Annotated in this window: 53 protein-coding genes and 1 pseudogene (2 of these 54 only partly in view); 33 read left to right on the top strand and 21 right to left on the bottom strand. The window is 70.2% G+C overall.

Annotation, left to right across the window (positions count from 1 at the left end; translation table 11 throughout):
- Positions 1 to 625 carry the 3' portion of a slipin family protein gene (locus E3O46_RS05745; RefSeq protein ID WP_134448895.1) on the top strand. The gene continues 206 nt to the left of window position 1, outside the view, so 625 of the gene's 831 nt are visible here — the last part of the coding sequence; its start codon lies off the left edge, out of view; its stop codon occupies positions 623 to 625.
- The gene (locus tag E3O46_RS05740; protein ID WP_134560194.1) at positions 618 to 905 is read left to right on the top strand and encodes a hypothetical protein; all 288 of its coding nucleotides are present in this window, start codon (positions 618 to 620) and stop codon (positions 903 to 905) included. Before E3O46_RS05745 ends, E3O46_RS05740 begins: the two co-directional genes overlap by 8 nt.
- A gap of 87 nt (positions 906 to 992) precedes the next feature.
- Here E3O46_RS05740 and E3O46_RS05735 read toward each other — a convergent pair whose 3' ends face one another.
- Positions 993 to 2,156, bottom strand: a complete 1,164-nt coding sequence (locus E3O46_RS05735; RefSeq protein WP_134561282.1) for a TIGR04053 family radical SAM/SPASM domain-containing protein — start codon at positions 2,154 to 2,156, stop codon at positions 993 to 995.
- Positions 2,157 to 2,229: 73 nt separating this feature from the next.
- Between E3O46_RS05735 and E3O46_RS05730 the strand changes: the two genes are divergently transcribed.
- From E3O46_RS05730 to narI, 6 genes are all read left to right on the top strand, one after another.
- Positions 2,230 to 2,994, top strand: coding sequence for a helix-turn-helix transcriptional regulator (locus tag E3O46_RS05730; protein ID WP_166791022.1), 765 nt, complete (start codon positions 2,230 to 2,232; stop codon positions 2,992 to 2,994).
- 7 nt (positions 2,995 to 3,001) lie between these two features.
- Positions 3,002 to 3,712 carry a helix-turn-helix transcriptional regulator gene (locus E3O46_RS05725; protein WP_134561280.1) on the top strand — a complete coding sequence of 237 codons (711 nt, stop codon included), beginning with the start codon at positions 3,002 to 3,004 and terminating at the stop codon, positions 3,710 to 3,712.
- Between the two features lie 144 nt (positions 3,713 to 3,856).
- The gene (locus E3O46_RS05720; protein ID WP_198413694.1) at positions 3,857 to 7,579 is read left to right on the top strand and encodes a nitrate reductase subunit alpha; all 3,723 of its coding nucleotides are present in this window, start codon (positions 3,857 to 3,859) and stop codon (positions 7,577 to 7,579) included.
- Positions 7,580 to 9,268 carry a nitrate reductase subunit beta gene (narH, locus tag E3O46_RS05715; protein WP_134448900.1) on the top strand — a complete coding sequence of 563 codons (1,689 nt, stop codon included), beginning with the start codon at positions 7,580 to 7,582 and terminating at the stop codon, positions 9,266 to 9,268.
- Positions 9,265 to 9,957: a nitrate reductase molybdenum cofactor assembly chaperone gene (narJ, locus tag E3O46_RS05710; protein WP_134561278.1), complete on the top strand. Its 693-nt coding sequence runs from the start codon at positions 9,265 to 9,267 to the stop codon at positions 9,955 to 9,957. The genes narH and narJ overlap by 4 nt, the downstream gene beginning before the upstream one ends.
- On the top strand, positions 9,954 to 10,727 hold the full coding sequence (narI, locus tag E3O46_RS05705; RefSeq protein WP_134561277.1) for a respiratory nitrate reductase subunit gamma: 774 nt from the start codon (positions 9,954 to 9,956) through the stop codon (positions 10,725 to 10,727). Before narJ ends, narI begins: the two co-directional genes overlap by 4 nt.
- A 206-nt stretch (positions 10,728 to 10,933) precedes the next feature.
- Here the strand turns inward: narI and E3O46_RS05700 are convergent, their stop codons facing one another.
- The 7 genes from E3O46_RS05700 to E3O46_RS05670 all read right to left on the bottom strand — a co-directional run bounded on the left by E3O46_RS05700 (position 10,934) and on the right by E3O46_RS05670 (position 16,869).
- The gene (locus E3O46_RS05700) at positions 10,934 to 12,256 is read right to left on the bottom strand and encodes an MFS transporter (protein ID WP_134561276.1); all 1,323 of its coding nucleotides are present in this window, start codon (positions 12,254 to 12,256) and stop codon (positions 10,934 to 10,936) included.
- 169 nt (positions 12,257 to 12,425) lie between these two features.
- Complete coding sequence (locus E3O46_RS05695) at positions 12,426 to 12,665, bottom strand: MoaD/ThiS family protein (RefSeq protein ID WP_134561275.1); 240 nt, start codon at positions 12,663 to 12,665, stop codon at positions 12,426 to 12,428.
- Positions 12,665 to 12,952, bottom strand: a complete 288-nt coding sequence (locus E3O46_RS05690; protein ID WP_174774645.1) for a DUF6457 domain-containing protein — start codon at positions 12,950 to 12,952, stop codon at positions 12,665 to 12,667. Before E3O46_RS05690 ends, E3O46_RS05695 begins: the two co-directional genes overlap by 1 nt.
- On the bottom strand, positions 12,949 to 13,683 hold the full coding sequence (gene mobA / locus E3O46_RS05685; RefSeq protein WP_134448905.1) for a molybdenum cofactor guanylyltransferase: 735 nt from the start codon (positions 13,681 to 13,683) through the stop codon (positions 12,949 to 12,951). The genes E3O46_RS05690 and mobA overlap by 4 nt, the downstream gene beginning before the upstream one ends.
- Positions 13,684 to 13,691: 8 nt before the next feature.
- Positions 13,692 to 14,237: a cyclic pyranopterin monophosphate synthase MoaC gene (gene moaC, locus E3O46_RS05680; RefSeq protein ID WP_134561274.1), complete on the bottom strand. Its 546-nt coding sequence runs from the start codon at positions 14,235 to 14,237 to the stop codon at positions 13,692 to 13,694.
- A 14-nt stretch (positions 14,238 to 14,251) separates the two neighbouring features.
- Entirely contained in the window at positions 14,252 to 15,595 is a 1,344-nt protein-coding gene (locus E3O46_RS05675; protein WP_134560203.1) for a molybdopterin molybdotransferase MoeA, read from the bottom strand.
- A 2-nt stretch (positions 15,596 to 15,597) separates the two neighbouring features.
- Entirely contained in the window at positions 15,598 to 16,869 is a 1,272-nt protein-coding gene (locus E3O46_RS05670; protein WP_134561273.1) for a ThiF family adenylyltransferase, read from the bottom strand.
- 216 nt (positions 16,870 to 17,085) lie between these two features.
- On the opposite strand from E3O46_RS05670, the gene fdhA reads away from it, so the two are divergent.
- The 5 genes from fdhA to E3O46_RS05645 all read left to right on the top strand — a co-directional run bounded on the left by fdhA (position 17,086) and on the right by E3O46_RS05645 (position 21,385).
- Entirely contained in the window at positions 17,086 to 18,300 is a 1,215-nt protein-coding gene (gene fdhA / locus E3O46_RS05665) for a formaldehyde dehydrogenase, glutathione-independent (RefSeq protein ID WP_134561272.1), read from the top strand.
- 109 nt (positions 18,301 to 18,409) lie between these two features.
- Entirely contained in the window at positions 18,410 to 19,456 is a 1,047-nt protein-coding gene (gene moaA / locus E3O46_RS05660; RefSeq protein WP_134561271.1) for a GTP 3',8-cyclase MoaA, read from the top strand.
- A 9-nt stretch (positions 19,457 to 19,465) separates the two neighbouring features.
- Entirely contained in the window at positions 19,466 to 20,404 is a 939-nt protein-coding gene (gene fdhD / locus E3O46_RS05655; protein WP_134561270.1) for a formate dehydrogenase accessory sulfurtransferase FdhD, read from the top strand.
- A gap of 58 nt (positions 20,405 to 20,462) precedes the next feature.
- Positions 20,463 to 20,921: an SRPBCC family protein gene (locus tag E3O46_RS05650; RefSeq protein ID WP_134560209.1), complete on the top strand. Its 459-nt coding sequence runs from the start codon at positions 20,463 to 20,465 to the stop codon at positions 20,919 to 20,921.
- The gene (locus E3O46_RS05645; protein ID WP_134561269.1) at positions 20,921 to 21,385 is read left to right on the top strand and encodes a MarR family winged helix-turn-helix transcriptional regulator; all 465 of its coding nucleotides are present in this window, start codon (positions 20,921 to 20,923) and stop codon (positions 21,383 to 21,385) included. The genes E3O46_RS05650 and E3O46_RS05645 overlap by 1 nt, the downstream gene beginning before the upstream one ends.
- Here the strand turns inward: E3O46_RS05645 and E3O46_RS05640 are convergent.
- Positions 21,382 to 23,697, bottom strand: a complete 2,316-nt coding sequence (locus E3O46_RS05640; protein WP_134561369.1) for an FdhF/YdeP family oxidoreductase — start codon at positions 23,695 to 23,697, stop codon at positions 21,382 to 21,384. The genes E3O46_RS05645 and E3O46_RS05640 overlap by 4 nt on opposite strands.
- 224 nt (positions 23,698 to 23,921) lie before the next feature.
- Between E3O46_RS05640 and E3O46_RS05635 the strand changes: the two genes are divergently transcribed.
- Both E3O46_RS05635 and E3O46_RS05630 read left to right on the top strand, forming a co-directional pair.
- Positions 23,922 to 26,306, top strand: a complete 2,385-nt coding sequence (locus E3O46_RS05635) for a glycosyltransferase (RefSeq protein ID WP_134561268.1) — start codon at positions 23,922 to 23,924, stop codon at positions 26,304 to 26,306.
- Positions 26,303 to 27,643, top strand: a complete 1,341-nt coding sequence (locus E3O46_RS05630) for a nucleotide disphospho-sugar-binding domain-containing protein (protein ID WP_134561267.1) — start codon at positions 26,303 to 26,305, stop codon at positions 27,641 to 27,643. Before E3O46_RS05635 ends, E3O46_RS05630 begins: the two co-directional genes overlap by 4 nt.
- Here E3O46_RS05630 and E3O46_RS05625 read toward each other — a convergent pair.
- Genes E3O46_RS05625 through E3O46_RS05615 form a run of 3 tightly spaced genes read right to left on the bottom strand, consistent with a single transcriptional unit; the run spans position 27,640 to position 29,229 of the window.
- Positions 27,640 to 28,188 (bottom strand): DUF2017 family protein, encoded by a 549-nt coding sequence (locus E3O46_RS05625; protein ID WP_134560217.1) that lies wholly within the window; start codon positions 28,186 to 28,188, stop codon positions 27,640 to 27,642. The genes E3O46_RS05630 and E3O46_RS05625 overlap by 4 nt on opposite strands.
- The gene (gene clpS, locus E3O46_RS05620) at positions 28,188 to 28,472 is read right to left on the bottom strand and encodes an ATP-dependent Clp protease adapter ClpS (RefSeq protein ID WP_241975459.1); all 285 of its coding nucleotides are present in this window, start codon (positions 28,470 to 28,472) and stop codon (positions 28,188 to 28,190) included. Before clpS ends, E3O46_RS05625 begins: the two co-directional genes overlap by 1 nt.
- A gap of 49 nt (positions 28,473 to 28,521) precedes the next feature.
- Positions 28,522 to 29,229, bottom strand: a complete 708-nt coding sequence (locus tag E3O46_RS05615) for a YoaK family protein (protein WP_241975460.1) — start codon at positions 29,227 to 29,229, stop codon at positions 28,522 to 28,524.
- Positions 29,230 to 29,418: 189 nt separating this feature from the next.
- On the opposite strand from E3O46_RS05615, the gene E3O46_RS05610 reads away from it, so the two are divergent.
- The 4 genes from E3O46_RS05610 to E3O46_RS05595 all read left to right on the top strand — a co-directional run bounded on the left by E3O46_RS05610 (position 29,419) and on the right by E3O46_RS05595 (position 34,749).
- Positions 29,419 to 30,519 carry an acetamidase/formamidase family protein gene (locus E3O46_RS05610; protein ID WP_134561266.1) on the top strand — a complete coding sequence of 367 codons (1,101 nt, stop codon included), beginning with the start codon at positions 29,419 to 29,421 and terminating at the stop codon, positions 30,517 to 30,519.
- Positions 30,512 to 32,158 (top strand): AtzH-like domain-containing protein, encoded by a 1,647-nt coding sequence (locus E3O46_RS05605; RefSeq protein WP_241987341.1) that lies wholly within the window; start codon positions 30,512 to 30,514, stop codon positions 32,156 to 32,158. Before E3O46_RS05610 ends, E3O46_RS05605 begins: the two co-directional genes overlap by 8 nt.
- A gap of 75 nt (positions 32,159 to 32,233) precedes the next feature.
- Complete coding sequence (locus E3O46_RS05600; protein ID WP_134560297.1) at positions 32,234 to 33,472, top strand: pyridoxal-phosphate-dependent aminotransferase family protein; 1,239 nt, start codon at positions 32,234 to 32,236, stop codon at positions 33,470 to 33,472.
- Positions 33,469 to 34,749 (top strand): allantoate amidohydrolase, encoded by a 1,281-nt coding sequence (locus tag E3O46_RS05595; protein WP_134561265.1) that lies wholly within the window; start codon positions 33,469 to 33,471, stop codon positions 34,747 to 34,749. Before E3O46_RS05600 ends, E3O46_RS05595 begins: the two co-directional genes overlap by 4 nt.
- Before the next feature lie 14 nt (positions 34,750 to 34,763).
- On the opposite strand, the gene E3O46_RS05590 is transcribed toward E3O46_RS05595, so the two are convergent.
- On the bottom strand, positions 34,764 to 35,441 hold the full coding sequence (locus E3O46_RS05590; protein WP_241987340.1) for a nucleotidyltransferase family protein: 678 nt from the start codon (positions 35,439 to 35,441) through the stop codon (positions 34,764 to 34,766).
- Here E3O46_RS05590 and uraD point away from each other — a divergent pair.
- From uraD to E3O46_RS05575, 3 genes and pseudogenes are all read left to right on the top strand, one after another.
- Positions 35,440 to 35,973, top strand: a pseudogene (gene uraD, locus E3O46_RS05585) (2-oxo-4-hydroxy-4-carboxy-5-ureidoimidazoline decarboxylase); the annotation flags it as partial. The gene E3O46_RS05590 and the pseudogene uraD sit on opposite strands and share 2 nt — an antisense overlap.
- Before the next feature lie 138 nt (positions 35,974 to 36,111).
- On the top strand, positions 36,112 to 36,501 hold the full coding sequence (gene uraH, locus E3O46_RS05580; protein WP_134561366.1) for a hydroxyisourate hydrolase: 390 nt from the start codon (positions 36,112 to 36,114) through the stop codon (positions 36,499 to 36,501).
- A 158-nt stretch (positions 36,502 to 36,659) separates the two neighbouring features.
- Entirely contained in the window at positions 36,660 to 37,073 is a 414-nt protein-coding gene (locus E3O46_RS05575) for a hypothetical protein (RefSeq protein ID WP_134448920.1), read from the top strand.
- 38 nt (positions 37,074 to 37,111) lie between these two features.
- On the opposite strand, the gene E3O46_RS05570 is transcribed toward E3O46_RS05575, so the two are convergent.
- The 4 genes from E3O46_RS05570 to add all read right to left on the bottom strand — a co-directional run bounded on the left by E3O46_RS05570 (position 37,112) and on the right by add (position 42,251).
- Complete coding sequence (locus tag E3O46_RS05570) at positions 37,112 to 38,578, bottom strand: amidohydrolase family protein (RefSeq protein ID WP_134561264.1); 1,467 nt, start codon at positions 38,576 to 38,578, stop codon at positions 37,112 to 37,114.
- 41 nt (positions 38,579 to 38,619) lie between these two features.
- Positions 38,620 to 39,525 carry a factor-independent urate hydroxylase gene (pucL, locus tag E3O46_RS05565; RefSeq protein ID WP_134561263.1) on the bottom strand — a complete coding sequence of 302 codons (906 nt, stop codon included), beginning with the start codon at positions 39,523 to 39,525 and terminating at the stop codon, positions 38,620 to 38,622.
- Positions 39,526 to 39,565: 40 nt separating this feature from the next.
- On the bottom strand, positions 39,566 to 41,014 hold the full coding sequence (gene allB / locus E3O46_RS05560) for an allantoinase AllB (protein WP_134561262.1): 1,449 nt from the start codon (positions 41,012 to 41,014) through the stop codon (positions 39,566 to 39,568).
- Between the two features lie 208 nt (positions 41,015 to 41,222).
- Positions 41,223 to 42,251, bottom strand: coding sequence for an adenosine deaminase (gene add, locus E3O46_RS05555; protein WP_134448924.1), 1,029 nt, complete (start codon positions 42,249 to 42,251; stop codon positions 41,223 to 41,225).
- 239 nt (positions 42,252 to 42,490) lie between these two features.
- Between add and E3O46_RS05550 the strand changes: the two genes are divergently transcribed.
- From E3O46_RS05550 to E3O46_RS05530, 5 genes are all read left to right on the top strand, one after another.
- Positions 42,491 to 43,591 carry an ABC transporter substrate-binding protein gene (locus E3O46_RS05550; RefSeq protein WP_134448925.1) on the top strand — a complete coding sequence of 367 codons (1,101 nt, stop codon included), beginning with the start codon at positions 42,491 to 42,493 and terminating at the stop codon, positions 43,589 to 43,591.
- A 104-nt stretch (positions 43,592 to 43,695) separates the two neighbouring features.
- Entirely contained in the window at positions 43,696 to 44,517 is an 822-nt protein-coding gene (locus tag E3O46_RS05545) for an ABC transporter ATP-binding protein (RefSeq protein WP_134448926.1), read from the top strand.
- Entirely contained in the window at positions 44,517 to 45,329 is an 813-nt protein-coding gene (locus E3O46_RS05540; protein ID WP_134448927.1) for an ABC transporter permease, read from the top strand. The genes E3O46_RS05545 and E3O46_RS05540 overlap by 1 nt, the downstream gene beginning before the upstream one ends.
- The gene (locus tag E3O46_RS05535; RefSeq protein WP_241975463.1) at positions 45,329 to 46,180 is read left to right on the top strand and encodes an ABC transporter permease; all 852 of its coding nucleotides are present in this window, start codon (positions 45,329 to 45,331) and stop codon (positions 46,178 to 46,180) included. Before E3O46_RS05540 ends, E3O46_RS05535 begins: the two co-directional genes overlap by 1 nt.
- A gap of 63 nt (positions 46,181 to 46,243) precedes the next feature.
- Positions 46,244 to 46,930, top strand: coding sequence for a class I SAM-dependent methyltransferase (locus E3O46_RS05530; RefSeq protein WP_241985550.1), 687 nt, complete (start codon positions 46,244 to 46,246; stop codon positions 46,928 to 46,930).
- 65 nt (positions 46,931 to 46,995) lie between these two features.
- Here E3O46_RS05530 and E3O46_RS05525 read toward each other — a convergent pair whose 3' ends face one another.
- The 3 genes from E3O46_RS05525 to E3O46_RS05520 form a co-directional block, all read right to left on the bottom strand.
- Positions 46,996 to 49,794, bottom strand: coding sequence for a molybdopterin-dependent oxidoreductase (locus tag E3O46_RS05525; RefSeq protein ID WP_174775115.1), 2,799 nt, complete (start codon positions 49,792 to 49,794; stop codon positions 46,996 to 46,998).
- Positions 49,791 to 50,660, bottom strand: coding sequence for an FAD binding domain-containing protein (locus tag E3O46_RS18420; protein WP_174775114.1), 870 nt, complete (start codon positions 50,658 to 50,660; stop codon positions 49,791 to 49,793). Before E3O46_RS18420 ends, E3O46_RS05525 begins: the two co-directional genes overlap by 4 nt.
- Positions 50,661 to 50,772: 112 nt before the next feature.
- Positions 50,773 to 51,276, bottom strand: coding sequence for a MogA/MoaB family molybdenum cofactor biosynthesis protein (locus E3O46_RS05520; protein ID WP_134561260.1), 504 nt, complete (start codon positions 51,274 to 51,276; stop codon positions 50,773 to 50,775).
- A 79-nt stretch (positions 51,277 to 51,355) separates the two neighbouring features.
- Here E3O46_RS05520 and E3O46_RS05515 point away from each other — a divergent pair, with 79 nt between their 5' ends.
- From E3O46_RS05515 to sufU, 6 genes are read left to right on the top strand one after another with little or no spacing between them, the layout of a single operon-like run.
- A complete protein-coding gene (locus E3O46_RS05515; protein ID WP_134448930.1) occupies positions 51,356 to 51,760 on the top strand; it encodes a TOBE domain-containing protein in 405 nt (134 codons plus the stop codon).
- On the top strand, positions 51,757 to 52,611 hold the full coding sequence (gene modA, locus E3O46_RS05510) for a molybdate ABC transporter substrate-binding protein (RefSeq protein ID WP_241987339.1): 855 nt from the start codon (positions 51,757 to 51,759) through the stop codon (positions 52,609 to 52,611). The genes E3O46_RS05515 and modA overlap by 4 nt, the downstream gene beginning before the upstream one ends.
- A 7-nt stretch (positions 52,612 to 52,618) precedes the next feature.
- Positions 52,619 to 53,455, top strand: coding sequence for an ABC transporter permease (locus E3O46_RS05505; protein ID WP_134561259.1), 837 nt, complete (start codon positions 52,619 to 52,621; stop codon positions 53,453 to 53,455).
- Positions 53,452 to 54,243 carry an ATP-binding cassette domain-containing protein gene (locus E3O46_RS05500; RefSeq protein ID WP_134561258.1) on the top strand — a complete coding sequence of 264 codons (792 nt, stop codon included), beginning with the start codon at positions 53,452 to 53,454 and terminating at the stop codon, positions 54,241 to 54,243. Before E3O46_RS05505 ends, E3O46_RS05500 begins: the two co-directional genes overlap by 4 nt.
- Positions 54,244 to 54,247: 4 nt before the next feature.
- On the top strand, positions 54,248 to 55,564 hold the full coding sequence (locus E3O46_RS05495) for a SufS family cysteine desulfurase (RefSeq protein ID WP_134561257.1): 1,317 nt from the start codon (positions 54,248 to 54,250) through the stop codon (positions 55,562 to 55,564).
- Positions 55,561 to 56,118, top strand: a complete 558-nt coding sequence (gene sufU, locus E3O46_RS05490; RefSeq protein ID WP_134448934.1) for a Fe-S cluster assembly sulfur transfer protein SufU — start codon at positions 55,561 to 55,563, stop codon at positions 56,116 to 56,118. Before E3O46_RS05495 ends, sufU begins: the two co-directional genes overlap by 4 nt.
- A gap of 165 nt (positions 56,119 to 56,283) precedes the next feature.
- Here the strand turns inward: sufU and E3O46_RS05485 are convergent, their stop codons facing one another.
- A protein-coding gene (locus E3O46_RS05485; protein ID WP_166791021.1) for an N-acetylglucosamine kinase crosses the window boundary here: on the bottom strand, positions 56,284 to 56,525 show its final stretch. Its footprint extends 703 nt past the window's final position; the window shows 242 of its 945 coding nt (coding positions 704-945); the start codon falls outside the window, past its right edge — the gene reads right to left on this strand; its stop codon occupies positions 56,284 to 56,286.

The raw sequence follows: 56,525 nt of genomic DNA, 5'->3' as shown, positions 1-56,525 counted from the left end.
GATTCCGCCGCAGGACGTCATCACCAAGGACAACGTGCCCGCGCGGGTCAATGCCGTCGTGCTCTTCCAGGTCACCGACCCGCTGCGGTCCGTGATGGCGGTTGAGAACCACGCGGTGGCGACCTCACAGATGGCCCAGACGACCCTGCGCTCCGTCGTCGGGCGAGCGGACCTCGACACCCTGCTCGCGCATCGGGCCGACCTGAACGAGGATCTGGCCAGGAGTATCAATGCGCAGACAGAGCCGTGGGGAGTCCAGGTCAAGGTCGTCGAGATCAAGGACGTCGAGATTCCCCAGGCCATGCAGCGCGCCATGGCGCGCGAGGCCGAAGCCGAGCGGGAGAGGCGGGCGAAGATCATCAACGCCCACGGCGAACTGCAGGCCTCGGAAGAGCTCGGCCAGGCCGCGGAGATCCTCAGCCGCAATCCGGCGTCGCTCCAGCTGCGCTACCTGCAGACCCTGCTCGAGCTCGGCGCGGACCACAACTCGACCGTGGTCTTCCCGCTGCCGATGGACATCATCGGGCCGTTCCTGAAGAAAGTACCGCAGTGGCTCGACCCAACCGAGCCCGGCCGTCCCGGCCAGACTCACGGAGAGAAAACGGATGTGACCGACCATGGCTGACACAGTGCACGCGGAGCGGGGCACGCATGTGCCGACGATCGGTTCGGCTCACGACCGGGGTGTCAGCATCCGCCTGATGCTGATCGGGGTGCTCGTCGGGCTGTTCGGTCCCATCGGCGGCTTCCTCGGCGGCACGATCGTCAACGCCGACCACACTATCGCCGGCCTCGAACCACTGTTCGTCTGGCTCTTCCTCGGCATGATCGTCGGTGGGATCGGCGTCACGGTCGGTATCATCGGCGCCTTGCGCTGGGTTCGCGGCAACCACCACCTCGAATAGCGCTCCGAACCAATTCGACGGAGTTCTTGCCGTTCGGGTCGCCTCACCCGCCCAGGTGCCGAAAACCCCACGAGTCCGTCGACTGGGTCAGGAAACCGGGACGGTGGCGACCGGCCGGTACGCGCAGCTCGGATCCTCGGCGAGAGGATCGCCGGTGACTGCGTACGCGTGCGAGCGGGAACCGCCGCAGACCGTGCGGAACTCGCACGCTCCGCACCGGCCGCCGAATGAATCCGGGGTGCGCAGCTCCTGGAGTAGCCGCGCCTCCCGGTAGATCTCGGGGAACGACTGCTCACGCACCGAACCGACGGACACGGGCAGGAACCCGCTCGGGTAGACCGCGCCGACGTGGTCGACGAAGGCGAAGCCGCGGCCGGAGTTGACATCGATCGGGGCGCGCGGCGCGCGGCGCCTGGGCTCGTCCCCGGTCAGCAGTTCCGCGGTGTCGCACCGCAACCGGGCGCGCAGCGGGCCGACGGGGAACGCCGCATCGAGATCGGCGACACCGGCGCGCTGGATTGCGATCCGGCGGTAGTGCGGCGCCTCCGTCGTCTTGATCGCGACGAGTTCGGAGACATCGTGCAGCCAGTGCAGCACCTCTTCGGCCTCGGTGGAGGTGAGCGCGTTGAGAAGCTTGCCGCGCCCGGTCGGGACGAGGAAGAACACGCTCCACAGCGTCGTGCCGAGCTCGAGGACCGTCTTCAGGATGGCGGGCAGCTCGTGGACGGTGTCGCGGGTGACGGTCGTGTTGATCTGCAGCCGGCAGCCGACGTCGCGCACCATCCGTGCGGCGACCATCGTGTCGTCGAAGACCCCGTCGACACCGCGGAAGGCATCATGGGTCGCCGCGGATGCCCCGTCGAGGGAGAGCGACACCGCCTTCGCTCCGGCGTCGTGCAGCTCGACAAGGACCTCCCGGGTGAGGCGTGGGGTGACGGAGGGCGAGAGGGCCATGCTGAGGCCCAGGCCCGTTCCGTGGGCCACGAGTTCGGGGAGGTCGGGGCGTTCGAAGGGGTCGCCGCCGGTGAGGACGACGAGCGGGCGGGGCGTGCCGAACGACGCGAGATCGTCCAGGAGCTTCCGGCCCTGGTCGGTGGTCAGCTCGAAGGGATTGCGGGTGCGAATGGCGTCCGCACGGCAATGCGTGCAGACGAGCTGGCAGGCCCGCGTCACCTCCCAAATCACGATGAAGGGACGCTCGCCGGCATCGTGGTGCAGGTGTCGAACGGCGCGCGTTGCGGTGTCAGTCACGTGATCCTGGTCCGGTACAGCTCGAATGCGCACCTCAGTTGTTTTTACCACACTTATAGGGAAAACTAGGGGTGTGCCTGCCTCCGACCTCGATGCCCGTACCCACCGCGCCCTCTCCGGCGTGAGCCGGGTCGCCGTCCTCGACGTGCTGCGCACCCACCGGATGCCGCTGGACGTTCCCGCACTCGCGGCGGCGGTCGGCCTGCACCCCAACACCGTTCGCTCGCACCTCGAACGGCTCCTCGAGGTCGGCCTCGTGACCGAGACGGTCGAGGCGCGGACGCGACCTGGCCGTCCCCGCCTGCTCTACGCCGCGGTACCGCCCGAGGCGGAACCCGCCGGGCCCGGTTCCGCCGGGCCGGCAGAATCCGGGACCTCCGAGGACTCCTACCGACTCCTCGCGGGCCTCCTCGCGGACAGCCTTGCCGCAGGAGCCCCCGACGCGCGCCCCGGCAATGAAAAGGCCGGCGACGCCGGGCGACGCTGGTCGGAACAGTTCGTGCTCGCCGACGAGCCAGCTGCCGGTCCGGTTGATCTCGCTGGAGCGATCGACCGGGTGGTCGAGATACTCGACGGCGTTGGTTTCGCCCCCGCCCTGTCGGAGGACCGCACCGCGATCGAACTGCATCACTGTCCGTTCCTGGACGTCGCGAAAGACCACAGCGCCATCGTGTGCTCCGTGCACCGCGGACTGATGCAGGGTGCACTGGACCGGATGCACGCGCCCACCATCGGCATCCGCCTCGAGCCGTTCGTGCGCCCGGGGGTATGCGTCGCACATGTGCTCTACTCCTCAAACCCGGCACAACATGGCGGCTTCCTGACAAAGAGCGGATAGTAGACCCATGTCTTCGAGCCCACCGTCGAGCTACCGCACGCTCGCGTCGTTCAGCAGAATCAAACTGCTGTACTTTCTGCAACAGCGCGGGACGATGACGGTCGGCGACCTCGCCGAGGCCACCGGGCTGCACCACAACACGACACGCGAACACCTGCAACGCCTGATCAATGACGGATTCGTCACCTGTGAACCCGAAGAGCGCGACGTCAAGGGCCGGCCGCGGATGCTCTACAGTGCGGCTGCCGGCGTCGACCATCGGGAGGGCTCGATCCGGGTCGCGAAGATCGAGGCCGCCGAACGGCGCGGCGACCTGGTCCGGCGGATGCTGCCGGTCAGCGCCGCGATCGACTCGCCCTTGCAGCGGCAACTGGACGCCCTCGACGACCACCTCGACCAGACCGGGTTCGACGGGCGGATCGACGCGGACGGGCGTCACGTCAGGCTGCACGATTGTCCGTACAGCGAGATGGTCAAGGAACACCCGGAGGTCTGCCGCGTGCACCTCGGCCTGCTCCAGGGGATCCTGCAGCAGACCGGCGGTCCGCTGACGGCCGACGCGCTGCATCCGCTCGACGAGCCGGACTCCTGCACACTGGACCTCCGGCACTCCGACGAGGGTGCTGAGTGTGAGGAATCCGAGGGGGCCGATGCCGGACCCGTCCGGGTGCCCACCGAGACCGACGTGGTTATTATTCACGGCGTTTTCCGCTTGTAGCCCGTTCGGGTGCCCGTGAGACTCGGATGCGAGGGTGGTTGCTGAATCGGCAATGCCCGGCACCGCAAGGGGTATGTCGTGAAAACTCTCAAGAACTCGAGCTTCTCGAAGCGCAAAGCCGGCCAGCCCGACACCAAACCGGGCATCGACGGCCCGATCGCGGACAGCATCCTGAACCTCGGCCGTTTCCTTCGCAGGGGCGAGACCTCGCCGGACCTGCGCTCCCTGTTCCTCGAAGGCGGCAGGGACGCCGACAGCTTCTATCGCGACCGCTGGACCCACGACAAGGAGGTGCGGTCCACCCACGGCGTGAACTGCACCGGCTCCTGTTCGTGGAAGGTGTACGTCAAGGACGGCATCATCACCTGGGAGACCCAGCAGACCGACTACCCCTCCGTCGGCCCTGACTCGCCGGAGTACGAACCCCGCGGCTGCCCCCGTGGCGCAGCATTCAGCTGGTACACCTACTCGCCGACCCGGGTGCGGTACCCCTACGTGCGCGGCGTGCTGCTCAACCTCTACCGTGAGGCGAAGGCACGCCTCGGCGACCCGGTGCTCGCCTGGGCCGACGTCACCGGCAACCCCGAGTCTGCCAAGGCCTACAAGAGCGCTCGCGGCAAGGGCGGCCTGGTGCGCGCGAGCTGGGACGAGGCCGCGGAAATCGTCGCCGCCGCCCACGTGCACACCATCAAGACCTACGGGCCGGACCGGATCGCCGGTTTCTCGCCGATCCCGGCGATGTCGATCGTCTCGCAGGGAGTCGGCAACCGCTTCATCTCCATGCTCGGCGGCACGATGCTGTCCTTCTACGACTGGTACGCCGACCTCCCCGTCGCGAGCCCGCAGGTTTTCGGCGACCAGACCGACGTCCCGGAATCCGCCGACTGGTGGAACTCGTCCTACCTGATCATGTGGGGCTCGAACGTGCCGGTCACCCGCACCCCCGACGCCCACTTCATGGTCGAGGCCCGGTACCGCGGACAGAAGGTCATCACGGTCTCTCCCGACTACGCCGACAACTCCAAGTTCGCCGACGAATGGCTCGCCGTTCACCCCGGCACCGACGGCGCCCTTGCGATCGCGATGGGCCACGTCGTTCTCAAGGAGTTCCTCGTCGACCGGCGGACCCCGCGTTTCGTCGACTACATGAAGCGCTACAGCGACTCCGCCTACCTGATCACGCTCACGAAACGCGGCGACGCCTGGGTGCCCGGCAAGTTCATGACGGCGGATGCCCTCCCCGACACCGAGCCGACGGTCGCGAGCGCGGCGTTCAAGCCGATCCTCCTCGACCAGGACGGCCGCACCGTCATCCCGAACGGATCGATCGGACACCGCTTCTCCGAGACCGACGTCGGCACGTGGAACCTCGACCTCGAGGGCGTCGACCCGCTGCTCTCGATCATGGACGCGCCGGACTACGACGGCGCATCCGCTTCGGTCGACCTGCCGCGCTTCGACGTGTCGCCGACGACAGACGACGCGGGGGAGCAGCAGGCCGGCGGCGCCGGCATCATCCGCCGCGGCGTGCCCGTGCGGCGCGTCGCCGGCGAACTCGTGACGACCGTCTTCGACCTCCTCCTCGCCCAGTACGGCGTCGGTCGCGACGGGCTGCCGGGCATCTGGCCAACAGGCTACGACGATGCGTCCTCGCCCGGCACCCCCGCCTGGCAGGAGGCCATCACCTCGGTGCCGATGCAGGCTGCTGAACGCATCGGCCGCGAATTCGCGCAGAACGCCGAGGAATCGGGCGGTCGCTCGATGATCCTGATGGGTGCAGGCACGAACCACTGGTTCCATTCCGACACGATCTACCGGGCCTTCCTCGCCCTCACGACGATGACCGGCTGCCAGGGCGTCAACGGCGGCGGCTGGGCCCACTACGTCGGGCAGGAAAAGGTCCGCCCGCTCACCGGCTACGGACAATACGCCTTCGGCCTCGACTGGGTGCGCCCTCCCCGCCAGATGATCGGCACCGGCTTCTTCTACCTCGCGACCGACCAGTGGCGCTACGACGGGCTGTCCGCCGACACCCTCTCGAGCCCGCTCGGAGTCGGTACCTTTGCCGGCCGCACCACCGCGGACTGCCTTGTCGAATCGACGAAGCGCGGCTGGATGCCGAGCTACCCGACGTTCAACCGGAATTCGCTCGACCTCGTCGACGACGCCGTCGCCGCCGGGGTCGACCCGGCCCAGTACGTGGTCGAGTCGCTGGAGGACGGCAGCCTCGCGTACTCGGTCGAGGACCCCGACGCACCGGAGAACTTCCCTCGCGTGATGGTCGTCTGGCGGGCGAACGTACTCGGCTCTTCCGGCAAGGGCAACGAATACTTCCTCAAGCACCTGCTCGGCACCACGAGTGCCGTGCGCGCGCCCGAATCCCCGCCGGAGAAGCGCCCGAAGACGATGAAGTGGCACGAGTCCGCTCCGGAGGGAAAGCTCGACCTCCTCGTGACGAGCGACTTCCGGATGACCTCGACGACCGTCTTCAGCGATGTGGTCCTGCCGCCGGCCACCTGGTACGAGAAGAACGACCTGTCGACGACGGACATGCATCCGTTCATCCACTCGTTCAACCCCGCGATCACGCCGCCGTGGCAGGCGAAGACCGACTTCGACATCTTCCACATCGTCGCGAAGAAGATCTCCGAGCTCTCGGTCGACCACCTCGGCGTGCGCCGGGACATCGTCGCCGTGCCCCTGACGCACGACACCCCCGATGCGATGGCGACCCCGCACGGAACCGTGCAGTACGGCCAGCCGCTCGTGCCCGGCATCACGATGCCCAAGCTCGTCGTCGTCGAGCGCGACTACCCGGGCTTCGCAGACAAGCTCGGCGCACTCGGCCCGCTCACCGCGAAACTGGGCATGGTCACGAAGGGCGTCAAGTTCAATCCCGATGTCGAGGTCGAGTACCTCGGCCGGAAGAACGGTCTCGTCGAGAGCGGCCCCGCTGCCGGCCGGCCGCGCCTCACGACCGCGATCCACGCCTGCGAGATGGTGCTGGCCCTCTCCGGCACCACGAACGGCCGTCTCGGCACCCAGGGCTTCCGGCAGCTCGAGGAGCGCACGGGCATGAAGCTCGCCCACCTCGCGAGCGACAACGAGGGCAGGCGCTTCTCATACCCGGATGTCCAGGGCGCGCCCGTCCCCGTCCTCACCTCCCCGGAGTGGTCCGGCAGCGAGCACGGCGGTCGCAGGTACAGCGCCTTCACGATCAACGTCGAGCACCTCAAACCGTGGCACACGCTGACCGGGCGGCAACACTTCTACCTCGACCACGACTGGATGATCGAGCTCGGGGAGCAGCTGCCGATCTTCAGGCCGCCGCTCGACATGCACCGCCTGTTTGACGACTCGATCGTCGGTTCCACGGCGGCGACCGGTTCGACGGGGTCGAAGGGCCGCGCGGAGGTCGCCGTGCGCTACCTGACGCCGCACTCGAAGTGGTCGATCCACTCCGAATACCAGGACAACCTGATGATGCTCTCGCTGTCCCGCGGCGGGCCGACGATCTGGATGTCACCGCAGGACGCCGACAAGATCGGCGTGCGCGACAACGAATGGATCGAGTCGTACAACCGCAACGGCGTCGTCGTCGCACGGGCCATCGTCTCGCACCGGATGCCGGAGGGCACCGTGTACATGTACCACGCGAAGGACCGCACGATCAACGTACCGATCGCCGAGACGAGCGGCATGCGCGGCGGAACCAACAACTCGCTGACCCGGATCCTGCTCAAGCCCAGCCACCTGATCGGCGGCTACGCCCAGCTGTCCTTCGCCTTCAACTACCTCGGCCCGACCGGGAACCAACGCGACGAGGTCACCGTGATCCGTCGACGCAGCCAGGAGGTTGAGTACTAAATGCGCGTAATGGCCCAAATGTCGATGATCATGAATCTCGACAAGTGCATCGGCTGCCACACCTGCTCCGTGACCTGCAAGCAGGTCTGGACCAACCGCACCGGCGTCGAATACGTCTGGTTCAACAACGTCGAGACGCGGCCAGGCCTCGGTTACCCGAAGCGGTACGAGGACCAGGAGAAGTGGAACGGCGGCTGGGTGCGCAACAAGCGCGGACGCCTGAAACTGCGCTCCGGCGGCCGGCTCAAGCGGCTCGCCACGATCTTCAACAACCCCGACCTGCCCGTCATCGACGACTACTACGAGCCGTGGACCTACGACTACGACATGCTCACCAAAGCTCCGCTCAGCACCGAGAGTCCCGTCGCCCGACCCAAATCCCTACTGACCGGCAAGAACATGGACATCAAGTGGTCAGGCAACTGGGACGACGACCTCGGTGGTTCCCAGGAGACCGCGGCGGAGGACCCCATCCTCGCGACGATGAGCGAGCACGTGAAGATGGAGTTCGAGAACACCTTCATGTTCTACCTGCCACGGATCTGTGAGCACTGCCTGAACCCGGCCTGCGTCGCGGCGTGCCCATCCGGTGCGATGTACAAGCGCGAGGAGGACGGCATCGTCCTCGTCGACGAGGATGCCTGCCGCGGCTGGCGGATGTGCGTCTCGGCCTGCCCATACAAGAAGGTCTACTTCAACCACAAGACCGGCAAGGCGGAGAAGTGCACCCTCTGCTATCCGCTGATCGAACAGGGCAAGCCGACCATCTGCTCGGAGACCTGCGTCGGTCGACTGCGCTACCTGGGCCTGATGCTCTACGACGCCGACGCCGTGCTCGCCGCCGCCGCGATCGAGAACGACCAGGACCTGCTCGAGGCCCAGCGCGGGGTGTTCCTCGACCCGTTCGACCCCGAGGTCATCGCCGCGGCGAAGGCGGAGGGCATGGAGGACGACTGGATCCTCGCCGCGCAGAACAGCCCGATCTACAAGCTCATCTCCGAGTACAAGGTCGCCCTGCCGCTGCACCCCGAGTATCGAACGATGCCGATGGTCTGGTACATCCCGCCGCTGTCCCCGGTCGTCGACGTCATCTCGACGACGAACAACGACGGTGAGGACGCCCGCACCCTGTTCGCCGCCATCGACAAGCTGCGCATCCCCGTCGAATACCTCGCCGGGCTGTTCTCGGCCGGAGATGTCGTCCCGGTCGAATCCTCGCTGCGGAAGCTCGCCGCGATGCGTTCGTACATGCGCGACATCAACCTCGGCCGGGACCGCGACGAGTCCATCCCCGAGGCCGTCGGCATGACCGGCACCGAGATCGAAGCAATGTACCGCCTCCTCGCGATCGCCAAGTACGAGGACCGTTACGTGATCCCGAAGGCGCACGTCGAGACGGCGCGCGAGCTCGAGGAGCTCGCGTGCTCGCTCGACACCGACGGCGGCCCCGGCATGGGCGGCCCGACGTCGACCGCCGCAGGGCCCTATGGCAAGACACCGGGAATGCCGTTCAACGCGACGGTCGACAACTACAACGAGATGATCGGCAAGGGCGGGGAGAAGACCAAGCCGACAACGCCCGGCCGGCTCAACCTGTTGAATTGGAACGGCTCGGGGGCGCCGAAGGGCCTGTTCCCCCCGATCCCGCCGATCATTCCGCCCGTCGCCGACACCGGGAGCCCCGCATGAGGCTCCCGAAGCTTCCGCCGCGCACCGTCAGGGCGATTCCGCTCAGTGCGGAGGACGGCGCCATCGCGCACATGGCGGCGTCGATCCTGCTCGATTATCCGACCATCGAACGCCGGGCGCGGTTTGCGGTCGTCGCCGAATCGGTCACGCTGCTGCCCGACCCGCTTCGGCACGCCTTCGAGGCGTTCCTTGGCGCGGCCGGCACCATGGGCCAGCAGCAGCTCGAGGTGCACTTCACGGCCACGTTCGACCTCAAACGCAAGTGCTGCCCGTACCTCTCGTACTACGCCGCCGGCGACACCCGTCGCCGGGGCATGGCGCTGGTGCGCTTCGTCGAGGCGTATCGCGCGGCCGGCTGGGAGGTCGCGGCGGACGAACTGCCCGACTACCTTCCGATGGTGCTCGAATTCTCGGCGCTCAGCGATTCGCCCATCGCACAGGAGCTGCTGGCGGCACACCGCGACGGGATCGAGGTGCTCCGCACCGCACTCGAGACCATCGAGAGCCCGTACGCGCACGTCGTCGAAGCGGTCTCCCTCTCACTCCCGAGCATCGATGAGGAAACCCGCGAACGCTACCTGAACCTCGTGAACGAGGGCCCGCCGACGGAGACGGTCGGCATGACCTTCCTCGGCAATCTCAAACCATTTTCGCCGTCCGGCATCGCGAGTGAGGAACTCAGGGTATGAACCCGATCGACTTTCTACTGTGGGTGGCGTTCCCGTACGCGGCCATGGCCGTGTTCGTGGTCGGCCACATCTTCCGGTACCGGCACGACCAGTTCGGCTGGACTTCCCGGTCGAGCCAGGTCTACGAGAACCGGCTGCTTCGCTGGGGATCACCGATGTTCCACTACGGCATCCTGATGGTTCTCGGCGGCCACGTCGTCGGGCTCCTGGTTCCCGAGGAATGGCTCGAATTCGTCGGCGTCTCCAATGAGATCTACCACGTCGGCGCGACCTGGCTCGGCAGTATCGCGGCCGTCCTCACCCTCGCCGGGCTTGCGATCCTGATCTACCGGCGGCGGCTGAACACCCGGGTGCTGCTCGCCACAACGGTGATGGACAAGGTCATGTACCTGCTCCTCGGGGCGACCCTGCTGTTCGGGACCACCGCCACCGTGCTGTTCCAGGTGCTCGGTGCCGGCTACGACTACCGCGGAACCATCTCACCGTGGGTGCGCGGGCTGCTCTCGGCCCAGCCGGACCCGTCGCTGATGGCTCATGTGCCGTTCTTCTTCCAGCTGCACGTACTGACCGCGACCCTGCTGTTCCTGCTCTGGCCGTTCACCAGGCTCGTGCACGTGTTCTCGGCCCCGATCGGCTACATCGTGAGACCGTACATCGTCTACAGGTCGCGCGACTCTCACCGGGGATCCGGCGCGCGCAAGGCCCGCCGCGGCTGGGAGAAGAGCGTACTGCCGGCATCCGCCAGGGACAGGGACGACGCTCGCCGCTAGCCGGACCCGCCTCACTTCGCTCCAGAGAAGCGCCCGCACGACACCGAATCGTGCGGGCGCTTCGTCGTCCCCGTTGGTCTTCGCTCATCCCCGTGTTAACTCAGGAAGACCGGGCGGGCGCGACGAAGGCCCCCGCTCCAGAGAGCGGGGGCCTTCGTCGTGGTGGTGCCAGGTGGTGCGCTGAGCCGGCGGTCGGGTGGTGCCGGTCAGCTCGGGTACGGAGCGCCGGGACGTGCGTAGTAGTGCCACGCGAGCCAGGTGCAGAAGACGCAGAAGACCGCGCAGCCGACGAAGAACGTGGTGGGACTGATCGCCGTGAGCGCGATGCCTACGATGAACGGGCCGAAAGCCGCGATGGCGCTCGTCCAGGCGATCGCCCCGCCGGCCTGCCGCTTGGGGAAGATCATCGGCATCTGCTTGAACGTGCCGGCGTTCGCAAATCCCGCGAAGGTGAAGATGATGAGCATCCCGGTGAGGAAGCCCCAGAAGTCGGACACGCTGCTCGGGCTGAGGAAGAACGCGGTGACCACGGTGCCGACGGTCATACCGATACCCCCGATCAGGGTGAAGATCGCGCCGCCCCACCTGTCGCAGAACGGACCGCTGGCCGCGCGCACGAGGGCGCCGACGACGGGGCCGATGAAGGCGAAGGCGAGCGGATTCGGGGCATCGGGAAAGTGCCCGTAGACGTTCAGGATGATCAGGCCCATCTGTGCAGCGAGGCCGCTGTACGCACCGAAACTCATCAGGTAGATGGCCGTCATGATCCAGGTGTGCTTGATCCTGAAGATGTCCATCTGCTGGCGGAAGTTCGCCGTGACCGGGACCCGGCGCAGATAGACGATCGCGAGGACGACGGCGAGGAGTGCCCAGGGGATCAGGACGAGGCCGCCGTTGTGCAGCCAGACCAGGTCGCCCTTGGCGCTGCTCTGAGGGGTGAGCGCCGCGGTGCCGAGCAGGCCGAAGCCGACGACCCACGGCAGTAGCAGCTGCATGAGGCCGATCCCGAAGTTACCGATGCCCGCCTGAAGTCCGAGCGCGGTGCCGGCGAGGCGCTTGGGGAAGAAGTAGCTGGTCGAGGCCATGAATCCGGAAAACGTCCCTCCGCCGATGCCCGCGGAGAAGGCGAGCGCGAGCAGCACCCAGTATGGGGTCGCAGTGTCGCGGGCCGCGAGCGTCCAACCGAGCATCGGCAGGACGAGGAGGGCGGACGACATGGCCACGAGGGACCGGGTGCCCATGATCGGCGGCAGGAACATGAAGACGAGTCGCAGCAATCCGCCGGCGAGTCCGGGGATGGCCACAAGCCAGTAGAGCTGGCCGGGCGCGAGGGAATAGCCGATGTCGTTCAGACGTGGGGCGATCGCGCTCACGAGGTACCAGGCCGCAAAGGCAAGCGTCAGGCTGAAGGTCGTGATCCACAGGGTGCGCCACGCGAGCTTGGGATCCCAGGTTTCTTCATTCTCCGGATCCCAGTTGGAGAGGTCTGGTTTGAGCTTCGACGAGACGAGTGCGGAAGGGACTGACATGTGCTTCCTCGGACTAGGTGGTTTCGGGCCGTGCGGCCCGCGTAACTACCACCCTGACCGTGCGTGCGGACCTCGACAATCGCGGAACACCGTGAAAAATCATTCCCCTCCGATCAGGCCCGGTCAGTCGGATCGTGCCGCTCACACCCGGTCCGCGTCGATCTGCGGTTCAGCCGCCGGCGAAGGGGGGCAACACGTCGACGGTGTCGGTCCCGGCGAGGGGCACCGCGTCATCCGCTGCCCTGATGCCGTTGACCAGCAGGGAACAGCGCGACAGGATCCTGGCGAACTCGGCGCCGTGCCGGTCGGCCAGGAGCGTACGGAGATCGCCGATGCTCGCAACGTCGACGGTCGTGGTCTCGGTGCCCGCGGACTCTGCCACGGCCGCGAAGAAGCGGATGCCGGCCACTAGCGGGTCTCGGTGGGGTGTGTCTTCGCCCACTCGAGGGCCAGCCCGGTGGCGGTGGCGCAGGCCTGCTCGATGTCTGCTGCGGTGCCGCCGTTGCGGGCAGCGGCGAAACCGACGAGGAACGTGCTGAGCGGGGCGGCGGGGCGGGCGACGCCGTGCGCGACGTCGCGGGCGACGTCGAGGAGAGTGCCGACCGGCACGTCGGCCGGATCGAGGTCGAGCCCGGCGGCGAGGACGGCAAGCCAGTCGTCGAGGGCCTCGGGAGGCAGGGGGGTGGAGGTGCTCATGGGGTGTCGCTCCTCGGAGGGGTGGTGCTGACCGGGCTGGGTCCCGACAGGAGCGCGGTGCTCCACTCAACATCCTGCCACGTGTCCACGTCGCGGCTGCTTCCCGAGTCGTCACGGACCCCGACGAGCCGAAGCCCGGACAGGAGGGCGCGCATGCTCGCGCCGTTCGCTGCGGGGCCGAGGCGTGCCGCGGCGTCCCGGAGGGTGCTCGCCCGGTAGAGACCGGCGAGCCACTGGGGGTGACCGTCCGGGTCGGACAGGTGCAGGCCGTCCAGGGCGTCTGTGCCGGTGGTGTTCCTGCCTGCGCGGTCGGCGAGGGCCTGGTCGGCGAGGGCTGCGACGAGGGTGCCGGCGGCATCCGCCGCCCAGGGCAGGTCGCACGCGAGGACGAGCAGCCACTCGGCCGGGGCATCGGCCGGGGCGCCGGCTGAGGTTGCGGGTGAGGGTGCCGCGAGGGCCGCGAGGCCGGCGGCGATGCCCGCGACGGGGCCGCCGAACGGGGGATCCTCGAGCGCCCAGAGCACTCCGGCCGCCTCGGGGCCGGCGGCGACCCGTGCTGACGCCGGCCCGACGACGACGACTCGACGGGCGAGGGTCCGAGCGTCGAGCACCCGGGAAAGCAGTGTGCGGCCCGCGACGTCGACGGCGGCCTTGACGGCGCCGCCGAGCCGGCTGCCGCGGCCGCCCGCAAGCACGATCAGGTCGACCTGAGGGGTGAGGGCTTCAGGCATGGGCGGTCCTACTCCGCGGGGCGCAGCCAGTCGCCGGACTTGCCGCCGGTCTTGCTGATCAGGCGGATGTCCCCGATGCTGACGGACTTGTCGAGTCCCTTCACCATGTCGACGACCGCCAGCGCAGCGATCGACACGGCCGTGAGCGCCTCCATCTCGACGCCGGTGCGGTCGGCCGTGCGGATGGTCGCCGCCACCCGCACGCCGGTGTCTTCGATCGTGAGGTCGACAGCCGCGCCGTGCACCCCGATCACATGGGCGAGGGGGAGCAGGTCCGCGCACTTCTTCGCGCCCTGGATGCCCGCGATGCGCGCGACGGCGAGCACATCGCCCTTGGGCGTCGTGCCGTCGCGCAGCGCGGCGACCACGCGGGGCCCGCAGAATACGAAACCCGCGGCGGTCGCGCTGCGCACGGTCGGCTGCTTCTCGGTCACGTCGACCATCCGGGCCTGGCCGGCGGTATTGAGATGCGTGAACGGCTGCCCGACCTGCGCATTCGGCGCAGCGTGCCCTTCGGGTCTGGCGGCGGCGGTTTCGTCTCGGGCGGAAGTCATACCACCAGCATGACTCATATCACCAGCATGACCGGGAGCAGGTCGCCCTCAGCCACGGTGTCGGACTCCTCCGGAACGATGGCGAGACCCTCGGCCTGGCCGAGTCCCGCGACGAGGTGCGAGCCGGAACCGCCGGAGGTGGCCGGCCACACGAGGGTCTCCTGGCCACGACGCTCGCAGACGACGGGCATGTACTGCTGGCGGCCGCTCGGTGAGCTCCAACCGCGGGCGACGGTCCCCGTGATCGTCGGACGGGTGGTGGTGCCGTGGCCGCCCATGAACAGGAGCGCCGGGCGTACAAAGGCCTCGAACGAGACGAACGCGCTCACCGGGTTGCCGGGCAGGGCGAACACGATCGGGCCGAGCGCGGCGCTTCCGGCGGAGCCTGTCTTCCCGGTGGTGCTGTTGCTGCCGGTGCCGGCTGCGGGCAGGCGGCCGAAGCCCTGCGGCTTGCCGGGCTGCATCCGCACCGGGCCGAACCACACGCCGAGCGGGGCGAGCACCGCCTTGACGACGTCGTACGCTCCCACGCTGACGCCTCCGGAGAGGATGATCGCGTCGACCGTGCCGATGAGGGAGTCGAGCACGGTGCGCAGGGACTCCTCGTTGTCGGGGACCGCCCCGATCCGGTGCACGACGCCGCCGGCCTGGGCCACTGCAGCGGCGAGCAGGTACGAGTTGGAGTCGGGGATCTGGCCTCGCCGCGCGGGGGTGCCGGGCACGATGAGCTCGTCGCCGGTCGAGATCACCGCGACGCGGGGCGCCGGGTGCACGAGCAACTCAGCGCGGCCGGCGCTCGCGGCTGCGGCGATCCGGGTGGGCCAGAGCGTCGTCCCTGCCCGCAGTATGGTGTCGCCGGCTGCGGCGTCGCTGCCGGCCCTGCGAATGTGGGCTGCCGGCTCCGGCACCCTGAGGATGCCGACCCGGTCGATGCCCCGGTCGGTGTCCTCGATCGGCACGACGGCATCCGCCCCGTCGGGGATCGGCGCCCCGGTCATGATCCGGGCGACCTGCCCGGCGTCGATGCGCGGGTTCTGTGCGGTACCGGCGGCGAGGTCGGCGACGACGGGCAGCACGACCGGGCTCATGGGGGTCGCGGCGAGCAGGTCGGCGCGCCGCACGGCGTAGCCGTCCATCGCCGAGTTGTCGAACGGCGGGGTGTCCGTCGCGCTTGTGACGTCCTCGGCAAGGGCGAGCCCGAGCGCGTGTTCGAGCGGGACCCGGACGGGCTCGAGAATGGGCAACTGCCCCAGGATCCAGTCGAGGTGCTCGGCGACCGGGCGGGCGGATGCCGCGTCAGCGTGCCCGCCGCGCCTCGCGTGATCGTGGTTCCCCGCAGCGCCCTCGGCTACTGCCACGGTCAGCTCCGCGCTTCGACGGACCACTCGGGGGACCAGGTCCCCGACCACTGGGTCGACCACTTCTGGCCGAAACCGGGAGCTCCGCCGTCGGCGACGGCGGCGTCCCAGGCGATGATCCCGCCCTCGAGCAGTGTCAGGTCGGTGAAGCCGTCCGCGGCGAGCGCGGCGGCGGCGCTCAGCGCGCGCGGCCCCTGCGCGCAGTGCAGCACGAGGGGAACGTCGCGCGGCAGCGACGCCAGTCCCTCCGGGGTGCGCAGCTGGTCGAGGGGGAGCAGCAGGGAGCCGGGCACCGCACTCTCGGCGTGTTCACCCGGCTCACGCACGTCGAGGACGATGAAGTCGTCCGCCCCGTTCGCGCGCGCGACCAGGCGGGAGACGAGCTCGGCCGCCGACAGTGTCGGCCAGGTCGGCACGGGGGCTTGCATGTTTGCCGTACCGGAGTCGGTCGCGGCAGCCGCGGCGGCCTCCCTGGCGGCCCGGGCGTGCCCTTCCGCGTCTCCGCCGACGAGCGGTACCTCGGTGAACCGCCCGGAGAGGGCGTCGATCACGAGCACCCGCCCGATCAACGGTGCGCCGATGCCGGCGACGAGCTTGATCGCCTCCGTCGCCATCAGCGAACCGACCTGGCCGCAGAGGGCGCCGAGCACGCCGGCCTCCGCGCAACTCGGCACTTCGCCCTCGGCGGGCGGATTCGGGAACAGGTCCCGCAGCTGCACGCCCGCAACGCCGCTCCCTTCGGGCGGGGTGGCCCAGAACACCGAGAGCTGGGCATCGAAGCGCAGCACGGATGCCCAGACGAGCGGCTTCCCCAGTTCGGCGGAGACGTCGTTCACGAGGAACCGGGTCGGGAAATTGTCGGTGCCGTCGATCACGACGTCGTACCCGGAGATGAGCGCGCGGGCATTGCCGTGGTCGAGCCGCTCGGCATGCTGGATGACAATGGTCGCCGGGGCGATGGCCGCGATGGACTCCGCGGCACTCACGACCTTCGACCTGCCGACATCCGCCTGGCCGTGCACGATCTGGCGTTGCAGGTTGCTCGGCTCGACGTCGTCGCCGTCGACGATGCCGATCGTGCCGATCCCGGCCGCCGCCAGGTAGAGCAGGGCCGGGGAGCCGAGGCCGCCCGCGCCGAGCACGAGCACCTTCGCGTTCGCCAGGCGACGCTGGCCGAGCTCGTCGAGCTGCGGCAGGCGGCGTTGACGGGCGGTGCGCACGGATTCGGTCGGGGTGAGCCGGGCGACGGGTTCGACAAGGGGAGGAAGGGCCATGCCCCTTACGCTAGGCGCTCCCGGCGGCCGGCGCATCCGCATCCGCCCAGAGTCTCGGCAACCCCCTTGATATCCCCAGCCGATGGGTGTTTCGTCGAAGACGGCACCACCGAGTAAGCGCCACCCCACAGCGCACCAACTAGCACCACTGCAATCTCGCACGATCGAAACGGCCGTGCACAGAGGATCACTACGCAGAACCTAGGAAGGTATGTAATGACAGGGAACAGAGCAGTTGCCTACAAGAGCCCGGGGCACGTCGAGGTCATCGACATCGACTACCCCACCTTCGAGCTGAAGGACGGGCCCGGCGTCAACCCGGCCAACGTCGGCCGGAAGGTACCGCACGGGGTCATCCTCCGCACGGTCAGCACCAACATCTGCGGCTCGGACCAGCACATGGTCCGTGGACGCACGACAGCCCCGGCCGACCTCGTGCTCGGTCACGAGATCACCGGCGAGGTCGTCGAGACCGGGCCCGATGTCGAGTTCATCAAGGTCGGCGACATCGTGTCGGTCCCGTTCAATATCTCCTGCGGCCGGTGTCGCAACTGCAAGGAGCGCAAGACCGGGATCTGCCTGAACGTCAACCCCGACCGCCCCGGCAGCGCGTACGGCTATGTCGACATGGGCGGCTGGGTCGGCGGCCAGGCCGAGTACGTTCTCGTGCCGTACGCCGACTGGAACCTCCTGAAGTTCCCGGACCGGGCCCAGGCCCTCGCGAAGATCATGGACCTGACCATGCTCTCCGACATCTTCCCCACCGGGTTCCACGGGGCGGTGAGCGCCAACGTCGGCGTCGGGTCGACGGTCTACGTCGCAGGAGCAGGGCCGGTCGGCCTCGCGGCAGCGGCATCCGCGCACCTGCTCGGAGCGGCCGCCGTCATCGTCGGCGACCTCAACGAGGAGCGGCTGGCCCAGGCCCGCAGCTTCGGCTGCGAGACGGTCGACCTGCGCAAGGGCGACCCGCAGGACCAGATCGAACAGATCCTCGGCGTCCCAGAGGTCGACTGCGCCGTTGACGCGGTCGGCTTCGAGGCCCGCGGGCACGGCCAGGCGGCGGGGGAGGAGCGGCCGGCGACGGTGCTCAACTCGCTCATGACCATCACCGCCGCCGGCGGCGCGCTCGGCATCCCCGGGCTCTACGTCACCGGTGACCCGGGCGGGGTCGACGAGGCTGCGAAGGTCGGGTCGCTCTCGATCCGGCTGGGGCTCGGCTGGGCGAAGTCGCTGTCCTTCACCACGGGCCAGTGCCCGGTGATGAAGTACAACCGCAAGCTCATGATGGCGATCCTGCACGACAAGGTGCAGATCGCGAAGGCCGTCAACGCCCAGGCGATCAGCCTCGAGGACGCGCCGCGCGGCTACGCCGAGTTCGACGCCGGCAAGTCCGTGAAATATGTGCTCAACCCGAACGGTTACGTCAAGTAGTGAATCAGTGACGTAAGAGCAACCGTTTCGAACGGATGCCCGGCCGGGGCCGCCCCGGTCGGGCATCCGTGTCGCGGGGCCGTGATGACAGAAGATTAGGGTGGAGCGTATGACCGGAAACCCGACACTCACGGACACCCGAGGCCGGCCGCTGCACGACCTGCGGATCTCGGTCACGGACCGGTGCAACTTCCGGTGCGTGTACTGCATGCCGAAGGAGATCTTCGGCCGCGACTTCGCCTTCATGGAACGCGACGAACTGCTCACCTTCGAGGAGATCACCCGGCTCGCCCGGGTGAGCGTCGCGCACGGGGTCGGCAAGATCCGGCTGACCGGAGGGGAGCCGTTGCTGCGCCGCGGCCTCGAAGACCTCGTCGCCGAGCTTGCGGTACTCCGCACCCCGGACGGACGGCCCATCGACATCGCCCTGACCACCAACGGCTCGGCGCTCGCGGTCAAGGCCCAGGCCCTCAAGGACGCGGGACTTCGCCGGGTCACGGTGTCCCTCGACTCCCTCGACGACGCGACCTTCCGGGCCATGAACGACGTGAACTTCCCGGTCGCGAAGGTCCTGCACGGCATCGACGTCGCCGCGGCCGTCGGGCTCGGCCCGGTCAAGGTCAACATGGTCGTCAAGCGCGGCCAGAACGACGGGGACATCCTCGCCATGGCGCGGCATTTCCAGGGCACGCCGGTCATCCTCCGCTTCATCGAATTCATGGACGTCGGATCGAGCAACGGCTGGGGGATGGGCGCCGTCGTGCCGTCCCGCGAGGTGATCGCCCGGATCGACGCCGAACTGCCGCTGGAGGAGATCGCCCCGAACTACACAGGGGAGACCTCGAGCCGCTGGCGGTACCGGGACGGCAGCGGCGAGATCGGGGTGATCTCGAGCGTGACGCAGTCGTTCTGCTCGACCTGCTCCCGCGCCCGGGTGTCGACGGACGGCAAACTCTTCACCTGCCTGTTCGCGACGGAGGGACACGACCTGCGCGCGCTCCTGCGCGGCGGCGCAACGGACGACGACCTCTCCGCCGCCATGGCCGCGGTCTGGCGAGAGCGGACCGACCGGTATTCGGACCTGCGGAGCGCGAAAACGAGCGAACTGCGGGCATCCGGTAAGAAGAAGATCGAGATGTCGTACATCGGAGGGTGACCAGGAACAATGACACGAATCACGGCACGACGAAAGGTCGTCCGGCTCACGGTCGGCGGCCGGAGGACCAGCCGAGAAGACGTGCTCGCCGTCGAGGAGCCGCTCGAGATCCGCGTGAACGGCACCTCGCTCGCGGTCACGATGCGCACGCCCGGCAACGACTATGACCTGGCCGCGGGCTTCCTGGTCTCCGAGGGCGTGATCAGCCGCGGCGAGCATTTCTTCGCGGCGCGCTACTGCGCCGGCGCTACCGTCGACGGAGAGAACACCTACAACGTTCTCGACGTGAGCCTCGCGCCGGGCGTGGCTGCTCCCGACCCGAGCCTCGAGCGGAACTTCCTCACCACGAGCGCGTGCGGGCTCTGCGGCAAGGCGAACATCGACGCCGTGCGCACCCGGTCGGTCTTCACCGTCTCGGACGACCCTGTGCTCCTCGACGCCGAACGCCTCGTCACTTTCCCGGAGGTGCTCCGGGCCGGCCAGCGGGTATTCGAGAAGACCGGCGGCCTGCACGCTGCCGGGCTCTTCGACGCCGCCACCGGGGAACTGCTCGTGCTGCGCGAGGACGTCGGGCGCCACAACGCCGTCGACAAGGTGATCGGATGGGCGGTCAAGGAGGACCGGCTGCCGCTGCGTGGAACCGTGCTCCAGGTTTCCGGCCGGGCGAGTTTCGAACTCGTCCAGAAGGCGGCGATGGCCGGCATCCCGATGCTGGCCGCGGTCTCCGCGCCGTCCTCCCTCGCGGCGGAACTCGCCGCCGAGGTGGGCATGACCCTGGTCGGCTTCCTGCGCGGCGACTCGATGGTGGTCTACGCGGGCGCCGAGAGGATCACCGGCGGTGGCGGTCGCGCAGCGGAAGATATCGCCGTTGCTGAGGGTGCCGAGGGTGCTGCGAGTGTTGCGAGTTCTGCCCCATCGGCCCTTGCCGGTTCCGCGGCGCCGAATTAGTATGTGCGCATACTAACTGTCCCGCTACGAGGGGCAGCTTCGGACGAGAGGTCATCTGATGTGGAGAACTGAGTACACGGCAGACACCAGTGCCACACCCGCCGCGGTCTGGGCGGCTTTTCGGGACATCCACACCGGGGTCGCCGCGGCCGCGGGCGGGGACGTCTTCGAGATGGACGGTGCATTCACCGTCGGCACGGAGTTGAGCGTGACGCCGGTCGGGCAGGACACGTTCCGATCCCGCATCATCGAACTGGCCCCGAACGAACGGTATGCCGACGAGACCACATTCGGCGACGTCGTGCTGACGTTCCGGCACGTGTTCACACCGAGTGACGGCGGCACGCGGGTCACCCACGAACTCGTGATCACCGGGCAGGATGCTGACGAGATCGGACCGGGGCTCGGCCCGGAGATCAGTGCGGACTTCCCCGAGGCGATGGCCGGGCTGTTCGCGCTCGCCGAGGCATCCGCTGACCCTGCTGACCCTGCTGACCCTGAAGACCCTGACCACTGATGCCGGACGCCGAGGAGAGCGGGCTCGACAGCGAGTTCGCGACCGCGGAGGACAGCACGGGGCTGATGCTGTGGCGGGTCACCAACGCCTGGCAGGCGGCCCAGCGGGCGGCGCTCCGGCCGTTCGGCCTGACCCATGTGCAGTTCGTGCTGCTCGCCTCGCTCGCGTGGCTCGACACGGACGGGCCGACCACCCAGCGCGAACTCTCCCGCCACGCCGGAACGGACCCGATGATGACCTCGCAGGTGCTGCGCACCCTGGAACGGAAGGACCTCGTGGAACGGCGGGGTCACCCGACGGATGCCCGGGCGAAGTCCCTCAGGGTGACAGTGACGGGAGCCGAGCTCGCCCGCCACGCGAACGCGGCCGTGGAAGGCGTCGACCAACGTTTCTTCACTCCGCTCGGCGCCGAGCGGGCGGTCTTCACCGGCATGCTCCGCGTGGTGCTCGGCCCGGCGTCCTAACCGGCCGTCGGGACCGGGGCCTGCTCGTGGGCGATGAAGCGCACCGCCATGGCCTTGTAGCCGGGGGTGTTCGACTCGCGGGCGACGAGTTCGCGGTGCATCAGAGCGTTCGCCTCGGGGAAGTACGCGGCGGCACAGCCGCGCGGGGTCGGGTACACCACGAGCCGGAACCCGTCCGCGCGGCGTTCCTCGCCGCGGAAGGTGCTGATCACGTCGACGAGGTCGCGGTCGTGGAAGCCGAGCTCGACGACGTCGTCCTTGTTGATCAGGATGACCCTGCGCCCGTTCGAGATGCCACGGTACCGGTCGTCGAGGCCGTAGAACGTCGTGTTGTACTGGTCGTGGCTGCGGATGGTCTGCAGGATGAGGTGCCCGGCCGGCGGAGTCAGGTATTCGAGCGGGCTCACCGTGAACCGGGCGCGGCCGATGTCGGTCGCGAAGCTGCGGGTGTCGCGGGGCGGGTTCGGCAGCACGAAGCCGTTCTTCGTCTTCAGCCGGCGGTTGAAGTCGGTGAAGCCGGGGACGACCCGGGAGATGTGGTCGCGGATCAGGTCGTAGTCCTCGCTCATCGCCTTCCAGTCGACGGGGTGTTCGGCGCCGAGGGTCGCGCTCGCCATCCTGGCGACGATGACGGGCTCGGCGAGCAGGTGCTCCGACACGGGATCGAGGCGCCCCTGTGTCGTGCGGACGACCGACATCGAGTCCTCGACGGAGAGCACCTGGCGTCCGCCGGGGTGCTTGTCGTCGGTGTCTGTCCGGCCGAGGGTCGGCAGGATCAAGGAGGTGCGCCCGTGCATCACGTGCGAGCGGTTCGGCTTCGTGGAGATGTGGACCGTGAGCCCGACCCGCTGCATCGCGGCCTCGAGCTTCGCGGTGTCCGAGCAGGCGAGGGCGAAGTTGCCGCCGAGGGACACGAACACGTCGACGTCCTCGTTCTCGAAGGCCTCGACCGTCGCGACGGAGTCCAGGCCGTGCGTGCGCGGGCTCACGATCCCGAACTCCGTGTCGAGTGCGGCGAGGAACGCCTCCTTCGGCTTCTCCCAGACGCCCATGGTGCGGTCGCCCTGCACGTTGGAGTGGCCGCGCACCGGGCAGGCGCCCGCGCCCGGCTTGCCGAAGTTGCCCTGCAGCAGCAGCAGGTTGATGATCTCCTTGAGAGTGTTGACCGAGTGCGGCTGCTGGGTCAGACCGAGCGCCCAGCAGATGATCGTGGCCTTCGAGGTCACGAGCATGCTCGCGACCACACCGATCTGCAGCCGGGACAGCCCGGTCGCCTTCTCGGTCTCCTCCCAGTCGATCTCGCCGCGCGCGGCCCGGTACTCCTCGAGTCCCTGGGTGTTGGCATCCATGAAGGCCTGGTCGACGACGGAGCCGGGCACGCGCTTCTCCTCCTCGAGGAGCAGGTGGCCGAGGGCCTGGAACAGGGCGAGGTCCCCGCCGACCTTGATCTGCAGGTATTCGTCGGCGAGCGCGGTGCCGTCGCCGATCAGTCCGGAGACGGACTGCGGGTCCCTGAAGTTGAACAGCCCGGCCTCGGGGAGGGGGTTGACCGCGACGACCCGTCCGCCGTTGTCCTTGCATTCCTTCAGGGCTGACAGCATCCGCGGGTGGTTGGTGCCCGGGTTCTGGCCGACGACGAGGATGAGCTCGGCGTGGTGGATGTCCTCGAGGGAGACGGTGCCCTTGCCGATGCCGATCGTCGCGTTCATCGCCGAGCCGGAGGACTCGTGGCACATGTTCGAGCAGTCCGGCAGGTTGTTCGTGCCGATCGAGCGGGCGAAGAGCTGGTAGAGGAACGCGGACTCATTCGCGGTGCGGCCGGAGGTGTAGAAGACGGTGCGGTCGGGGGTCGTGGCACGGATCTGCTCGCCGATGAGCTCGAACGCGTCGTTCCAGGAGATCTGCGAGTAGTGCGTGTCACCGGGGCGGATGACGACGGGGTGCGTGATGCGGCCCTGGTTGCCGAGCCAGTACTCGGTCTTCGTCGCGAGCTCGGCGATGGAGTGCTCCGCCCAGAATGCGGGGGTCACCTGGCGCACGGTGCTCTCCTCCGCGACGGCCTTCGCGCCGTTCTCGCAGAATTCGGCCGTCTTGCGGTGACCCTGCGACTCCGGCCAGGCGCAACCGGGGCAGTCTGTCCCGTCGCGCTGGTTGAGCCGGAGCAGGGCCCGGGTGGTGCGGCCGATCCCGGCCTGGGCGACGCCGCGCTCGAGCGCTACGACGACGGCTTCGAGGCCCGCCGCGCTGGTCTCCGGCTTCTTCACGACGAGGGAGTCTTCGTTGATGTCCTGGATCGGGGCGTGACGTGTCATGCCATCCATGATGCTCCTTTTGACTGCGTACCGGCACAACGGCAGCCGCCGCAGGGTCTGAGAACGGCGATGCGTCCTCTCGGGTGATTCCCAGCCCGGAAGGGCGCGCGAACCGGGAAAGTGGCGTTGAATCGACAAGGGGCTTTTGTCCCGGCCCACCGGGCCATTCTCGGCCCACCGGCCGACACCAGCCGCGGCATCGCCGGCAGACAGGGAGTTCGACCATGGGAACGCAGAGCACACTGGATTCGCTCCGGAGCGCGGACTCGATCCTCGCCACGATCATGGCCGCAGACGACCTCACCGTTGCAGCGAGCCGGGACGGCGGCACCAGGGCCGTGCGCCTGCTCGCAGAGGCCGCCGTCGATCCGGCAGACCAGGTCACCGCGATCGCCGCGGTGCACGCCCTCGCCCAGGTCTTCGACGAGACGGCGGACGAGGTCCTCGTCTCCCTCCTCGGGCACGAGCAGCTCTTCCTCCGCGAGCACGCGGCCTGGGCGTTCGGCGCCCGCCTGCCCCGCTTCGACGCGGTCGCGCCCCTGCTCGGGATGGTCATCGACGGCGGTTTCGCCGGGATGATCGCCCAGCGCACCCTCGAGCAATGGAGCGCTGCCGTCGCGGCCCCTGTCGCCCTCGCCGTCGAGGGCGCCCTGCTGGGCGTCACCGAGCCGGGCGCCCGGGCCAGACTGGTCGAAACCATCGGCCAGATCTCGGGGCGCATTCCCGAACGCATGCTGTTCCGCGTCGCCGTCGACCCGGCCGAGGCGACAGAGGTGCGGGCCGCCGCGATCGCCGCGATCGGCGACCGGGGCCTCGCCGATGCCGGTCCCGGCTCCCTCTCGGGCGCCGGCGCGGGTATCGGAACCGGGATCGGAACCGGGATCGGTTCCAACGACACCGGCCTCCGAATCGTCACCGGACTGGCCGCAGGCAGCGGGGTCCTCGCCGAGGTCGCCAGGCTCGCCGTGATCGACCTGACCGTGCCGCGCTACCCGCGGGCACCGTGGAGCAGCGGAACGACCGTCGCCCAGCTCTTCCTGCACGCCGACATCGACGGCGCGCTGACCCGGGTCGGCTCCGGCGACAACGGCGGCATCGCGACCCTGCTGGTCCGGCTCGGGGACGCGCTCGTCTCCGGACAGTCCGGCAGCGGTGCCGGCACGGGTACGGGCGATGTCGGCCGGGTGCTGACCCTCTCCCGCGGCGGCTTCGCCTCCGCGCTCGACTGCCTGCCCGAGGTCGCGTCGACCCTGTCCGGCCACGCCTTCGCGACGGTTCCCTTCCTCGGCGAGCCCGTCGCCTCCGCCGACGCCTGGTCCCGCCGGATCGCGACCCAGCGCGGCATCCGCCGGGTGCTCCGTGCCGCGGGGCCGGTCGACGCGATCCACCTGCGGATGGCGGACGTGGGCACCCTCGCCGCCTCGACGGTCGCCAGGGAACTCGACATCCCGGTCGTGTTCACCGTCGCGCCGGACCCGCACAGCCTCATCCGCTCGCTCGAGTCCGCCGGTGCCCTCACCCGCGCGACCTTCGGCACGGCCGATGCCGCCGATCACTTCTGGTTCCGCGTCCGGCTCGTGCAGCGCCTCGCAGCGGATGCCGCCCACACGGTGCTCTTCCCCCGGCCAGACCTCGAGCGTGACCTGCGCGAGCTCGTCGGCATCGACGTGACGCAGCACCCGGAACGCCACTCGATCGTCGCCGAGGGCATCGACATCGGCGTGATCGAGGCTTCGCTCGTCGACGCCGGGGCGAGCGAGGGCACGCCGGTCGCGGAGGTCGTGGCCGCAGCGTACGCCGAGCCCGACCTGGCTGCCCCGCCCTCGTCCGTGGTTCCCGCCCAGATGAGCGTCGAGGGTGCCCTCGCCCTCGGCCAGCTCGACGAGCTCCTCGCAACCCTCCCGCTGGAGCGCCGCGCACTGCCGCTCGCGATCACCGTCGGCCGGCTGCACCGGGTCAAGGGCATGGCAACCCTCGTCGAAACCTGGGCGGCCGATCCGGCGCTCCAGTCCGCCTGCAACCTCCTGATCGTCGGAGGCGACCTCACGGATCCCACTCCGGACGAAGCCGGCCAGCTCGACAGGATCCACGCCGTCGTGCCGCGCGGCGACGCCGCCTCTGCGGGGCTGCTGCTCGCCGGGCACCGCTCCAACGACACCGTCGCCCGCTGGCTCGCCGCCACCCGCCTCGGCCGCACCGGCCTCGCCGCGGCGAACGGCGTGTACGTCTGCGCGAGCATGAAGGAGGAGTTCGGCATCGCGTTGCTCGAGGCGATGGCCGCGGGGCTCACCGTGGTCGCCCCGAACGGCGGGGGACCGGCCACCTACGTCGAGCAGGGAGTGACCGGGTTCCTTGTCGACACCGGGAAGCCGGCAGGCCTCGCCACCGGGGTGCGTGAAGCCCTCGATCTCGCGGCCGGCCCCTTCGGCCCCGAATTCGCCGAGCGCGCCATGGCCATGGTCTCCGGCTCGTTCACGATCCAGGCGATGGCCGCGACTCTCTCCGGGGTGTACCGCGACGTCGCAGAAGCGCACGAGCGCCTCAGGGCGGATGCCGGGAACGGCTACGGCCGGGGACTGGCGTCAAACTGGACGCTGAGCGCCTCATGACCCTGCTCATCATCAGCCCCGACTACGCCTCGCACCTGTTCCCGCTCGCGACCCTGGGCACGGCCTGGCAGGCCGCCGGGGAACGGGTCGTCGTCGCGAGCGGCCCCGCGACGGCCGGAATCGTCGCCGAGTTCGGCTTCGAACGGGTGAACCTGCAACTCGGCCGCGGTTCGAACCCCGGCACCATCCGGGCGGAACAGCAGCCGAGCGGTGAGGACGAATCCCTCCGCGGCTTCTTCGCCGCGACGAGGCTCGGCCTCGTGCCGACTCTGCAGTTCCAGGCCGAGGCACGCAGCAACGACCTGCTCTGGAACCCGGTCGAGATCGCCAGGGAGGTGCAGCGCATCGTCGCCGAGGTGCGCCCCGACCAGATCATCGTCGACCACCTGGCCTTCAGCGCCCGCCTCGCGCTCGTGAGCGCCGGCATCCGCCACGCCGACGTCGTGCTCGGGCACCCGAGCGCCCTTCCGGTCGGCACCGAGGTCTATGGCTTCCCGTCCGCCTGGCCCGATGCCTTCGCGCCGGAGCCGGACGACCTCGCCGGGCTTCACAGCACCTGCGAGGCGGTGCGTGACACCTTCACCGCCCAGTGGAACGCCGCCCTGCTCGAACTCGACCCGGCGGCCGAGCCGAGCCGTGACGCCTTCACCGAATCCGGCGACGTGCTGATGCTCAACTATCCGGCCGAACTGCACGCACCGGCCCGGACGGCACTGCTGCCGCAGCACGTCTTCCTCGGTTCCGCGGTGCGCGAGGAGGCCCGCGACGCCGAGGTCGAGGCGTGGCTCGCCGACGCCGTCGCGGCCGGCGACGACCGTCCCCTCGTCTACGTGAGCTTCGGGAGCTTCCTCTCGGTGCGCGGCGACGTGCTCGCCCGGGTGGCGGATGCCCTCAACGGCCTCTCCGTCAGGGTCGCCCTCGCGACGGGGTCGACGGACCCCGTCGAGCTCGGCCGGATCCCCGACGCCTGGCTCGTGCGCGGCTTCCTGCCCCAGGTCGCCCTGCTCGGCGCCGCGGACCTCGCCGTCACCCACGGCGGCAACAACAGCGTGACCGAGGCGATGACCGCGGGAGTACCGCTGCTCGTGCTGCCGTTCTCCACCGACCAGTTTGCCGGGGCCGAGGGCGTCGAGACGAGCGGATTCGGGCTCTCGCTCGCGCCCAACACCGCGACGAGCCTCGAGCTCCGCGCCGCAGTCCTCTCGGTGCTCGGGCTTCCGGCCGGCGACCGCGCGCGTCTCGACGCCCTCAGCGACTCACTGCGGGGCGGCGCGGGCCCGCGTCGGGCTTACGAGGCGCTCACTGCGCTCGACGCCCTCCCTGTCGCGATCGCCTAGCGGTCGATGGCGTAGACGAGGGACTCCTGGACCATGCCGAGCCACTCGTAGATGCTGCTGAGCAGCGGGGCCTCGTCGGCGTCGAGGTGCTGTTCGCCGTCGGGGGAGATCTGGAGGCGCTCGGCAAGCGTGAGCCGGAGGTCGGTGAGCGTGCGCAGCCAGGACTGCACGCCGACGTCGTCGAGGGCGATCGGCATCGGCGGAACCTCGAAGCGGTCGTCCAGGAAGGGCAGAGACGGTTCGTCGGCGATCTCATCGAGGGGTTCCTCGCCGAGTGAGGCGAGCAGGACGCGGGCGTTCGCGAGCTTGCCGTCGAGGAGATCCCCGGAGGTGAAACGGCGGAACTCTGCCGAGGCTTCGGCGTCGTCAGGGTAGGCGTCCGGCAGCAGGCGTCTCAGCGCGGGATCGGCGCTGGTCCCGAGGGCATGGGTCTCCGCGGCGAGCAGGAGCTCGATCAGCTGGCTCGCGGCGAGCCGGAGCAGCCCGAGCTCGACCGATTCGAAGCTCGCGGACACCGTTCCGGCCGGGTCACGGGTGAAGAGCATCAGGAGTCCTCGCGCGAGAGCGTCGCCCAGAGCCCGAAGCCGTGCATCGCCTCGACGTGGCGCTCCATCGACTCCCGGTTCCCGGTGGAGACAATGGCCTTGCCGGAGTTGTGCACCCGCAGCATCAGGCGTTCGGCCTCCTCGGGGGCGACCCCGAAGTAGCTGCGGAACACGTAGGACACATAGGACATCAGGTTGACCGGGTCGTCCCACACGATGGTGACCCAGGGGCGGTCGAGGGAGACGGCTTCACGCAGGTCCGATTTTTCAGAAGTCTTCGGCACCGGTTAAGCCTCACACGCCGGGGTCATTCCCGCCACCAAGACCGGAAACTCATGCACTCGCTCTGTTTTCCGGCGCATGGTGCGGGCGCCCGGCCGCATGCCCGAGCGACGCGACGACGAGGGTGATCACGGCAGAGAGGGCGACGCCCCAGCCGATGTGCACCGAGAGCAGCAGGGCCCCGACAGCGGCGCCCGCGCAGATCAGCAGGATCGCGGCCACCCGGCGGAACCAGGGCTGGCCCTTTCCGCCGCCGAGCCGCGAGTCGGCGGCCAGTCCCGTGATCGTCGACGTCACGACGACCGTCGTGACGTCCTTGACCCCGATGTGCCGGGCGACCCCGGCCTGGAGTCCCATCATCGCGGCGAGGAGGCTCGTGATCACCAGGTCGAAGGGCTGTGGCGGATGCCCGCCCCCGAGGAACAGGGCGATCGCCAGTCCCGCCATGATCACGCCCTGCACCGCGAACAGCACCGTCGCGTGGGTCGTCCAGCCGATCGCAACGGGCCGCAGCACCCGCCCGCCGACGGCGGCCCCGAGCATGAAGGTGAACAGGGCGAGCAGCGGGCCGAGCACAGGCAGGTTGCTCGCGCCGGCGAGGGCCATCCCGAGGATGACGACGTTCCCCGTCATGTTGCCGGTGAACACCTTGTCGAGCCCGAGGTACCCGACGGCATCCGCCAGGCCGGTGGAGAACGTCAGCGCAAGCATGAGGCCGAGGTGGAGGTTCGCGGGATGGCGGCGGAGCTTCTCGAGCACGGGTGATCCTTCGGGACGGGGACTGCTGCAATTGTTTCCTGGAGGTAAAACTCATGTCGATCGTGTCAACAGTGACCTGAAACGTACCGGCTGGTCGAATGGCACGCAAACGGGAGATAGCCTCGATCGCGAGGCACCAATAGTGTGAAGAACCACGTTCTTGTTTCCGTGTTCCTGGAAGGCGCTCCCATGTCGCACGTCGTATTGCAGCCCGGCATGGGGAGCATCGCGCCCGGGCACTACCTTCCGGCCACCCCCCAGACCGTGCTGTGGGGACGCCTGCCCTGCGCAGCGGATGCCGCGGTGTTCTCGATCGGATCCGGTGACACAGTCACGATCGACACTCTCAGCCACGAGGGACTGCTCGAGGACCAGGGTCGGGACCCGCTCGCCTTCTTCGGCGGCCACGGCATCGCAGCGGGCGATGTGCTGGCGGATGCCGTCGCGCTCGCCGCAAGCAACTACCCGCGGGATGCTGAGGCGGACGGCCCGCACGTCGTGACCGGGCCGATCGAGGTGCGCGGGGCGCTGCCGGGCGACCTGCTCCGTATGACCCTGCTCGAGGCGACTCCCCGGGTGCCGTACGGCGTCATCTCGAGTCGCCACGGTCGCGGGGCGCTCCCCGGCGAGTACCCCGTCGGACCGGGGACGGTCTCCGTGTTCACCGAGGTCGACACCGATCCCGACTTCGGGACGGAAGCCGGGGCGCTCTTCGGCACCCTCCCGCTCGTTCCCGGTGGCGACCGGGTCGTGCGCTTCCCGCTCGACCCGTTCCTCGGCATCATGGGCGTCGGCGTCGCGGGAGACACCCGGCCGCACTCCGTCCCGCCGGGCGCGCACGGCGGCAACCTCGACATCAGCCTGCTCACCGTCGGCAGCGCGCTCTACCTGCCCGTGCAGGTCCCTGGCGCGCTCGCCTACGTCGGCGACCCGCACTTCGCCCAGGGCGATGGCGAGGTGGCGCTGACCGCACTCGAGGCCAGCCTGCGGGTGCGCATCCGCTTCGACGTCATTCCGGCGGTCGAGGCGGCGGCACTCTTCGGCGAACTGACCGGACCGCTCGCCGAGACGGGCGAGTTCCTCGTGCCGACCGGCCTCGACCCCGACCTCGACGAAGCGATGCGGGCCTGTGTGCGCGCCGCGATCGCCCTGCTCGGGGCGCGGTACGGCATGGACCCGACCCTCGCGTACGCCTACCTGAGCGCGGCGACCGACTTCAACATCTCCCAGGTCGTCGACCGTGTCACGGGCGTGCACGCCCGTATCCGGACGGCGGACTTCGGTGCCTGAGCGCACCCTCGCACCCCACCTCGTGCCGACCTCGGTCACGGGCGAGCTGCCGGCCGGCCTGCTCAGCGCATTCGAGGACTACGAGGCCGCGCTCGCCGCCAATGACCTCGGGGCCCTCGCCGGGTTCTTCGTGCCCGGACCGCACACGCTCCGCGGCGACGCCGCCGGCCTGCTCGTCGGGAGTGATGCGATCGCCGGGTTCCGCGCCGGCCGTCCCGGTGTCGTGCGGCGCAGCATCCGCTCGCTGCACGTGCGCGCCATCGGGACAGACCACGCCCTGATCGTGTCGGAGAACGAGCCGTTCGCCGGCGGGGCCGGGCTCGTGACCCAGCTGTGGAGCCGGACAGCCGCGGGCTGGCGGATCGAGACCGCGCAGGTCGCAGCGTCCGCTCCCGCGATCGACCGCAGCATCTGGCGGGTGGCCGGCACGCCGCTCGTCGCCGGCGAGGTCGGCGGGACCCTCGCGGGCGTTCGGGTCGCGGTCAAGGACCTTTTCGACGTGGCCGGGTTCGCGGTCGGGGCGGGGAACCCGGCCTACCTCGAGAGCGCGACACCCGCGACCGCGAGCGCGCCGTCGCTGACCGCACTCCTCCGGGCAGGGGCCAGCGTGATCGGCATCGCGCAGACCGACGAGTTCGCGTACAGCATCGCCGGGGCCAACGTGCATTCGGGCACGCCCCCGAATCCGCGCGTTCCGGGCGGGCTTCCGGGCGGTTCGTCAAGCGGGCCGGCCGCCGCCGTCGCTCTCGGCCAGGCCGACCTCGCCCTCGCCACCGACACCGCAGGGTCGATCAGGGTGCCGGCCTCGTACCAAGGGCTCTGGGGGCTGCGCACGAGCCATGGCGCCGTCAGCCGCGACGGGGTCCTGCCGCTCGCGCCCTCATTCGACACGGTCGGCTGGCTCGCGAGGGGCCCGGAGGTGCTCAGGACCGCCGCAGCGGCCTCGCTCGACACCGACCGGCAGCTGCCGGTGCCCGCCCGGTTCGCCGTGTGCGCCCAGACCGTCTTCGCCGCGGACGAGGGCGTCCAGGCCGCGTTCGTCGACGCGGTCGACCGCCTCGAGAGGAGCGGACACCTGTCCGCGGTCGAGATCATCTCCCTCGACCCGCTCGCCGACCTGTTCGAGACCTTCCGCACCGTGCAGGCGGCCGAGGCCTGGCGGGCCCACGGCGACTGGGTCGACGCCCACCCCGGGACGCTCGGCCCCGACGTGCGCTCCCGTTTCGCGTTCGCCTCCCTCATCGACGAGGACGAAGCCGCCGGGCACCGGATCGACCTCGCCGAGGCCAGGGAACGGCTCGACGCGGCCCTCGACGGCCGGATCCTGCTGCTGCCCTCCGCCTCGTCGACCGCGCCGGCCCGCACCGCGTCAGGGGCCAAGATCGAAGCGATCCGCACCGCGACACTCTCACTGACCTGCCTCGCCGCGATCGGCGGATACCCCGCCGTGTCCCTTCCCGGCCTCTCCGTCGCAGGGGCGCCGCTCGGGCTCAGCCTCCTCGGGCCGCGGCACAGCGACCTCGCGCTGCTCGACCATGCCGCAGGCCTCGCTCAGGGGCTGGCCGCCGGACTCGCGCCGGATGTCGGGACCGGCACGGCGGGGATCGTGGGTAACACCGTGGAAACGCTCCGTGCCTAAGCTGATGATGTGACGTATCCGCTGCAGTCGACCCCCGTTCCGAGCCTTCCGATCAACCCGCCGCAGCGCCTGCTGATGGGGCCGGGGCCGATCAACGCGGATCCCCGGGTGCTGCGCGCCATGTCCGCGCAGCTCGTCGGCCAGTACGACCCGGCGATGACGGGCTACATGACCGAAACGATGGGCCTGTACCGCGACGTATTCCGCACCGGTAATGAACAGACCCTCGTGATCGACGGCACCGCGCGCGCCGGGATCGAGGCCGCCCTCGTCTCGCTGATCCAGCCGGGCGACCGCGTGCTCGTGCCCATCTTCGGGCGCTTCGGGCACCTCCTCCGCGAGATCGCCGAACGCGTCGGCGCCGAGGTGCACGTGCGCGAGGTGCCGTGGGGCACCGTGTTCACGCCCGCCGCGATCGAACAGGCGATCATCGAGACCCGGCCGGCGCTGCTCGCGATCGTGCACGGCGACACCTCGACGACCCTCGCCCAGCCGCTCGACGAGCTCGGCGACATCTGCGCCAGGCACGGCGTGCTCTTCTACACCGACGCGACGGCCTCGCTCGGCGGCAACACCTTCGAAGCGGATGCCTGGGGCCTCGACGCCGTGACCGCCGGCCTGCAGAAGTGCCTCGCCGGGCCATCCGGTTCTGCGCCGGCAACGTTCTCGGCCCGCGCCGTCGACGTGATCGAATCCCGCCGGAGCATCGAGGCCGGGATCCGCGAACCCGGGGACGCGGTGCTGTCCAACCGGATCCGCTCGAACTACTTCGATCTCGCGATGCTCTTCGACTACTGGGGTCCCCGTCGGCTCAACCACCACACCGAGGCGACGACCGCCCTCTACGGCGCCCGGGAGTGCGCGCGCCTCCTGGTCGAGGAGGGGCTGGCGGACGCCGTCGCCCGGCACCGGCTGCACGGCTCGGCGATGCTCGCGGGAGTGCACGGGCTGGGGCTTTCCGTCTTCGGCGACCCGGCCCACCGGATGAACAACGTCGTCGCGGTCGAGATTCCGGACGGCGTCAACGGTGACGCGGTGCGCGGCTCCCTGCTCGAGGACTTCGGCATCGAGATCGGTACCTCCTTCGGTCCGCTGCACGGCAAGGTCTGGCGGATCGGCGTGATGGGCTACAACGCCCGCAAGGACACCGTGCTGACCACCCTTGCGGCGCTCGAACAGGTGCTCCGGCGCGCGGGGGCATCCGTCACGGGCGGCGGGGGAGTCGGCGCGGCCTGGGACCTGTACGCCGACGCGGACCGTGCCGGTGCCGGGGCCTCCGGGGCCGCCGCCGACGCAGCTGCGGTGCTCTCATGACGGCGGCGGTGCCGACGGTGTCGGATGCCGACGCGGCCGTGATCCTCGCCCGGTGCGAGGAACTCGCCCGGCACTCGTCCCTCACCGACGGGATCGAGCGGACCTACCTCTCCGCGGAGCACGCCGCCGTCAACTACCGGGTCGCCGGCTGGATGGCCGCTGCCGGACTCACCACCTGGCAGGATGCCGCGGGCAACCAGTGCGCACGGCTCTCCGGCCGCACCCGCGGGCTTCCGGCCCTGATGCTCGGCTCCCACCTCGACACCGTGCGCGCGGCGGGCCGCTACGACGGCATCCTCGGCGTGCTCGTGGCCATCACGGTCGCCGGGCGGATCGCCGCCTCCGGCCGCCCGCTGCCGTTCGCCCTCGAGATCGCCGCATTCGGCGACGAGGAGGGCACCCGCTTCGGCACGACCCTGCTCGGCAGCCGGGCCGTCGCCGGCACCTGGCTCGAGTCCTGGTGGGACCTGCGCGACGCGAGCGGCACGAGCCTCCGCGAGGCATTCGCCGCCTTCGGGCTCGACCCCGCCAAGGTCGGCGACGCCGCCCGCGCCCCACAGGAACTCGTCGGCTACCTCGAGGCCCACATCGAGCAGGGGCCCGTGCTCGAGGAGGAGAACCGCGCCCTCGGCGTCGTGACCGGGATCGCAGGGGCCCGTCGCTTCCTGTTGACGGTCACCGGGTCTGCCGGGCACTCCGGGACCCCGTGGCCCCGCCGCCGCGACGCCCTCGCCGGGGCCGCGGAGTGCATCACCACGATCGAACGCATCGCCCGCGCCGAGGGTCTCACCGCGACCGTCGGCCACCTGAGGGTGTTTCCGGACGCCGTCAACGTCATCCCAGGGAAGGTCGAGTTCAGCCTCGACCTGCGTGCGCCGGACGACGCCGACCGCGACAGGGGCTGGACCCTGATCGAGGCCGCCCTCACCGACATCTGCGCCACACGCGCCCTGCATCTCGACAGCAACCAGGTTCACGAGGCGGCCGCCGTGGCCTGCTCGCCGCGGTTGCGTGCGGCGATTGCGGCGGGCATCCGCTCGACCGAGGGTGGCGCGGAGGCCCCGGCCGAGCCGGCCCCGCGCGAGCTGCCCTCGATCGCCGGTCACGACGCGATGGCGATCGCCGCGATCACCGACGTCGGCATGCTCTTCGTGCGCTGTGCCGGCGGCATCAGTCACCACCCGGACGAGTCGGTCACCTCGGCCGACGTCGCCCTCGCCGTTGACGCCCTCGAGGCCGCCGTCCGAGCCCTCGCCGCAGACTACCCGGCCCGGTAGTCACCTCGCCGCCGTCATGCCTCTGGCACGCCGGGGAGCGTGTCGACGTCGGCGCCCGTCGTGAGGTCGCCGCATTCGACAGGGAGCACGCCGTGGGCGAGCAGATAGGGCCGCGCCCCGGTGTCGCCGGTGAGCTGCGCCCGCAGCGGTTCCCAGTGCGCGCGCCCGATCAGCACCGGATGCCCCGGCCGGCCGCCGAAAACGGCCTGCCTCAGGCTATCCGGGGTCACGCCCGCGTCAGCGTCGAGCACCCGCGCGACCGTTGCGGCGTCGAGGTCGGGGACGTCCACGGGAACGACCGCAACGGCGCCCACGGCTCCGGCGAGACCGAGGACCGTGTCGATTCCCGCGTGCAGCGACGCCGACAGCCCTTCTGCCCAGTCGGCGGCATGAACGACGACCGTCGCACGGTCGGGGCAGGCAACCGCAGGGGCCGCCGCGTCGATCAGACCCGCCTCGGTAAGCAGAGCGGCGGCCGCGGCACCCTCGGCTCCGAGCACGACGATGACGGGCGAGCAACCCGCCGCGCGGAGCACGCGGACGGTCCGTACGAGCCACGGCACACCGTCGGCCCCGCGCACGAGCGCCTTCGGTTGCCCGAACCGGGAACCGGCCCCCGCTGCCAGCACAAGCCCCGCGACCGGGGCTTTCCCGGCATCCGCCCGGTCGCGCGCTGCGTCTGCATTCACCATGCCCGCCATCGTATGCGCTCTCGCCACGGGCACTCTAGGCTGGACCAGGACGAGGAGAACTGCCATGAAGAGGATGTCGACACCTGAGCTTCGCGAGGCGCTCCTGACCTGCCTGGCCGTACCCCGCTGGGTCGACGAGGTCGCGTCGCAGTCACCGTTCGATTCGGCAGCCGCCCTGCTCGCCGCCGCCCGCACGGCCGCGACACCGCTCAGCCGCAGCGAGATCGACGAAGCGCTGTCCGCGCACCCGCGGATCGGCGAGACCCCGCGGGGAGACTCGCAGGCCGCGCGGTTCTCCCGCAGCGAGCAGTCATCCGCCGACGCCGCAGACTCCACCCTCGCCGCGGCCATCGCCGAGGGCAACCGGGCGTACGAGGAGCGGTTCGGCCGGGTCTTCCTGATCCGCGCAGCCGGCCGGTCGCGCACCGAGATCCTCGCCGAACTGCACCGGCGCCTCGCGCTCGACGACGCCGCCGAGTTGAAGATCGTCGGCACCGAACTGCGCGACATCGCCCTGCTCCGGCTGGCCACGCTCGCCGGAACCGTCGCAGAACGCCTCGCCGCCGAGCGGGCCGCCCGGAACGGCGCCGCCGACTCGCCGGACTCCGAGGATCTCGTCGCGAGCGTGGTCGCCGACGTCGTCGCCGCGACGGCGGCCGCCGGCACCACGATCGCTCCGGCGACCCCTTCCGCCGCCGCGACCGCCGCCGCGACCGCGACTCCCCGAAGCCGCATCACGACCCACGTCCTCGACGCCGTGTCCGGCCGGCCCGCAGCCGGGGTTCCCGTCGAGCTCGAGCGGAAGCTCGAGACCGGCTGGCACGTGCTCGCGAACGCCGGCACGGATGCCGACGGCCGGGTCTCCATGCTCGGTCCCGTCGATCTCCCCGCCGGTCGGTACCGCCTCACCTTCGACACCGGGCGCTACTTCGCCGGAACCGGCCAGCCGACCCTGTACCCGGAAGTCTCGGTGACCATCGACCTGACCGACCCGGCCGAGCACTATCACGTGCCGCTGTTGCTCAGCCCCTTCGCGTACTCGACGTACCGCGGCAGCTGACCCGAGCGGCTGACCGAGGCGTCTGCCCGCCCCTGACCGGCCACAGTCATCCGGGACGACCGCCGGATGAGAGACTGGCGGGGTCGGTGTCCTCACTCGTTCGCACGTGCGGTGATGCGTGCCGAAGTTCGGCCCGACCAGTGTTTCAGGAGGTGCTCGTGTCCAGGATCCGGGAACGACTGCCGGTCTCACCGGCCAACACCCTCATCGCATGCGCCATACTGATCGGTGCCGTCATCGCTGCGCTTCAGGGCAACGTGGCCGGCGCGTTCGCCCTCCTCGGGGCCGCGGTGTTCTGGGTCGGCGTCGCCCGCTATGCCCGCCGGGCCACCGCACGGGACAGGGACCGGATCGGCACCTTCGAATACCGCGACGCTCGTGACCGGGCACTCGGGAGCCGGGCATTCGCAGGTGTCGGCGTGGTGGCGCTGGCCTGGTCCGGACTCGACGTGATCGGGATGGTCGCGACCGGCCACAACGACGGGACGGCGACCATTCGTTTCCTCGTGCTCATTGCCGCGTTCTCGATCGCGCTCGCGAATGCCCTCGAGAAGGAGCACCCCGAGCCCTGATCGGCGCCGGGAGCTCGGTGCCGCGGGGCGGGGCCGCGCTACTCGGGGGCGAGCACGCGGCGTCCACGCACGAACACTCCCGTGATCGCGGGCTGGCGGAGCGCGAGCAGCAGGGCGAAGAGGGTCTGGTCCGTGGCCATCCGCTCGTCGTCTGCCCGGATGCCACGGTTCAGGACGGTCGCAAGCGGCTCCCAGCGGTCCGGTTCGATGAGCAGGAAGTCGGCGTCCTTGCCCACGTCGAAGTTGCCGAACCTGGCCTCCATGTCGAGGGCGCGGGCGCCGGCAAGGGTGCCGGTGAAGAGCAGCGCGGCGGGGTCGAGCGAGAGACCGGCGTCGCCCGGCTCCGACAGGTGTACCTTGAAGCAGTCGTTGAGCACCCGCGAGACCAGCCACTCGTCGCCGGCGCCGATGTCCGAGCCGATCGCGACGTTCACGCCGAACGAGGTCGTACGCAGCCACGGCATCGTCCCGGAACCGAGGAACTGCTGTGAGGTCGGGCAGTGCGCCACCGAGGTGCCGGTCTCGGCGAGCCTGGCGAGCTCGGCATCCTCGCAGTGCACGGCGTGGGCGAGGATGCTGCGCCGACCGAGCAGGCTCGACCCGCCCCGCTTCGACCCCGGCAGGAACATCCCGTCGTAGGTGTCGAGGTAGGTGTCGACCCCGTACACCGCCTTCACGGCGTCGATCTCGCCGGTGCCGGGCCGGTTGTTCTCGTTGAGGTGCGAGTGGAAGTACACGCCGCGCTCGCGCGCGTCGTCGTAGAGTTCGCCGAGGCCGGCGAGGGTCTTCGGGGTCACCGAGAGGCTGAACCGGGGCACGACCGCGACCTGCAGCAGCGCCGTCGCGGGGTCGCCGGTGTCGACGGCGTGCCAGCGATCGATCTCGGCCCCGATCAGGTCGAGGGCCTCGGCCTCGCCGGTCAGGAGCGCGCCGGCAGGGCCCGACCCGACGGTCTGCACCCCGCGGCCGCTGACCAGGCGGAGCCCGGCGGCCTGGCTCTCGGCGAAAAGTGCATCCTGGGCGTGCGGGAACGCCGACCCGAAGACGAGGGCGCTCGTGGTGCCGGCCGCGACCCGTCGCCGGGTGAAGTCGCGGGCGATGCGCGCCGCGAACTCGGGGTCGCGCAGCCGGGTCTCGGCGGGGAACACGCAGTTGTCGAGCCACTCGAGCAGCTGGCCGCCGCCGTAGGCGTCGGTCGAGTAGGTCTGCGGGTAGTGCAGGTGGGTGTCGACGAAGCCGGGCAGGATGAACCCGCCGCGGTTGTCCGTCACCGGGTGGTCGCGGAACGCGGCCGGAAGAGCGGCGAATGGCCCGACCCAGGCGATTCTGCCGTCCGCACCGGTGACGAGGGCGCCGTCGGGCAGGGAGACGAGGTGCTCCCGGGCGTCGGCGACCACCGGGGATCCCGCGATGTGGAAGACGTGGCCGCGATAGACGTGGGCGGTCGGCGTGGGAACGGCCGACGGATCGGGGGAGGCCGCAGACGCCGGCGCGGGGGTGCTCATCACAGCCATCGTACGGGCGGACCCGCAACGAAAATGACCACCTAGACGAGCCCCGTGTACGAGTCCCAGGCGGGACCTGCGTCCGCGGCGTCGTCGTGCAGCACGGTCGCCTGGATCAGCCCGTACGGGCGGTCGGCCGCGTGGTACACCTCGTTGTCGTTGGCCACGCCGAAGGGGGAGAGGTCGTAGAGGAAGTGGTGCTTGTTCGGGGCGGACAGGCGCACCTCGGCGACCACGGGAAAGGCCTCGAGCACGGCCCGGCCCATCTCGTAGAGGGTCTGCTGCAGGGCCAGGGAGTGCACGGTCGCGAACTGGCTGACGAGCACCTGCTTGATGCCGTCGTAGGTGGCCTCCCAATCGACATCCGTCGTCGAAAAACGCCAGCCGGCCGTGAGCGAGGTCGCCATCACCCGGTCGGAGGTCGGCTGCAGGAGCGTGTACGGATCCTGCATGAAGCCGGCGAACTCGGAGCCCGTCGACTTGAGGATCACGAGGTCCTTGAGCCCGCCGACCACCCAGGTGCGCCGGTCAGCGCCCCTGCCCTCGACCGTGATCGCCGCCGTGCGCACCTCCTGGCCGCGCCGCACCCAGGTGTGGTCGTGCTCACTGCCGTCGATGAGAACCCGTTGCCAGGCGAACTCCTCGATCTCGACCCTGGCGGTGTGCACGGGCTCGACCGTGTCGACGAAGTGGGCGGCGAGGTCGAGGCCGTAGTTCTCGATCGAGAGCAGCCCCTTCTCTTTCGCGAAGGAGTATGCGGTCTGCTTCTGGGTGTCGGTCGGCAGCACGTTCAGCTGGTCGCCCGCGAGGTGCGCACTGGCGAAGTCGCCGCGGAGCGCGGTCGAGACGCTGATGTCGTGGATCTCGTGCCGGGGGGAGTCGCGGTAGATGCGCACAACCCGGTTTTCCGCTTTTCCGTACCGGTTGGGTCCGAGGATGATCGACATCGGGTGGTGCTCCTTCTGGTGGGTGGGGAAGGGTGGGGATTCAGGGCGTGGGGGCCGGGCGCGTGGGCGCCGGGCGGCGGAGCAGGGCGCCCCGGGGAGGGTGTTCCGGGCGGGCGGATGCCGCGGGCGACGTGATCCCGTTACCCGCCCCGGTGTCGTGCACGAGCGCGCCGGCGAGCCAGGTGCCGTGCACCCGTCCCCTGAGCGTCGCGCCGTCGAACGCGCTCACCGGGTTCTTGTGCTGCAGGGCGCCGACGTCGACCGTGAACGACTCCTCCGGCGCGAAGGAGACGAGGTCGGCATCCGCCCCCGGCCGGATGATCCCCTTGCCGGTGAGCCCCGCGAAGCGCGCCGTCGCGGTCGACATCCAGCCGATCACCCGGTCGAGGCCGATCCCGGCCGCGCCGGCGGCCGTCCAGACCGCGGGCAGGCTCAGCTCGAGGCCGGAGATCCCGCCCCAGGCGAGGCCGAAGTCGCCGCCGTGGCCGAGCTTGAGCTCCCGGGTCGCTGGCGAGTGGTCGGAGGCGACGAGGTCGATCGTGCCGTCGAGCAGGCCGGCCCAGAGCAGCTCGCGGTTGGCGGCGTCCCGGATCGGCGGGCAGCACTTGAAGGCCGTCGCTCCGTCCGGGATCTGTTCCGCGGCGAAGGACAGGTAGTGCGGGCAGGTCTCGACCGTGATCGGCAGTCCCTCTGCCCGTGCCGCCCGCAGCCGCGGCAGCGCGGCGCCCGCCGAAAGGTGCAGGATGTGCGCGCTCACGCCCGTGCGGCGGACCGCGTCGATCACGCGGTCGATCGCGCTCGCTTCGGCCTGCGGCGGGCGGCTCGCGAGGAAGCCGGCGTAGGAGCGCCCGGTGGCCGGCGGGGCCGCGTCGAGTTCGGCGGGGTCTTCGGCGTGCACGAGCAGCAGGCCGCCGAATGCGGAGATCTCGGCGGCGGCCGCGAGGAGTTCCGCGGAGGAGAGCGCGGGGAACTCCTCGACGCCGGAGGGGGAGAGGAAGGCCTTGAACCCGAATACACCGGCTGAGTGCAGCTCGCGCAGGGTGCCGAGGTTGCCGGGGACCGCCCCGCCCCAGAAGCCGACGTTGACGCTCGCCTGCGGGCCGGCGGCCGCACGCTTGAGGTCGAGGCCGCTGACCGTCGTCGTCGGCGGGATGCTGTTGAGCGGCATGTCGATCACCGTCGTGACCCCGCCGGCCGCGGCGGCGCGGGTGGCGCTCGCGAAGCCCTCCCAGTCCGTGCGACCTGGCTCGTTGACGTGCACGTGGGTGTCGACGAGACCGGGCAGAAGCACGCGCCCGCTCGGCAGGCGGATGTCCGTGGCCGCCCCGTCGGACAGGCCGGAGTCAGCGATCGGCCGGGTCTCGACAGGTTCGTCGATCGGCAGGATCGCGGTGACGATCCCGCCCGTGATCGTCACCGCCCCGCGCACGAAGCCGGCAGGCGTGAGCACGGCGTCCGCCCGGATCACCCGGTCGACTCGTTCGCGCATCTGTCCTCCTGCCTGCTGGAATCTCAGGCCGTGACGCTGGCCAGATGGTCTAGCAAACACCCTGGTGAGGACCGCGGGGTGCCAATCGGGACTCTTGAAACGCGATCGTCACACGCCGGACGGTTGTCCGTAATACGGGCCCCGCCGCGCCTCCCTGGCAGGGTTCTGCGGGACCGGTTTCGCGGGCCGGACCGGCCTCCGGTCCCGGCTAGGCCGGGTTCGCCGCGAGGAAGGCGTCGATCTCGGAGAGGTACCCCTGTCGGTCGGCGTCGGACAACCAGCTCGCCTCGAAGGAGTTCCGGGCCAGCTGGACGAGCTCGTCCCTGCCGATGCCGGCCTGCCGGGCGAATGCCGTATAGGTGTCGGCGACATAAGCCCCGAAGTACGCGGGGTCGTCGGAGTTGAGGGTGACGAGCACGCCGAGGCCGAGCAGCTCGACGATCTCCCTCGCCTTCATGTCCGAGGTCACGAAACTGTTCGAGACCGGGCAGCAGGTCAGGCCGATCCGGCGTTCCCGGACGAGGGCGACGAGCGCCGGGTCCTCGAGGATGTTCGTGCCGTGGTCAATCCGGTCGACCCTGACCTCGCCGAGCACCTGGCGGATGTTCTCGATGCTGCCGACCTGGTCGATGTCGCAGTGCATCGTGAGCCTGAGGCCGGCCTCACGGGCGAGCCGGAAGACCTCGGCGAACTTCGCCGGGGGATTGCCGCGCTCGTCGGAGTCGAGCCCGACGCCGACGATCAGGTCGCGGTAGGGCAGGGCGGCCAGCAGGGTCTCGTGGGCGCTCTCGGCGGATGCGTCACGCAGGAAACAGAGGATCAGCTCGGCGGAGAGACCGTAACCGGCCGCATCCGCTGCAGCACGGTGCAGTCCGGTGATCACGGTCTCGAAGGGCACGCCGCGCGTCGTGTGCGCTTGCGGGTCGAAGAAGGCCTCGACGTGGCGGACCCCGTCTGCGGAGGCGCGACGGAAGTACGCGGTGGCGAGGTCGTAGAAGTCCTGCTCGGTGATCAGCACGTTCATCGCGGGGTAGTACACCGCGAGGAAGCTTGCGAGGGAGTCGAAGGCATAGCTCGCGCGCACCTCCTCGACCGTCGACTGGCCGATATCGACACCGTTGCGCGTGGCGAGGGCGAGTTTGAGGTCGGGTTCGAGGGTGCCTTCGAGGTGCACATGCAGCTCCGCTTTGGGCAATCCGGACACAAACGCGGCAGTAGGCTCAGTAACGGACGGCATCGGGGCTCCTTTTCGGGCGGACGCCGTGACCGTATCACGCGGCAGATGCACTTTTCCTCCCGCGACGGGTACCCAGCATGCTGCAACACGACGGAAACACTGTCGAGGTCGCAGCGTCATCTGCGGGGCCTAAATTCAGGGAACCCGCACGTGTGCCGCACGGCATTACACAGCAGCCGTCTTCCCTGACGGCACCCCCCCAACGGCACCCCACGAGCATCATCGAGAGGAACAGCTTCATGACCCGGACCCAAGGTTTAACAGCACACCGTTCACCGGCAGGGCGTCCCGCCCGTCGCATCCTGCAGGGAATCGCCGCTGCGGCAGCCGTGACCATCGCGCTCACCTCCTGCGCGACGAGTTCCACGCCGGCAGCCTCGGCTTCCGGTGCGCCCGCGTCCTTCGGCACCGCGAGCATCCAGCTGTCCTGGATCAAGAACACCGAGTTCATGGGTGAGTTCCTCGCCGACTCCAACGGCGACTTCACCAAGGCCGGCTTCGATTCCGTCGACCTCATCGCCGGCCCGGCATCCGCTGAAGCCGGCGTCATCTCCGGCACGGTCGACCTCGGCATCGGCAACGCGATCTCCACCGGAACCGTCATCGCGAACGAAGGCGCCCCGATCAAGATCATCGGCGCCACGTACCAGAAGAACCCGTTCTCGATCCTCTCGCTCGCCAAGGTGGGCAACATCAAGACCCTCGCCGACCTCAAGGGCAAGAAGATCGGCGTGCAGGCGAGCAACCAGAGCCTCTGGGACGCGTTCCTCAAGGTCAACAACATCGACCCGACCTCGCTGACCACCGTCCCCGTCGAGTACGACCCGACCCCGCTCTTCAACGGCGAGGTCGACGGCTGGTTCTCCTACCTCACCAACGAGGGCATCGACGCAGACCTCAAGGGCCTCGGCCCGGTCAACCTGCCGCTCGCCGACAACGGGCTCCCGTTCGTAGCGGAGACCTTCACGGCCTCCGACAAGGAGATCTCGGGTGACCGCGCGAAACTCAAGGGCCTCCTGATCGCCGAGATCAAGGGCTGGGCCGCCGCCATCAAGGACCCGGCCGCCTCCGCCAAGCTCACGATCGACAAGTATGGGGCAGACCTCGGCCTCACGATCGAGAAGGAGACGAAGCAGGCCACGATCCAGTCGACCGACCTCATCGTCAGCGACGACACCGTCAAGAACGGCCTCTTCACCATCAGCGATAAGCTGCAGCAGGAGAGCATCAAGACGCTCGCTGCCGCCGGTGTCACCATCACGGCCGACAAGCTCTTCGACATGAGCCTGCTGTCCGAGGTCTACGCGGAGAACCCCGACCTGGTCAACTACGCCAAGTAGGCGGTTCCTCGTCAAGCACGACAGCACCACCAGCAGTACGCAGGCACACCGAAACGAGGCCGCCCCGAAAGCGGCCGACGACGCCCAGTAAAGGAACGCACCCTGTGAGTACGACCGATGCCGGTGTCCAGAGCAACGCTCTGGGCACCGGCCTCCACATTTCCGGGCTCCACAAGGTCTTCACCGTGGGCCGGAAGGAAGTCTCCGCGCTCGAGGACGCGACCCTGCACACCGACAAGGGCAGTTTCCTGTCGCTGCTCGGCCCGTCCGGCTGCGGGAAGTCCACGATCCTGCGCATCCTCGCCGGCCTCGAGGAGCCCACGAGCGGCACCGCGAAGGTCGACGGCAAGACGCCCGCCGAGCTGCGCAGCGGCCACGAACTCGGCATCGCCTTCCAGGACGCCGCGCTGCTGCCCTGGCGCAGCGTGCGCGGCAACATCAAGCTTCCCTTCGAGGTCGCACGGATGCCCGTCGACGAGGACTACGTCTCCGAACTGATCAACCTGGTCGGCCTCAAAGCCTTCGAACACGCCAAACCCGCGCAGCTCTCCGGCGGAATGCGGCAGCGGGTGTCCATCGCCCGGTCGCTCGTGCTGAAGCCCTCCGTTCTGCTGCTCGACGAACCCTTCGGCGCCCTCGACGACATGACCCGCCAGCGCCTCAACATCGAACTCCTCAGGATCTGGACCGAGAAGCCCGCGACCACGATGATGGTCACGCACGGCATCTCGGAGGCCATTTTCCTCTCGGACCAGGTCGCGGTGATGAGCCCCCGACCCGGCCGCATCAAGGAGGTCATCGACATCGACCTGCCCCGTCCGCGGCATCCGGACATGATGCGCTCCCACGAATTCCACGCCCTGCACGACCGCGCCTCCGAACTGCTCTTCAGCCCCGACGCCCTCTCCGTGGCGGAGACGGACTGATGCGCGGTCTCGCCTCGTTCCGCACGCTCCCGGCCTGGGCGACCGGGCTGATCGGCGTCGTCGTCGTCATCGTCCTGTGGTGGCTCGGCGCCGCCACGATTTTCCGCGGCATCGGCACCGTACCCGGCGGGGCGATCCCGACACCGGGCGCCGTCGTCGCCCAGCTCGTCTCGGACGGGTGGGCGTTCTACCTGTCCCACGTGTCGATCACCGTGGGTGAGGCGATCGTCGGCTTCCTCTGGGGCAATGCGGCCGCGCTCGTCCTCGCCGGCCTCGTGCTCGTCGTTCCCCGGATCGAGAAGGTCGCGCTGCAGATCGCGGTCATCACGTACTGCATCCCGATCGTCGCGATCGGCCCGATCGCCTACATCGTGATCGGAGCCCCGCGCGGCGGTGAGCTTTCCGGCACCGCGATCTTCCTCGCGGCCATGTCCGTGTTCTTCACGACCGTCGTCGGTTCCCTCGTCGGTCTCAAGGCCGCGACCCCCGCGAGTCTCGACCTCGTCACCGTCTACGGCGGCGGACGGTTCATGCAGCTCCGCAAGGTGCGGCTGATGGCCGGGCTGCCGAGCGTGCTCTCCGCCCTGCAGATCGCGGCCCCCGCCGCGCTGCTCGGCGCGATCCTCGGCGAATACCTCGGCGGCGTCGACCGTGGCCTCGGCATCGCGATGCTCGCGGCCGGGTCCGCGGCGAACGTCGACAGGGTCTGGGGGCTCGCGCTCGTCGCCGGTCTCCTCGCCGGCCTCGGCTACAGCCTCTTCGGACTGATCAGCAAGCTCGCGACACCCTGGCTGACGGGACGGAGCTCCTGATGGCCCTCGAGACCATGTCGGCGGCCCGCCCGCCGAGCGCAGCGAAGGTCGCCCGCGGCCTCGGCGCCGTCATCGGGCGCGCCGCGCTCACCGGCCTGATCACCCTCGTCATCGTCCTCGTCGCCTGGCAGGGCCTGATCCTGCTTCTCGGGGTGTCCCCGTTCATCGCCAAGGGACCCCTCGACGTCTGGAACTGGCTGTTCACCGTTCCGAACGCCGCCGTCAACCGCACGACGATCCTGACCAACCTCACCGTCACCCTCGGGGATGCCTTCCTCGGCTTCGTCGCCGGCCTCGTCGTCGCCCTCGTGCTCGCGATCGCGTTCACGCTCTCCCGCGGTATCGAGAGCGCGCTGATGCCGATCGCGCTGCTGTTGCGATCGGTGCCTCTCGTCGCCCTCGTGCCGGTGATCAGCCTGATCACCGGGCGCGGACCGAGCCTTGTCGTCGTGATGGGCGCAATCGTGGTGCTGTTCCCCGCGCTCGTGAACATCGCGTTCGGGCTGCGGTCGTCGTCGCCGCAGATCAACGACGTCATCGCCGTCTACGGCGGCAACGCCTTCACGGCGCTTCGCAAGGTCGCGCTGCCGAGCTCGCTTCCGTCGTTCTTCGCGGCCGTCAAGATCTCGATCCCCGGCGCGATCACCGGCGCGCTCCTCGCCGAATGGCTCTCGACCGGACAGGGCCTCGGCCACGGCATCGTGATCGCCGTCGCCCAGGTGAAGAACTACGAGGTGTGGGCATCCGTCGTGGCGATCACGCTTGTGTCGATCGTGCTGTACGGCGTCGCGCAGCTCGTGGAGAACCTCGTGCTGCGCCGGATGGGCATGGAGAGCAGCACCGGGGCCTAGCCTCGCGCTCGGCGGTTGCGACAGCCGTAGTGGGCGCATCGGCGCGGGACTACTGTTCCTGGCATGGAGACGTCACAGAACCGTAAGCCGATGGGCAGTCTCAAGACTCCGACCCCGGTGCTCAAAGCACTGGCCGCCCAGCTCGGGCATCCGAGCGGGTGGCGAGGGCGGCTGGTGGGGCGGATGCTCAACCGACGCAACCGGGGAATCATCCGCGCCGCCGTGGACGCACTCGAGGCCACGCCGGATGCCCGGCTCGCCGATGTCGGTTTCGGCGGCGGTGTCGGGATCGAGCTGCTGCTCGACACGGTCGGACCGGACGGGCACGTCGCCGGAGTCGACCAGTCGGAAACGATGGTCGATGCCGCGCATCGGAGGTTCCGCGACGACCTCACCGCCGGTCGGCTGTCGCTGTTCGAGGCGTCGATGGAGTACCTCCCGCTCGCGGATGCGAGCCTCGACGGGGTGATCACCCTCAACACGTTCTACTTCCTGCCTGACCTCGGCCGGGCGGCGGCCGAGTTCGCGCGCGTGCTCCGGCCCGGCGGCCGTCTCGTGGTGGGCGTTTTCGACCCGGCCGCGATGCAGCGGATGCCCGTGGTCGAGCACGGCTTCCGGGTGCGTCCCACCGAGGAGATCACCTCCGCCCTCGAGGCCGCGGGCCTCGTGCAGACCCGGCATCTCCGTGTCGGACACGGCCCGGACGCGTACCACCTGCTGCTCGCATCGCCTGCCCCCGCCCGCGCGTAGCGAGGGGTACCTTTCCGGTCGAGGGGTACCCGTGCACCGGGCGCTCTCGACCGGAAAGGTGACTCTCAGGGGTGCATCAGGCGCCAGATGCGGTCACGGGACATCGGCAGCTCGTACGGGCGGATGCCGATCGCGTCACGGACCGCGTTCGCGAGCGCAGGAGCGACCGGGTTGTACGGCGACTCGCTCATCGACTTGGCGCCATAGGGGCCGAGGTCGTCACTCGTCTCCGCGAAGTACACCTCGGTGACGGGCAGGTCCGCGAGCAGGGGCACGTGGTAGTTGCGCATCACGCTCGTCGTCACGGTGCCCGCGCCGTCGAGCTGGACCTCTTCGTAGAGCGCCGTGCCGATCGCCTGGGCCACACCGCCCTCGATCTGGCCGCGGCACTGCGCCGGGTTCATCACGACGCCGGCATCCGCGGACTGGATCGACTGCAGGATCCGCACCTCGCCGGTGAGGGTGCTCACGGCGACCCGGAAGGCCTGCACGTTGAAGGCGACCGAACGCACGGCGCCCTCCTCGGAGCTCGTGCCGCGGAGAACGGTGCCGGCCGCCGCGCGCGCGGCGAGGTCGGTGAGGGAAACGACGGTGCTGCCGCAGCGGAGGCCGTCGGGCTCGAGGAGCCAGGCGTCGGCGGGGGCGCCGGGGTGGGCATCCGTCGCCGCCTGCCGGAGCACGGCCGCGAGTGCGGTCGCCGCACCCAGCACGGCCTTGCCGGCGACGACGATGCCGGCCGAGCCGAACGCGCCGGTGTCGTAGCCGATCGTGTCGGTGTCGGACTGCAGGATGTCGATCCGGTCGGGGCTCGTGCCGAGCGCGGTCGCGGCGAGCTGGGTGTGCACGGTCGTGGTGCCGTTGCCGAACTCGGCGGTCCCGACGCGCACGGCGTAGCGGCCGTCGCTACCCAGAGCGACGGATGCCTGGGCGAAGTGTCCGCGCGGCGGGATCGTCGCGATCATCGCGGTCGCCATGCCCTCGCCGACCCGCCACTCGGGTCCGTCGGGTACGGGCGTGTCATTGCCGCGGGCGAGGGCGGCCTCGGCGAGGTCGAGGCACTGGTCGAGCCCATAGCTGCCGAAGATCAGGTCCTCGCCCTCGACGTGGGTGACGACGAGCGGGTCGCCCGGACGCACCGAGTTGAGCCGGCGCAGGTCGAAGGGGCTCATGCCGAGGTCGCGGGCGAGGTCGTCGAGCGCCGATTCGACACCGAAGATGACCTGGCCGAGACCGTAACCGCGGAAGGCGCCGGACGGGAGGTTGTTCGTGTAGACGCTGCGGGCATCCACCCGCTTGTTGGGCACGGAGTACAGGCTCACCGACTCGGAGCTGCCGTGGTACATGACGCCGGGCCCGTGGTTGCCATAGGCGCCGGTGTCGCTCAGCAGGTCGAGGGCGAGCGCGGTGAGGCGGCCGTCGTCGGTCGCGCCGAGAGTGACGCCGACCCGCATCGGATGCCGGGTGGGTGCGACCCGGAACTCGTCGGCGCGGCTGAACTCGTACTGCACCGGGCGCCCGGTCGCGAGAACCGCGAGGGTGACGAGGTCCTCGGTGAGGATCTCCTGTTTGCCGCCGAACCCGCCGCCGACGCGGGCGGTGAAGACGCGGACCGCGGCCGGGTCGAGGTCGAAGACGCGGCAGATCTCGCGCTGCACGAGAAACGGCACCTGGGAGCTCGTCCGCAGCACGAGCCGCTGCTCGGGGGTGCCGGCGTGTTCGAGCCAGCCGATCGTGCCGTGGGTCTCGAGGTGGGTGTGGGCGACCCGCTGGGTCTGCCAGGTGCCCGTGACCAGGTGGGTCGCCTCGCCGAGGCCGGCCTCAAGGTCGCCGTACTCGCCGTGCAGCTCGGCCACGAGGTTGCGGGAGGGATCGGCGACGCGGCTCGCCGCGGCATCCTTTTCGCCGTGCACGAGGGGAGCGCCGGGCTCGGCGGCGCGGGCCGGGTCGAAGACGGCGGGGAGCAGGTCGTACTCGACGTCGATCAGGCGACAGGCGGCCTCGGCGATCGCGACGGTGTCCGCGACGACGGCCGCGACCCGCTGGCCGCGGAACCGGAGCACCCGGTCGAAGACGAGGGTGTCGTCGGGGTCGTCGTTGCGGTCCTCGTGCCGGGCCGTCGAGAACAGGGTCGCGGGAGAGTCGGAGTGGGTGAGCACGGCACGCACTCCGGGCAGGTCGGCGGCTCGCCCGGTGTCGATCAAACGGATGCTGGCATGCGCGTGCGGACTCTGCAGCACGCTCACGTGCAGCAGGCCGGGCACCGCGACGTCGAGCGTGTACGGTTCGAGTCCGCTCACGACCCGCTCGCTCGCCGGGGCGTGCGTGGAGGCGCCGACGTAGCCGCGGGCCGGCGTGGGCGTCGCGCGGATGCCGGTGCGGACTACGGGACCGAGGCCGTCGAGCGGAAGGGTGCACGGGGCCGAACCGTCGGCCGGGGTGTGCCGCCCGCGGACGGCGTCATCGATCGCCCGGTAGCCCGTGCACCGGCAGATGTTGCCCTTGAGCAGGCGCGGCAGGTCCTCGAGGTCGTGCTCGGTGAGCGTGGACGCGGTCACGACCATGCCCGGGGTGCAGAAGCCGCACTGGAAGCCGGCGTGGTCGACGAAGCGCTGCTGCACGGGCGCGAGGTCACCCGGCGTGCCGAGGCCGGCGGCGGTCGTGATCGCGGCGCCCTCGGCGCGGAAAGCCGGGTAGATGCAGGAGTGCACCGGGGTGCCGTCGACGAGCACCGAACAGGCGCCGCAGTCGCCGGTGTCGCAGCCCTTCTTCACCTCGAAGTGCTCGAGTTCGCGCAGGAAGGTGCGCAGGCACTGCCCGGGCGCTGCCGTGGCGTCGACCCACTGGCCGTTGATCTCGAACCTCACGGGCGGGCCTCGCTTCCGGTCGGGGGAGTCTCTGCCCGGGTCGCGGCCGGAACGTGTTCCGGGCCCTCGAGCTGCTGGCGGATCTCCTCGGCGAGCACGGCGCTGACCGCGGCGCGCCAGTCGGCCGCGCCGTGGGCATCCGTGAACCAGGCGTCGATGCCGTCGACGCCGGCACGGAGCGCGGACGCGGTCGGCAGGGTTGCGTAGCGCAGCTGCACCGGCCGGAGGGTCGCGGCCGTGACGGTGAGGGTGAAACGGCCGTCCCGGTCGAGGCGGCCGATGACGACGGCGCCCGAGCGGCCGATGGGGGAGAGTGCGATCTTGCGGAACGCGGTGCGGGCGCGCAGCGACGCGTCCGGGATGTGGATGGAGCGCAGCACGTCCCCGGTGCGCAACACGGTGGTCATGTCGCCGGTGACGAAGCCGGCGGCGGGAAGGTGCTCGTCGCTCCCGTCGCGGCGCCAGACGAGCACCTCGGCGTCGAGGGCCGCGGCGAGGCTCGTCATCGGGCCGGCGGGGAGGGCGGTAGCGAGGTTGCCGCCGACGGTTGCGACGTTCCAGACCTTGAATGAACCGTAGAGAGCGGTGCAGCATTCGAAGAGCAGCGGATGCGCGGTCCAGCCCGGCCGGGTCGGGAGCGCGGCGAGCTGGGCAAGGGTGCACGTCGCGGCGATCTCGAGGCCCTCAGGGGTCACGGTCAGCGCGGGCCAGCCGAACGACTGCAGGTCGACGAGGCCGGTGAGGTGAACCCGGGGATCGGCGAACAGCTCGGAACCGCCCGCGAGGGGAGCGACCGTTTCGCCGAGCAATCCCAGGTCGGCGCGCTCGCGGGCGGGCGTGATCGTCACAACGGTATTGAGGTCCATTGCTGCTCCAGTCGTCCCGGGCCGAGTATCCAGTCAACCGCATTTCCGGGTCGGTTTCGTCCACGGTACCCTCCCCATCCGGGGGTGCGCCGCCGGGGTCGTGCAGCGCTCGTCAGTGGTCGCGGCCGTGGAGCTGGTCGATGAGGTGGGGAAGCACGTCGTCGAGCACGGCGAGACCGTCGCGCACGCCGCCGGTCGAGCCGGGCAGGTTCACGACCACGGTCCGGCCGCGGGCGACGCCGACGTATCCGCGGGAGAGCAGGGCGAGCGGGGTGGATGCCGCGCCCCGGCGGCGGAGCTCCTCCGCGAGTCCCGGGATGAGCCGGTCGAGGTGCGGCAGCGTCTGCTCGGGCGTCTCGTCGTGCGGGCTCACGCCCGTGCCGCCGGTCGTGATCACGAGATCGCAGTGCGCGGCGATCGCGGCGGCGAGGGCCTGGCCGACGCGGTCGCCGTCCGGCACGACGTGGAGGGCGTCCACGGTCCAGCCCCTGTCGACGAGCCAGGCGTCGATGACCGGCCCGGTGCGGTCAGGATAGATGCCGGCCGCAGCGCGGGTCGACGCGACGATGATCTGCGCGACGCGCGGCGTCGCATCCGTCGGGGTGTTCGTCGTCATGTCCCCAGTGTGCCGCACGGACAGCCGATCGAAGCAGAACGGGCAGCGAATCCGTAGATGAGGGAATATAGTGCTGCTTATGTCGCAAATACGGATTCGCGAGGCCGCCGGGTTCCTCGGCGTGAGCGACGACACCGTGCGTCGCTGGATCGACAACGAGGTGCTGCCGGCCACGACGGATGCCGCCGGCCGCATGGTCGTCGACGGCGTCGACCTCGCCCGCCTCGCCACAGAACACGCCGCCGTGCCGACCGACCCGTCCGGCACGGCGAGCTCGGCCCGCAACCGGTTCGTCGGGCTCGTCACGCGCGTCGTGAGCGACCCGGTGATGTCCCAGGTCGAGCTGCAGTGCGGGCCGCACCGCGTCGTCTCCCTGATGAGCACAGAGGCCGTGCGGGAACTCGGCCTCGTGCCCGGGTCCGTCGCGGTCGCCGTCGTGAAGGCCACCACCGTGATCGTCGAAATCCCCCAGGAGCATTCGTGAGCACTCGCCGTCACCCCGCTCGACGTCACCCCGCTCGCCGTTACGTTCTTGCCTCGCTTGCCGTCCTGGCCGTCGCCGCGCTGACGACGGCGTGTGCAGGCCCGGCCGGGGCCGGCGCGTCCGCGTCCGCGTCCGCCGCGGCATCCGCTGCGTCGACGGGTGCCGCGAGCCGTGCGCCGGAGACCCTGACCGTCTTCGCTGCGGCCTCCCTGAAGAAGACCTTCACCGAGCTCGCGACCGAGTTCGAGGCCGCGAACCCCGGCGTGACCGTTGCGCTGAACTTCGCCGGTTCTGCCGACCTCGTCACCCAGATCACCGAGGGCGCCCCCGCCGACGTCTTCGCCTCTGCCGACACGAAGAACATGGCCAAGCTCACCGATGCCGGCCTCGTCGCAGACGCCCCGACGGTGTTCGCGACCAACACCCTCGAGATCGCCGTACCGCCGGGCAACCCGGCCGGCGTCACGAGCTTCGCCGACCTCGCGAACCCCGCCACCAAGGTCGTCATCTGCGCCGCCCAGGTGCCCTGCGGTACCGCGACCACCACGATCGAGAAGGCGACCGGCGTGACCCTCACCCCGGTCAGCGAAGAGAACGCCGTCACCGACGTGCTCGGCAAGGTCTCCTCCGGTGAAGCGGATGCCGGCCTCGTCTACGTCACGGACATCGCCGGAGCGGGCACGAGCGTCCTCGGCATCCCGTTTCCCGAATCCGGCTCGGCCGTGAACTCGTATCCGATCGGCGTCGTCGCCACGAGCCCGCACCGCGACCTCGGGACCCTGTTCGCGGACTTCGTGACCGGACCGACCGGGCAGAAGGTGCTCGCGGCCACCGGCTTCGGCACCCCGTGAGCGTCAGATGACACGGGCCAGCGGCGGGGCGGCGGTCTTTCTGCGCGGCACGGCGCGGGAGAATGCCGAGGTGCTCGGGGTGCCGCGCTGGATCGTCGCTGTCGCTGCCGTCGGCGCGCTCTTCATCGTGCTGCCGATCGTCGGGATGACCGCCAGGGTCGACTGGGCGAACTTCGGCGCGCTCGTCACCTCGCCGTCCGCGATCGCGGCGCTGCTGCTCAGCCTCCGCACGGCCACGGCGAGCACGGCGCTCTGCCTGCTGCTCGGGGTGCCGATGGCGGTCGTGCTCGCCCGGAGTCGGTTCCGCGGCCAGCGCTTCGTGCGGGCGTTCGTGCTGCTGCCGCTCGTGCTGCCTCCCGTCGTCGGCGGCATCGCCTTGCTCTCGACATTCGGCCGCCGCGGGCTGCTCGGCCAGACCTTCGAAGTGCTGGGAATCCAGATCGCGTTCTCGACGACGGCCGTCGCTCTCGCGCAGGCGTTCGTCGCGCTCCCGTTCCTCGTGCTCAGCGTCGAGGCGACGCTGCGGGCCTCTGGCGCGCGATACGAGGCCGTCGCCGCGACCCTCGGCGCCGCCCCGAACACCGTGTTCTGGCGGGTGACCCTGCCGCTCGTCGTGCCCGGGCTCGTCTCGGGGGCCGTGCTCGCCTTCGCACGGGCGCTCGGCGAGTTCGGTGCGACCCTGACCTTCGCGGGCAGCCTCGAGGGTGTCACCCGCACGCTGCCGCTCGAGATCTACCTGCAGCGCGAGACGGATCCGGATGCCGCCGTCGCGCTCGCGCTCGTCCTCGTCGTGGTCGCCGTCGTCGTCATGGTGGCGACCCACCGGCCGCGAGGGCTCTCATGACCTTCGAGTTCGAGGCGGTCCTCGCACACCGGAACCTCGATGTCGCCTTCAGCGTGCAGCCGGGGGAGACCGTCGCCCTCCTCGGCTCCAACGGGGCAGGGAAGTCGACCGTCGTGCAGATCAGCGCGGGCCTGCTGCGACCCGATTCCGGCCGCGCGAGCCTCGCCGGCCACGTCCTCTTCGACCTGCCCTCGGCATCCGCTGCACCCGGCGGACGCACCGGCACCGTCCCCCGCGCCGGCACCTGGACTCCGCCGCACTCCCGCGGCACCGTGCTTCTCGCCCAGGAGCCTCTCCTGTTCCCGCACCTGTCCGTGCGCGACAACGTCGCCTTCGGTCCGCGGAGCGCAGGGGCCCCCCGCGCCAGGGCGCGTGAGCTCGCCGAGGAATGGCTCGTCGCCGCGGACGTCGCCGACCTCGCCGACCGCAAGCCCGGCGCCCTCTCGGGCGGCCAGGCGCAGCGGGTCGCCGTCGCGCGCGCCCTCGCCGCGCGGCCGCGCCTCCTGCTGCTCGACGAGCCGATGACCTCCCTCGACGTCGCAGCCGTGCCGGCCCAACGCCAGCTGCTGCACCGGATGCTGTCCGACCGTTCCGTGATCCTGGTCACCCATGATCCGCTCGACGCCCTCGCCCTCGCCGACCGGGTGATCGTGCTCGAGGACGGCCGGATCGTCGAGGCGGGCCCCACCCGCGAGGTCTTCGCGAACCCTCGCGCCGCATTCACCCGCGCCCTGACCTTCGGCCTCACCCCTGGGACGGCCGAATCCCGCGAAGACGGCTTAACCTAGGAGCATGACGCTTTCCGCCCCATCGTTCCGTCGTGCCGCCGCCGTGGCGCTGACCGAGGACGAGGTCGCTCGCATCCGCAACGACTTCCCGATCCTCGAGCAGCGCATCAACGGGCATCCGCTCAACTATCTGGACTCCGGGGCCACCTCGCAGAACCCGATCAGCGTGATGGAAGCCGAGCAGGAGTACTACGAGCAACGCAACGCGGCCGTGCACCGCGGCGCTCACACCCTCGCGTTCGCGGCGACCGAGGTCTTCGAGAGCGCCAGGGAGACCGTGGCCGCCTTCATCGGCGCGCAGCCCGACGAACTCGTCTGGACTTCGAACGCGACCGAGGGAGTCAACCTCGTCGCGTACGCGATCTCCAACGCCTCACTCGGCCTCGGCGGCCCGGATGCCGCCCGGTTCCGCATCGGGGCCGGCGACGAGATCGTCGTGACCGAGATGGAACACCACGCCAACCTGATCCCGTGGCAGCAGCTCGCCCTGCGCACCGGGGCGACCCTGCGCTTCATCCCCGTTCTCGACGATGGCACCCTCGACCTCGCGGCCGCGGCAACGATCGTCGGCCCGCGCACCCGCCTGCTCGCGTTCACCCACGCGTCCAACGTCGTCGGCACGATCAATCCCGTGGCCGAGCTCGTCGAGCTCGCCCACCGCTTCGGCGCCCTCGTGCTGCTCGACGCCTGCCAGACCGTTCCGCACCTGCCGGTCGACGTCGCCGCGCTCGACGTGGACTTCGCCGTCTTCTCCGGGCACAAGATGCTCGGCCCGACCGGCATCGGAGCGCTCTTCGGCAAGGCGGAGCTGCTCGCCGGGCTGCCGCCGTTCCTGACCGGCGGTTCGATGATCACGACCGTCGATATGGAGCACGCCGAGTTCCTCGCGCCGCCGCAGCGCTTCGAGGCAGGCACCCAGCGCATCTCGCAGGCGATCGCCCTCGCCGCCGCTGTCGACTACCTGACCGAAACCGGCATGGACCGGATCGCCCTCCGTGAGGCCGAACTCGGCCAGCGCCTCGTGGCCGGGCTCGCCGAGATCCCCGGCGTTCGGGTACTCGGCCCGGCCGCCGGCATCGACCGCATCGGCCTCGCCGCCTTCGACGTCGCCGGGGTGCATGCTCACGACGTCGGCCAGTTCCTCGACGAGGCCGGCATCGCCGTGCGGGTCGGCCATCACTGCGCCCAGCCGCTGCACCGCCGCCTCGGCATCACGGCGTCCACGCGCGCCAGCACCTACCTCTACACGACGACCGACGAGGTCGACCAGTTCCTGGCCGCCATGCACGAGGTCGCCCCCTTCTTTGGAGTGAAGCCATGAGTTCGAGCGAACTGCAGCAGCTGTACCAGCAGATCATCCTCGACCACGCCAAGTACCGGCACGGCGCGTCGTCCGAGCCGTTCGGCGTGTTCGACGCCGACGGTGCGCCGGGCCTGCGGCTCGCCGAGTCGCACCAGGTGAACACGACCTGCGGCGACGAGATCACCGTTCGCGTCGGCGTCCGCGCCGGCTCTGGTGCCGCAGCGGATGCCGCGGTGACGGATGCCGCCGGCCCTGCTCCCGTGATCGAACAGTTCGTCTGGCGGGGTGACGGCTGCTCGATCTCGATGGCGTCGGCATCCGTGCTCGCGGACACGATGACGGGACTGACCGTCTCCGAGGCGGAGGCACTCGTCACGACCTTCCGCGAGCTGCTCCGTTCGCGCGGCACGATCGAGCCCGACGAAGAGGTGCTCGGCGACGCCGCGGCCTTCGCCGGGGTCTCCAAGTACCCGGCCAGGGTCAAGTGCGCGATGCTGCCCTGGGTAGCGTTCGAGGCCGCCCTGATGCAGGTCGCCGCGGCATCCGCTGCCCCCGCGGCCCCGCTCGCCTAGCCGCGCCCGGCACGATCGGGTCGCCGTATCCCGGCTGATTCTCTCCCGCGAGAGTACGATTTTGGCCCTTAAGACCGAGTCTTAAGGGCCAAAAGTGCGCTCTCGCGGAATCTCTGGGGCGCCGTGCGAGCGGCGCGCGGCGGGAGGGGGCGGGAGGGGCGCGGGTCAGGCGCGGGAGCGCGCGACCAGGCTGAGGACGGCGCTGGTGGCGGGCAGGTTCGGCAGGAGCGCGGCGCCGTCGAGACCGTTCGCGGTGGGAAAGCGGATGTCCGCGGCCGGCCAGACCAGGCGGAGATCGCGCTCGAATCGGGTCGCGATCTCGGGTGAGCGCAGCACGCCGCCGAGCCCGCCGATCACGGGTGCGTCGACCACCGACTGGCCGACCCGTTCGAGTCCGGTGCGCACCG

Origin of the sequence: Cryobacterium glucosi, assembly GCF_004402235.1 — a bacterium.
Taxonomy (GTDB): Bacteria; Actinomycetota; Actinomycetes; order Actinomycetales; family Microbacteriaceae; genus Cryobacterium; species Cryobacterium glucosi.
This window is presented reverse-complemented; position numbering and strand designations above follow the sequence as displayed.

Coding starts and splice junctions, on each gene's coding strand:
- E3O46_RS05740 (WP_134560194.1), top strand. CDS start 618: ATGGCTGACACAGTGCACGCGGAGCGGGGCACGCATGTGCCGACGATC.
- E3O46_RS05725 (WP_134561280.1), top strand. CDS start 3,002: ATGTCTTCGAGCCCACCGTCGAGCTACCGCACGCTCGCGTCGTTCAGC.
- narH (WP_134448900.1), top strand. CDS start 7,580: ATGCGCGTAATGGCCCAAATGTCGATGATCATGAATCTCGACAAGTGC.
- narJ (WP_134561278.1), top strand. CDS start 9,265: ATGAGGCTCCCGAAGCTTCCGCCGCGCACCGTCAGGGCGATTCCGCTC.
- narI (WP_134561277.1), top strand. CDS start 9,954: ATGAACCCGATCGACTTTCTACTGTGGGTGGCGTTCCCGTACGCGGCC.
- E3O46_RS05700 (WP_134561276.1), bottom strand. CDS start 12,256: ATGTCAGTCCCTTCCGCACTCGTCTCGTCGAAGCTCAAACCAGACCTC.
- E3O46_RS05690 (WP_174774645.1), bottom strand. CDS start 12,952: ATGAGCACCTCCACCCCCCTGCCTCCCGAGGCCCTCGACGACTGGCTT.
- mobA (WP_134448905.1), bottom strand. CDS start 13,683: ATGCCTGAAGCCCTCACCCCTCAGGTCGACCTGATCGTGCTTGCGGGC.
- moaC (WP_134561274.1), bottom strand. CDS start 14,237: ATGACTTCCGCCCGAGACGAAACCGCCGCCGCCAGACCCGAAGGGCAC.
- E3O46_RS05670 (WP_134561273.1), bottom strand. CDS start 16,869: ATGGCCCTTCCTCCCCTTGTCGAACCCGTCGCCCGGCTCACCCCGACC.
- fdhA (WP_134561272.1), top strand. CDS start 17,086: ATGACAGGGAACAGAGCAGTTGCCTACAAGAGCCCGGGGCACGTCGAG.
- moaA (WP_134561271.1), top strand. CDS start 18,410: ATGACCGGAAACCCGACACTCACGGACACCCGAGGCCGGCCGCTGCAC.
- fdhD (WP_134561270.1), top strand. CDS start 19,466: ATGACACGAATCACGGCACGACGAAAGGTCGTCCGGCTCACGGTCGGC.
- E3O46_RS05650 (WP_134560209.1), top strand. CDS start 20,463: ATGTGGAGAACTGAGTACACGGCAGACACCAGTGCCACACCCGCCGCG.
- E3O46_RS05645 (WP_134561269.1), top strand. CDS start 20,921: ATGCCGGACGCCGAGGAGAGCGGGCTCGACAGCGAGTTCGCGACCGCG.
- E3O46_RS05640 (WP_134561369.1), bottom strand. CDS start 23,697: ATGACACGTCACGCCCCGATCCAGGACATCAACGAAGACTCCCTCGTC.
- E3O46_RS05635 (WP_134561268.1), top strand. CDS start 23,922: ATGGGAACGCAGAGCACACTGGATTCGCTCCGGAGCGCGGACTCGATC.
- E3O46_RS05630 (WP_134561267.1), top strand. CDS start 26,303: ATGACCCTGCTCATCATCAGCCCCGACTACGCCTCGCACCTGTTCCCG.
- E3O46_RS05625 (WP_134560217.1), bottom strand. CDS start 28,188: ATGCTCTTCACCCGTGACCCGGCCGGAACGGTGTCCGCGAGCTTCGAA.
- E3O46_RS05610 (WP_134561266.1), top strand. CDS start 29,419: ATGTCGCACGTCGTATTGCAGCCCGGCATGGGGAGCATCGCGCCCGGG.
- E3O46_RS05600 (WP_134560297.1), top strand. CDS start 32,234: ATGGGGCCGGGGCCGATCAACGCGGATCCCCGGGTGCTGCGCGCCATG.
- E3O46_RS05595 (WP_134561265.1), top strand. CDS start 33,469: ATGACGGCGGCGGTGCCGACGGTGTCGGATGCCGACGCGGCCGTGATC.
- E3O46_RS05590 (WP_241987340.1), bottom strand. CDS start 35,441: ATGGTGAATGCAGACGCAGCGCGCGACCGGGCGGATGCCGGGAAAGCC.
- E3O46_RS05570 (WP_134561264.1), bottom strand. CDS start 38,578: ATGAGCACCCCCGCGCCGGCGTCTGCGGCCTCCCCCGATCCGTCGGCC.
- pucL (WP_134561263.1), bottom strand. CDS start 39,525: ATGTCGATCATCCTCGGACCCAACCGGTACGGAAAAGCGGAAAACCGG.
- allB (WP_134561262.1), bottom strand. CDS start 41,014: ATGCGCGAACGAGTCGACCGGGTGATCCGGGCGGACGCCGTGCTCACG.
- add (WP_134448924.1), bottom strand. CDS start 42,251: ATGCCGTCCGTTACTGAGCCTACTGCCGCGTTTGTGTCCGGATTGCCC.
- E3O46_RS05550 (WP_134448925.1), top strand. CDS start 42,491: ATGACCCGGACCCAAGGTTTAACAGCACACCGTTCACCGGCAGGGCGT.
- E3O46_RS05540 (WP_134448927.1), top strand. CDS start 44,517: ATGCGCGGTCTCGCCTCGTTCCGCACGCTCCCGGCCTGGGCGACCGGG.
- E3O46_RS05535 (WP_241975463.1), top strand. CDS start 45,329: ATGGCCCTCGAGACCATGTCGGCGGCCCGCCCGCCGAGCGCAGCGAAG.
- E3O46_RS05530 (WP_241985550.1), top strand. CDS start 46,244: ATGGAGACGTCACAGAACCGTAAGCCGATGGGCAGTCTCAAGACTCCG.
- E3O46_RS18420 (WP_174775114.1), bottom strand. CDS start 50,660: ATGGACCTCAATACCGTTGTGACGATCACGCCCGCCCGCGAGCGCGCC.
- E3O46_RS05520 (WP_134561260.1), bottom strand. CDS start 51,276: ATGACGACGAACACCCCGACGGATGCGACGCCGCGCGTCGCGCAGATC.
- E3O46_RS05515 (WP_134448930.1), top strand. CDS start 51,356: ATGTCGCAAATACGGATTCGCGAGGCCGCCGGGTTCCTCGGCGTGAGC.
- E3O46_RS05505 (WP_134561259.1), top strand. CDS start 52,619: ATGACACGGGCCAGCGGCGGGGCGGCGGTCTTTCTGCGCGGCACGGCG.
- E3O46_RS05500 (WP_134561258.1), top strand. CDS start 53,452: ATGACCTTCGAGTTCGAGGCGGTCCTCGCACACCGGAACCTCGATGTC.
- E3O46_RS05495 (WP_134561257.1), top strand. CDS start 54,248: ATGACGCTTTCCGCCCCATCGTTCCGTCGTGCCGCCGCCGTGGCGCTG.
- sufU (WP_134448934.1), top strand. CDS start 55,561: ATGAGTTCGAGCGAACTGCAGCAGCTGTACCAGCAGATCATCCTCGAC.